The organism is Halopseudomonas yangmingensis, from assembly GCF_900114825.1.
Classification (GTDB): domain Bacteria; phylum Pseudomonadota; class Gammaproteobacteria; order Pseudomonadales; family Pseudomonadaceae; genus Halopseudomonas; species Halopseudomonas yangmingensis.
The window spans coordinates 112863-169298 of the sequence record NZ_FOUI01000001.1 but is presented as its reverse complement, the minus strand read 5'-3'; the positions used below and the strand labels follow the sequence as shown (position 1 = coordinate 169298).

56 protein-coding genes, 1 tRNA gene and 4 pseudogenes (2 of these 61 running past the window's edge) are annotated in these 56436 nt (G+C 61.2%); 23 read left to right on the top strand and 38 right to left on the bottom strand.

Annotated features, from left to right (window positions below; all coding sequences use genetic code 11):
- The 4 genes from rpsR to rnr all read right to left on the bottom strand — a co-directional run.
- Positions 1-80 carry the 5' end (the start) of a 30S ribosomal protein S18 gene (gene rpsR / locus BMZ23_RS00850; protein ID WP_093471428.1) on the bottom strand. The gene continues 151 nt to the left of window position 1, outside the view, so 80 of the gene's 231 nt are visible here — the first part of the coding sequence; the start codon lies at positions 78-80; its stop codon lies off the left edge, out of view.
- 37 nt (positions 81-117) lie between these two features.
- Positions 118-543 (bottom strand): 30S ribosomal protein S6, encoded by a 426-nt coding sequence (gene rpsF, locus BMZ23_RS00845; RefSeq protein ID WP_093471426.1) that lies wholly within the window; start codon positions 541-543, stop codon positions 118-120.
- A gap of 149 nt (positions 544-692) precedes the next feature.
- Positions 693-1439 (bottom strand): 23S rRNA (guanosine(2251)-2'-O)-methyltransferase RlmB, encoded by a 747-nt coding sequence (gene rlmB / locus BMZ23_RS00840; RefSeq protein WP_093471424.1) that lies wholly within the window; start codon positions 1437-1439, stop codon positions 693-695.
- Positions 1440-1445: 6 nt separating this feature from the next.
- Positions 1446-3962 carry a ribonuclease R gene (rnr, locus tag BMZ23_RS00835; protein WP_245748077.1) on the bottom strand — a complete coding sequence of 839 codons (2517 nt, stop codon included), beginning with the start codon at positions 3960-3962 and terminating at the stop codon, positions 1446-1448.
- A 253-nt stretch (positions 3963-4215) separates the two neighbouring features.
- Between rnr and BMZ23_RS00830 the strand changes: the two genes are divergently transcribed.
- From BMZ23_RS00830 to BMZ23_RS00815, 4 genes and pseudogenes are all read left to right on the top strand, one after another.
- Positions 4216-4302: transfer RNA gene (locus BMZ23_RS00830), tRNA-Leu, on the top strand.
- Between the two features lie 52 nt (positions 4303-4354).
- Positions 4355-5008, top strand: coding sequence for an alpha/beta hydrolase (locus BMZ23_RS00825; RefSeq protein WP_093471421.1), 654 nt, complete (start codon positions 4355-4357; stop codon positions 5006-5008).
- A gap of 99 nt (positions 5009-5107) precedes the next feature.
- Positions 5108-6550: pseudogene (rhlB, locus tag BMZ23_RS00820) on the top strand (ATP-dependent RNA helicase RhlB); the annotation flags it as partial.
- A 230-nt stretch (positions 6551-6780) separates the two neighbouring features.
- Complete coding sequence (locus BMZ23_RS00815; RefSeq protein ID WP_093471416.1) at positions 6781-8157, top strand: PhoH family protein; 1377 nt, start codon at positions 6781-6783, stop codon at positions 8155-8157.
- Between the two features lie 47 nt (positions 8158-8204).
- Here the strand turns inward: BMZ23_RS00815 and BMZ23_RS00810 are convergent, their stop codons facing one another.
- Genes BMZ23_RS00810 through BMZ23_RS00795 form a run of 4 tightly spaced genes read right to left on the bottom strand, consistent with a single transcriptional unit; the run spans position 8205 to position 13173 of the window.
- Entirely contained in the window at positions 8205-9866 is a 1662-nt protein-coding gene (locus BMZ23_RS00810) for a phosphate ABC transporter substrate-binding/OmpA family protein (RefSeq protein ID WP_143069537.1), read from the bottom strand.
- A gap of 43 nt (positions 9867-9909) precedes the next feature.
- Positions 9910-10764: an AAA family ATPase gene (locus BMZ23_RS00805; protein ID WP_093471412.1), complete on the bottom strand. Its 855-nt coding sequence runs from the start codon at positions 10762-10764 to the stop codon at positions 9910-9912.
- A complete protein-coding gene (locus tag BMZ23_RS00800) occupies positions 10761-12407 on the bottom strand; it encodes an AAA family ATPase (protein WP_093471410.1) in 1647 nt (548 codons plus the stop codon). Before BMZ23_RS00800 ends, BMZ23_RS00805 begins: the two co-directional genes overlap by 4 nt.
- Positions 12408-12411: 4 nt before the next feature.
- Complete coding sequence (locus BMZ23_RS00795) at positions 12412-13173, bottom strand: PspA/IM30 family protein (RefSeq protein WP_093471407.1); 762 nt, start codon at positions 13171-13173, stop codon at positions 12412-12414.
- Positions 13174-13382: 209 nt separating this feature from the next.
- On the opposite strand from BMZ23_RS00795, the gene yaaA reads away from it, so the two are divergent.
- Positions 13383-14156 carry a peroxide stress protein YaaA gene (gene yaaA / locus BMZ23_RS00790; RefSeq protein ID WP_093471404.1) on the top strand — a complete coding sequence of 258 codons (774 nt, stop codon included), beginning with the start codon at positions 13383-13385 and terminating at the stop codon, positions 14154-14156.
- 19 nt (positions 14157-14175) lie between these two features.
- Here the strand turns inward: yaaA and BMZ23_RS00785 are convergent, their stop codons facing one another.
- Entirely contained in the window at positions 14176-14949 is a 774-nt protein-coding gene (locus tag BMZ23_RS00785; RefSeq protein ID WP_093471401.1) for a class II aldolase/adducin family protein, read from the bottom strand.
- 98 nt (positions 14950-15047) lie between these two features.
- Positions 15048-15509: a flavodoxin domain-containing protein gene (locus BMZ23_RS00780; RefSeq protein WP_093471398.1), complete on the bottom strand. Its 462-nt coding sequence runs from the start codon at positions 15507-15509 to the stop codon at positions 15048-15050.
- A gap of 111 nt (positions 15510-15620) precedes the next feature.
- On the opposite strand from BMZ23_RS00780, the gene BMZ23_RS00775 reads away from it, so the two are divergent.
- Entirely contained in the window at positions 15621-16058 is a 438-nt protein-coding gene (locus BMZ23_RS00775; protein WP_093471395.1) for a PAS domain-containing protein, read from the top strand.
- Between the two features lie 17 nt (positions 16059-16075).
- Here BMZ23_RS00775 and BMZ23_RS00770 read toward each other — a convergent pair whose 3' ends face one another.
- The 3 genes from BMZ23_RS00770 to BMZ23_RS00760 form a co-directional block, all read right to left on the bottom strand.
- Entirely contained in the window at positions 16076-17299 is a 1224-nt protein-coding gene (locus BMZ23_RS00770; RefSeq protein WP_177197182.1) for an HD-GYP domain-containing protein, read from the bottom strand.
- 84 nt (positions 17300-17383) lie between these two features.
- Positions 17384-18340, bottom strand: coding sequence for a MerR family transcriptional regulator (locus tag BMZ23_RS00765; protein ID WP_177197181.1), 957 nt, complete (start codon positions 18338-18340; stop codon positions 17384-17386).
- Positions 18341-18436: 96 nt separating this feature from the next.
- Positions 18437-18700: a DUF6482 family protein gene (locus BMZ23_RS00760; protein ID WP_218143532.1), complete on the bottom strand. Its 264-nt coding sequence runs from the start codon at positions 18698-18700 to the stop codon at positions 18437-18439.
- A 239-nt stretch (positions 18701-18939) separates the two neighbouring features.
- On the opposite strand from BMZ23_RS00760, the gene folE reads away from it, so the two are divergent.
- From folE to BMZ23_RS00740, 4 genes are all read left to right on the top strand, one after another.
- Positions 18940-19497, top strand: coding sequence for a GTP cyclohydrolase I FolE (gene folE / locus BMZ23_RS00755; protein WP_093471384.1), 558 nt, complete (start codon positions 18940-18942; stop codon positions 19495-19497).
- Between the two features lie 9 nt (positions 19498-19506).
- Positions 19507-20187: an SDR family oxidoreductase gene (locus BMZ23_RS00750; RefSeq protein WP_093471382.1), complete on the top strand. Its 681-nt coding sequence runs from the start codon at positions 19507-19509 to the stop codon at positions 20185-20187.
- Positions 20188-20336: 149 nt separating this feature from the next.
- Positions 20337-20672, top strand: a complete 336-nt coding sequence (locus BMZ23_RS00745; protein ID WP_093471379.1) for a HopJ type III effector protein — start codon at positions 20337-20339, stop codon at positions 20670-20672.
- A gap of 4 nt (positions 20673-20676) precedes the next feature.
- Positions 20677-21159 (top strand): RDD family protein, encoded by a 483-nt coding sequence (locus BMZ23_RS00740; RefSeq protein ID WP_093471376.1) that lies wholly within the window; start codon positions 20677-20679, stop codon positions 21157-21159.
- Between the two features lies 1 nt (position 21160).
- Here BMZ23_RS00740 and BMZ23_RS00735 read toward each other — a convergent pair whose 3' ends face one another.
- Positions 21161-21472, bottom strand: a complete 312-nt coding sequence (locus BMZ23_RS00735; protein WP_093471374.1) for a YqfO family protein — start codon at positions 21470-21472, stop codon at positions 21161-21163.
- A gap of 161 nt (positions 21473-21633) precedes the next feature.
- On the opposite strand from BMZ23_RS00735, the gene BMZ23_RS00730 reads away from it, so the two are divergent.
- Positions 21634-21966: a hypothetical protein gene (locus BMZ23_RS00730; protein ID WP_093471372.1), complete on the top strand. Its 333-nt coding sequence runs from the start codon at positions 21634-21636 to the stop codon at positions 21964-21966.
- A 110-nt stretch (positions 21967-22076) separates the two neighbouring features.
- Positions 22077-23519: a TolC family outer membrane protein gene (locus BMZ23_RS00725; protein ID WP_093471369.1), complete on the top strand. Its 1443-nt coding sequence runs from the start codon at positions 22077-22079 to the stop codon at positions 23517-23519.
- Positions 23520-23562: 43 nt separating this feature from the next.
- Here BMZ23_RS00725 and waaA read toward each other — a convergent pair whose 3' ends face one another.
- Positions 23563-24816, bottom strand: coding sequence for a lipid IV(A) 3-deoxy-D-manno-octulosonic acid transferase (gene waaA / locus BMZ23_RS00720; RefSeq protein ID WP_281242287.1), 1254 nt, complete (start codon positions 24814-24816; stop codon positions 23563-23565).
- Between the two features lie 128 nt (positions 24817-24944).
- Between waaA and BMZ23_RS00715 the strand changes: the two genes are divergently transcribed.
- The 3 genes from BMZ23_RS00715 to BMZ23_RS00705 are packed head-to-tail and all read left to right on the top strand — an operon-like array spanning position 24945 to position 27813.
- Entirely contained in the window at positions 24945-26114 is a 1170-nt protein-coding gene (locus BMZ23_RS00715; protein ID WP_093471366.1) for an FAD-dependent oxidoreductase, read from the top strand.
- Position 26115: 1 nt separating this feature from the next.
- A complete protein-coding gene (locus BMZ23_RS00710) occupies positions 26116-26910 on the top strand; it encodes an aldo/keto reductase (protein ID WP_093471363.1) in 795 nt (264 codons plus the stop codon).
- A 39-nt stretch (positions 26911-26949) separates the two neighbouring features.
- Positions 26950-27813, top strand: a complete 864-nt coding sequence (locus tag BMZ23_RS00705) for a hypothetical protein (RefSeq protein ID WP_093471360.1) — start codon at positions 26950-26952, stop codon at positions 27811-27813.
- A 1-nt stretch (position 27814) separates the two neighbouring features.
- On the opposite strand, the gene BMZ23_RS00700 is transcribed toward BMZ23_RS00705, so the two are convergent.
- From BMZ23_RS00700 to prfB, 14 genes are all read right to left on the bottom strand, one after another.
- Positions 27815-28177 carry an Hpt domain-containing protein gene (locus BMZ23_RS00700; protein WP_245748076.1) on the bottom strand — a complete coding sequence of 121 codons (363 nt, stop codon included), beginning with the start codon at positions 28175-28177 and terminating at the stop codon, positions 27815-27817.
- A gap of 4 nt (positions 28178-28181) precedes the next feature.
- On the bottom strand, positions 28182-29918 hold the full coding sequence (locus tag BMZ23_RS00695) for an ATP-binding SpoIIE family protein phosphatase (protein WP_093471357.1): 1737 nt from the start codon (positions 29916-29918) through the stop codon (positions 28182-28184).
- A 3-nt stretch (positions 29919-29921) separates the two neighbouring features.
- Positions 29922-30227: an STAS domain-containing protein gene (locus BMZ23_RS00690; protein ID WP_093471354.1), complete on the bottom strand. Its 306-nt coding sequence runs from the start codon at positions 30225-30227 to the stop codon at positions 29922-29924.
- Between the two features lie 110 nt (positions 30228-30337).
- Positions 30338-30793 (bottom strand): flagellar export protein FliJ, encoded by a 456-nt coding sequence (gene fliJ / locus BMZ23_RS00685; protein ID WP_093471351.1) that lies wholly within the window; start codon positions 30791-30793, stop codon positions 30338-30340.
- Positions 30786-32138, bottom strand: coding sequence for a flagellar protein export ATPase FliI (gene fliI / locus BMZ23_RS00680; protein ID WP_093471348.1), 1353 nt, complete (start codon positions 32136-32138; stop codon positions 30786-30788). The genes fliJ and fliI overlap by 8 nt, the downstream gene beginning before the upstream one ends.
- A complete protein-coding gene (gene fliH / locus BMZ23_RS00675) occupies positions 32125-32919 on the bottom strand; it encodes a flagellar assembly protein FliH (protein WP_093471345.1) in 795 nt (264 codons plus the stop codon). Before fliH ends, fliI begins: the two co-directional genes overlap by 14 nt.
- A gap of 1 nt (position 32920) precedes the next feature.
- Positions 32921-33937 carry a flagellar motor switch protein FliG gene (fliG, locus tag BMZ23_RS00670; protein WP_093471342.1) on the bottom strand — a complete coding sequence of 339 codons (1017 nt, stop codon included), beginning with the start codon at positions 33935-33937 and terminating at the stop codon, positions 32921-32923.
- Positions 33930-35654, bottom strand: a complete 1725-nt coding sequence (gene fliF / locus BMZ23_RS00665) for a flagellar basal-body MS-ring/collar protein FliF (RefSeq protein WP_093471339.1) — start codon at positions 35652-35654, stop codon at positions 33930-33932. Before fliF ends, fliG begins: the two co-directional genes overlap by 8 nt.
- Before the next feature lie 31 nt (positions 35655-35685).
- On the bottom strand, positions 35686-36027 hold the full coding sequence (gene fliE, locus BMZ23_RS00660) for a flagellar hook-basal body complex protein FliE (RefSeq protein WP_093471337.1): 342 nt from the start codon (positions 36025-36027) through the stop codon (positions 35686-35688).
- Between the two features lie 103 nt (positions 36028-36130).
- Positions 36131-36814, bottom strand: coding sequence for a uracil-DNA glycosylase (ung, locus tag BMZ23_RS00655; protein ID WP_093471334.1), 684 nt, complete (start codon positions 36812-36814; stop codon positions 36131-36133).
- Positions 36815-36818: 4 nt separating this feature from the next.
- Positions 36819-37145 (bottom strand): PA3694 family proteiin, encoded by a 327-nt coding sequence (locus tag BMZ23_RS00650; RefSeq protein ID WP_093471330.1) that lies wholly within the window; start codon positions 37143-37145, stop codon positions 36819-36821.
- Between the two features lie 17 nt (positions 37146-37162).
- Positions 37163-38446: a flavohemoglobin expression-modulating QEGLA motif protein gene (locus BMZ23_RS00645; RefSeq protein ID WP_093471327.1), complete on the bottom strand. Its 1284-nt coding sequence runs from the start codon at positions 38444-38446 to the stop codon at positions 37163-37165.
- Positions 38447-38854: 408 nt separating this feature from the next.
- Positions 38855-40360, bottom strand: coding sequence for a lysine--tRNA ligase (gene lysS / locus BMZ23_RS00640; RefSeq protein ID WP_093471324.1), 1506 nt, complete (start codon positions 40358-40360; stop codon positions 38855-38857).
- A 77-nt stretch (positions 40361-40437) separates the two neighbouring features.
- Positions 40438-41533, bottom strand: a protein-coding gene (prfB, locus tag BMZ23_RS00635; protein ID WP_143069536.1) for a peptide chain release factor 2 whose coding sequence is annotated in 2 segments (ribosomal slippage) — positions 40438-41460 and positions 41462-41533 — 1095 coding nt in all. Because the reading frame shifts where the segments join, the coding sequence is not laid out codon by codon here.
- Positions 41534-41721: 188 nt separating this feature from the next.
- On the opposite strand from prfB, the gene BMZ23_RS00630 reads away from it, so the two are divergent.
- Genes BMZ23_RS00630 through BMZ23_RS00620 form a run of 3 tightly spaced genes read left to right on the top strand, consistent with a single transcriptional unit; the run spans position 41722 to position 45974 of the window.
- Positions 41722-44136: a phosphoketolase family protein gene (locus BMZ23_RS00630; RefSeq protein WP_093471321.1), complete on the top strand. Its 2415-nt coding sequence runs from the start codon at positions 41722-41724 to the stop codon at positions 44134-44136.
- Between the two features lies 1 nt (position 44137).
- Positions 44138-44314 (top strand): excisionase family DNA-binding protein, encoded by a 177-nt coding sequence (locus tag BMZ23_RS00625; protein ID WP_425431647.1) that lies wholly within the window; start codon positions 44138-44140, stop codon positions 44312-44314.
- Between the two features lie 22 nt (positions 44315-44336).
- Positions 44337-45974 carry an ATP-binding protein gene (locus tag BMZ23_RS00620; RefSeq protein WP_093471318.1) on the top strand — a complete coding sequence of 546 codons (1638 nt, stop codon included), beginning with the start codon at positions 44337-44339 and terminating at the stop codon, positions 45972-45974.
- Positions 45975-46164: 190 nt separating this feature from the next.
- Here the strand turns inward: BMZ23_RS00620 and BMZ23_RS14770 are convergent.
- The 6 genes and pseudogenes from BMZ23_RS14770 to BMZ23_RS14765 form a co-directional block, all read right to left on the bottom strand.
- Positions 46165-46289, bottom strand: a pseudogene (locus tag BMZ23_RS14770) (DUF1016 N-terminal domain-containing protein); the annotation flags it as partial.
- Positions 46290-46402: 113 nt separating this feature from the next.
- The gene (locus BMZ23_RS00615) at positions 46403-48091 is read right to left on the bottom strand and encodes a class I SAM-dependent methyltransferase (protein ID WP_093471315.1); all 1689 of its coding nucleotides are present in this window, start codon (positions 48089-48091) and stop codon (positions 46403-46405) included.
- A gap of 25 nt (positions 48092-48116) precedes the next feature.
- Complete coding sequence (locus tag BMZ23_RS00610; protein ID WP_093471312.1) at positions 48117-48770, bottom strand: HEPN domain-containing protein; 654 nt, start codon at positions 48768-48770, stop codon at positions 48117-48119.
- 146 nt (positions 48771-48916) lie between these two features.
- Positions 48917-49249, bottom strand: a pseudogene (locus BMZ23_RS00605) (DUF1016 N-terminal domain-containing protein); the annotation flags it as partial.
- 153 nt (positions 49250-49402) lie between these two features.
- Positions 49403-50428 carry a hypothetical protein gene (locus BMZ23_RS00600; protein ID WP_093471306.1) on the bottom strand — a complete coding sequence of 342 codons (1026 nt, stop codon included), beginning with the start codon at positions 50426-50428 and terminating at the stop codon, positions 49403-49405.
- 75 nt (positions 50429-50503) lie between these two features.
- Entirely contained in the window at positions 50504-50713 is a 210-nt protein-coding gene (locus tag BMZ23_RS14765) for a zinc ribbon domain-containing protein (protein ID WP_143069535.1), read from the bottom strand.
- Positions 50714-50793: 80 nt separating this feature from the next.
- Here BMZ23_RS14765 and BMZ23_RS00595 point away from each other — a divergent pair, with 80 nt between their 5' ends.
- The 3 genes from BMZ23_RS00595 to BMZ23_RS00585 all read left to right on the top strand — a co-directional run bounded on the left by BMZ23_RS00595 (position 50794) and on the right by BMZ23_RS00585 (position 52517).
- The gene (locus tag BMZ23_RS00595) at positions 50794-51819 is read left to right on the top strand and encodes a helix-turn-helix transcriptional regulator (protein ID WP_093471304.1); all 1026 of its coding nucleotides are present in this window, start codon (positions 50794-50796) and stop codon (positions 51817-51819) included.
- A gap of 120 nt (positions 51820-51939) precedes the next feature.
- Positions 51940-52191, top strand: coding sequence for a type II toxin-antitoxin system ParD family antitoxin (locus tag BMZ23_RS00590; RefSeq protein ID WP_093471301.1), 252 nt, complete (start codon positions 51940-51942; stop codon positions 52189-52191).
- A complete protein-coding gene (locus BMZ23_RS00585) occupies positions 52188-52517 on the top strand; it encodes a type II toxin-antitoxin system RelE/ParE family toxin (RefSeq protein ID WP_093471298.1) in 330 nt (109 codons plus the stop codon). Before BMZ23_RS00590 ends, BMZ23_RS00585 begins: the two co-directional genes overlap by 4 nt.
- A 29-nt stretch (positions 52518-52546) precedes the next feature.
- Here BMZ23_RS00585 and ispH (BMZ23_RS00580) read toward each other — a convergent pair.
- Positions 52547-52729: pseudogene (ispH, locus tag BMZ23_RS00580) on the bottom strand (4-hydroxy-3-methylbut-2-enyl diphosphate reductase); the annotation flags it as partial.
- Between the two features lie 65 nt (positions 52730-52794).
- On the opposite strand from ispH (BMZ23_RS00580), the gene BMZ23_RS00575 reads away from it, so the two are divergent.
- Positions 52795-54861, top strand: coding sequence for an AAA family ATPase (locus tag BMZ23_RS00575; protein WP_093471292.1), 2067 nt, complete (start codon positions 52795-52797; stop codon positions 54859-54861).
- Complete coding sequence (locus BMZ23_RS00570; protein ID WP_093471290.1) at positions 54858-55511, top strand: hypothetical protein; 654 nt, start codon at positions 54858-54860, stop codon at positions 55509-55511. Before BMZ23_RS00575 ends, BMZ23_RS00570 begins: the two co-directional genes overlap by 4 nt.
- A gap of 94 nt (positions 55512-55605) precedes the next feature.
- Here the strand turns inward: BMZ23_RS00570 and BMZ23_RS00565 are convergent, their stop codons facing one another.
- Together BMZ23_RS00565 and ispH (BMZ23_RS00560) are read right to left on the bottom strand one after the other, a co-directional pair.
- On the bottom strand, positions 55606-56358 hold the full coding sequence (locus tag BMZ23_RS00565; protein ID WP_093471288.1) for an LEM-3-like GIY-YIG domain-containing protein: 753 nt from the start codon (positions 56356-56358) through the stop codon (positions 55606-55608).
- Between the two features lie 75 nt (positions 56359-56433).
- Positions 56434-56436: the 3' portion of a 4-hydroxy-3-methylbut-2-enyl diphosphate reductase gene (ispH, locus tag BMZ23_RS00560; protein WP_093471285.1), read on the bottom strand. 945 nt of this gene lie beyond the right edge of the window; 3 of the gene's 948 nt are visible here — the last part of the coding sequence; the start codon falls outside the window, past its right edge; its stop codon occupies positions 56434-56436.

The window sequence follows — 56436 nt, the reverse complement described above, 5'->3', positions numbered from 1 at the left end:
TTGAGATCCTTGTAATCGATCTCTTTCACGCCTTCAGCGGTAAAACGGCAGAACTTTCTGCGGCGGAAAAAACGTGCCATTGCAGCGTCTCCTTAATCGGGAAATTGGACCTGGAACTTATTCGTCGTCGCCGTCGTCGGCGTCGTCGCTGTTGTCAGCATCGCTGCTGTCGCCGTCGTTGTCGCTACGCTCACGACGCTCACGACGCTCGCCACGACCGGTGTCTTCCGGCTTCATCATGTCGGAGGCTTCGGTAACGGCCTCTTCACGACGAATAACCATGTTACGAATGACAGCGTCGTTGTAGCGGAAGTTCTCGGTCAGCTCTTCCAGGGCCTTGGCGCTGCACTCCACATTCAACATGATGTAGTGGGCCTTGTGGATCTTGTCGATCGGGTAAGCCAGCTGACGACGGCCCCAATCTTCCAGACGGTGAATCTTGCCGCCGTCTTCTTCGATGAGCTTGGTGTAACGCTCGACCATCGCGCTAACCTGCTCGCTCTGATCCGGATGTACCAGAAAAACGATTTCGTAATGACGCATGTATGCTCCTTACGGGTTGCAGCCAGCCACCCAATATGGTCTGGCAAGGAGTGAAAACCCGCTACGGCCTGCGGCAATAGCGGATTGGGGCGGCCATTCTAGAGAACGACCCGGGTGATAGCAAGGAAAACCGCGACCCGCGAGATTGACTAGGCGCCCGTACCACGCTGGCGTACCGCCTCGAACAGGCAGATGCCAGTGGCTACCGAAACGTTCAGGCTGCTGACGCTGCCAGCCATCGGCAACTTGGCCAGATAGTCGCAGTGCTCACGGGTCAGGCGGCGCAGGCCGCTGCCTTCCGCGCCCATGACAATCACCGTGGGCACCCTCATATCGACCTGATAAATCAACTGCTCAGCCTCGCCGGCGGCGCCGACCACCCACAGACCACGCTGCTGCAATGACTTGAGGGTGCGCGCCAGATTGGTCACCGCTACCAGCGGCACGGTTTCCGCAGCACCGCAGGCCACCTTGCGTACCACCGGCGTCAGTCCTGCCGAGCGGTCTCTGGGAATGATCACCGCCTGCACACCGGCAGCATCGGCGCTGCGCAAGCAGGCGCCCAGGTTATGCGGATCGGTCACGCCGTCCAGCACCAGCAGCAAGGGCGTGCCTTCCAGACGCTCCAGCAGATGCCCGAGCATTTCCTCGGACCACAACTGACTGGCCGTCACTTGCGCCAGCACCCCCTGATGCACGCCATCGCTGAGACGTTCCAGCTCGTCAGCACTACTCCACTGCGGCTCGATACCGGCTTCCAGCGCCAGTTCCTGCAGGCGCTGCACCCGCGCATCCTGCCGGCCACGCTGCAACAGAAGGCGACGTATGCGCTTCGGATTGCGCTCCAGCACGGCCTGCACGGCATGCACACCGTAGATGTTTTCCAGATCACTCATGCCCGCTTACCTTGGCTTGCGCTTGCGCGGCGCACGCGGCTTGGCCGGCTTCTCGTCCGCCACCTTGCCGACCGGCTTGCTCGCTTGACCGGCAGGTTTTGTCGAACGCCCGCCGGCTTTGGCTGGCACCTTGGCGGAGGCTGTACGCTTGTCCTTGCCGCCCTTTGCAGTCTTACCCTTGCCCGCTGGCGCAGCAGCCTTCCGCGCCTCGGCCAGCAACTTCTCGCGCACCGCACGACTGGCCTGAACCGGATCGACTGCCTCTGTACCTGCGACCATTTCAAAGTCGATCTTGCGATCATCCAGATCAACCCGCGCCACCTGCACCCGCACCCGGTCGCCCAGGCGGAAGCTGCGTCCGGAACGCTCACCGCTCAACCGGTGATGCACCTGGTCGAAATGGTAGTAGTCAGCAGGCAACGCCGTGATATGCACCAGGCCCTCAATAAAGATATCGGTCAGCTCAACAAACAGGCCAAAGCCGGTGACAGAAGTCACCAGACCATCGAACTGCTCGCCGACCTTGTCCTGCATAAACTCGCACTTGAGCCAGCTGACCACATCACGACTGGCCTCGTCGGCACGGCGCTCGTTCTGCGAGCACTGGGTGCCGAGGCGCTCCAGATCCGGCAGCTCGTAGGGATAAATCTGCTTCTTGGTCAACGCCGAGCCACCGGCACGCTGTACCCGGTCGGTCTTGCGCCGCGAACGTATCACGCTGCGGATCGCCCGATGGGTCAGCAGGTCCGGGTAACGACGGATCGGCGAGGTAAAGTGCGTGTAGGCCTCGTAGTTCAGACCAAAATGCCCGGCATTGTGCGGGCTGTAGACCGCCTGACTGAGCGAGCGCAGCATCACCGTCTGGATCAGCTTGGCATCCGGGCGGCCTTGCACCTGCTGCAGCAGGGCACTGTAGTCCTCCGGCGTCGGCTCACCCTTGCGCCGGGTCAGACTCAAGCCCAACGCGGACAGGAACTGGCGCAACCGTTCGAGCTTTTCGCTCTGCGGCGCATCATGCACACGATACAGCGCGGGGATTTCCAGCTCCTGCATAAAGCGCGCCGTAGCCACGTTGGCGGCCAGCATGCACTCCTCGATGATCTTGTGCGCCTCGTTGCGCTCCGAGGGCAGAATCTCGCGAATCTTCCGATCATCGCCAAACAGGATGCGCGTCTCGGTGGTTTCAAAATCAATCGCACCGCGCCCCTGGCGCGCCTTGCTCAGCGCCTTGTACAGCTCATGCAGGTTGCGCAGGTGCGGCAATACATCGGCGTATTCCTCGCTCAACTGCTTGGCTTCGCGGCTACGCGGATGCTCGAGCATGCTCGACACCTTGTTATAGGTCAGCCGCGCATGGGAGTTGATCACCGCCTCATAGAACTGCCAGTCGGTCAGCTCGCCGGTCTTGGAAATGGTCATTTCACAGACCATCGCCAGACGGTCGACATGCGGATTAAGCGAACACAGGCCGTTGGACAGCGCCTCAGGCAGCATCGGAATCACTTCGCTGGGGAAGTACACCGAGGTACCACGCAACTCGGCCTCGGCATCCAGCGCCGAGCCCAGTGGTACGTAATGGGATACGTCGGCAATCGCCACGTAGAGTTTCCAGCCGCCGGAGAACAGCCGCCAGCCACTGGCCTTGTGCGGCTCGCAATACACCGCATCATCAAAGTCGCGGGCATCTTCGCCGTCAATGGTGACCAGCGGCAAATGACGCAGATCAACCCGCTTGAGCTTGTCCTTGTCGTTTACCTGACTGCCGAGCAGTGCCGCCTCGTCGAGCACCGCCTGCGGCCAGACACTGGGGATGTCATAACTGCGCAGCGCCACTTCAATTTCGATACCCGGCGCCATGTAGTCGCCGATCACCTCGAACACCTCGCCCTGGGCCGGGCGATGCAGGGTCGGCCACTGGGTAATCTGCACCTCGACATACTGGCCTGGCTGGGCACCACGAATGGCACCCGGCTGGATCAGCACTTCCTGGGTCAGGCGCGCATTGTCCGGCACTACAAAGGCTATGCCGTTTTCCATCTGGAAGCGGCCCACCAGGTATTCGTGGCCACGTGACAATATCTCGACCACCGCCCCTTCACTGCGGCCACGGCGATCAACGCCAGTGATGCGCGCGAGCACCCGATCACCATCAAACACCAGGCGCATCTGATTGGGCCCGAGGAACAGATCGTCACCGCCCTCGTCCGGCACCAGAAAGCCGAAACCATCACGGTGGCCAACCACCCGCCCCTTGATCAGGTCGAGCTTGTCGACCGGTGCGTAGGCACCACGCCGGGTATAGATAAGCTGGCCGTCACGCTCCATGGCGCGCAGGCGGCGACGCAGGGCTTCAATCGCCTCTTCATCATCCAGACCGAACTCAGCCTGCAACTGGGCACGGGTGGCCGGAGCCCCCCGCTCTTCGAGCAGGCGCAAGATCAGTTCGCGGCTGGGGATAGGGTTATCGTATTTTTCTGCTTCACGCTGGGCGGCGGGATCAAGACTGGTCCAATCGGCGGCCACGGCAGAACTCGGGCCAACAGCGTTGCCCGGCTGGGATGCCGGGACTTGGGGTGTGCGTTTTTTCGTCATAGGCCTCTATTGAACCCCGAATTGCGATTTGGTGCACTTTTTCTTTTCAGGGAGCAGCAAATTTTTTTATTGGGGGGCTTTACAAGCCTCCGGCAGCTTCGTATCATGCGCGCCGTCGACAGGGAAACGGTTGAACACGGCGAACCAGACAGGTTCAGCGTAGTTCAAAAGCAACCCTTGACACGCCCAGGTGGTGAAATTGGTAGACACGCTAGCTTCAGGTGCTAGTGGGGGCAACCCCGTGGAAGTTCGAGTCTTCTCCTGGGCACCAATTCAAGAAACCGAGTCCTTGTGACTCGGTTTTTTCGTTTCCGGAGTCCGCCATGACCAGCCCGCACATCATTGAACCCGCCGTCCCCGCCAATGCCTGTGTGATCTGGCTGCATGGCCTCGGTGCCGACCGCTTCGACTTCGTCCCGGTGGTAGAAATGCTTGGACTGCCGGCGCAGCATGGCATCCGCTTTATCTTTCCGCAGGCCCCCACCCGCCCGGTGACCATCAACGGCGGCTTCCCGATGCCCTGCTGGTACGACATCCTCGGCATGGCCCCGGCTCGCGCGATCAACCATGCCCAGATGCAGGAATCCGCCGGCATGCTGGAAGGCCTGATCGAGCAGCAACTGGCGGCAGGTATTGCTGCCGAGCGCATCATCCTTGCCGGCTTTTCCCAGGGTGGCGCGGTAGTGCTGCACAATGCCGCCCAGCAGCGCCGCGCCCTCGGCGGCGTGATGGCGCTATCAACCTACGGCCCGACCCTTGAGTCACTGCTGCAACCGGACGCACCGGCACTGGACATCCTCTTCGCGCATGGTCGCCACGACGACATCGTGGTCCCGGCCATGGGCCGCGAAGCCTGCCAGCGCCTGGAGCAGGCCGGCCACCACTGTGAGTGGCGCGACTACCCGATGATGCACGAAGTCTGTCCGGCGGAAATCGCCGACATTCGCCGCTGGCTGGGTCAGCGACTGGGCCTCTGAGCCAGCAACGCCCTTCACTGCCGGCACCGGCGTTCCCGCGCCGGCCACATTGCTTTACACTGGCTCGTTGACATTCACCCCAACGTCAGAGAGATGCCTGTGCTCAAAGCACTGAAAAAACTGTTCAACAAACCCGGCGAGCCATTGCAAGAACCGAGTCTGGCCGATATCGAGCGCCAGCAGGCGGAACAACCGGCACGTCCACCGAGACCGGCCGCCAGCGCCGACGCAGCGCCCGACGACAGCCCGGACGGCACACAGAAGCCTCCGCGCAAACCGCGCAAGGCCAAGAGCCGAGCGCCGCGCACCACACCGGTCACGCAAAAGCCCTGGTCGCTTGACGACTTCCAGGTAGCTCCGATGGAAGGCAAGACCCGCTTCCACGACTTCCCGCTGCCGGACAGCCTGATGCAGGCCATCCAGGACCAGGGCTTCAGCTACTGCACGCCGATTCAGGCCGAAGTACTCGGCAAGACCCTGCGCGGACATGACGCCATCGGCCGGGCGCAGACCGGTACCGGCAAGACCGCGGCCTTCCTTACCTCAACCATTGCCCAGTTGCTGGAAACGCCGCCGCCGGACGAGCGCTTCATGGGCGAGCCGCGGGCAATGATTATCGCCCCTACCCGCGAACTGGTAATGCAGATTGCCAGCGATGCCGAAGGCCTGACCCGGCACTGCCCGCTGAACGTGATGACCTTTGTTGGCGGCATGGATATCGACAAGCAGCTGCGCCAGCTGGAACAGCGCTATTGCGACATCCTGGTGGCCACCCCCGGCCGCCTGCTGGACTTCTGTAACCGCGGCGAGCTGCATCTGGATCTGGTGGAAATCCTGGTACTCGATGAAGCCGACCGCATGCTCGACATGGGCTTTATTCCGCAGGTCCGCCAGATCATCCGCCAGACGCCGCGCAAGGGCGACCGCCAGACCCTGCTGTTCTCCGCCACCTTCAGCGACGACGTAATGAATCTGGCCCGGCAATGGACCGAGAATCCCGCCGTGGTGGAAATCGAACCGGAGCGCCCGGCCTCGGAAAACGTTACCCAGCAGGTCTATGCCGTCAGCAGCAGCGACAAGTACAAACTGCTTTACAACCTGATAACCCAGCTGGAACTGGAACGGGTAATGATCTTCGCCAACCGCAAGGACGAAGTGCGGCGCATCCAGGAGCGGCTGCTGCGTGATGGCGTGGATGCTGCCCAGCTGTCCGGCGATGTGCCGCAGAACAAGCGGGTACGCACCCTCGACAACTTCAAGAACGGCAAGCTGCGCGTACTGGTAGCCACCGACGTGGCCGGCCGTGGCATCCACATCGATGGCATCAGCCATGTGATCAACTACACCCTACCGGAGGACGCGGAGGACTACGTCCACCGTATCGGTCGTACCGGCCGGGCCGGCGCCAAGGGCACCTCAATCAGCTTTGCCAGCGAGGACGATGCCTTCCAGATTCCGCCGATAGAGCAGTTGCTGGGTGGCAAGCTGGAATGCATTCCGCCGGAGGAGCGCTTCCTCAAGCCGGTCCCCAAACGCCAGCACAGCGCAGAGGAAAAGGCCGTGTTCGAGGCCGCCGAGGCCGAACAGGCGGATGCCGCCGCCCGTGCCCGCAAGCGCTCGACGACGCGCAATCCGCACGGACGTCGCGACCGCCGCTGACTTGAGCCTGTCACAAAGCCGGGCTATACCTCAGGTCAGGGGCGCGCAACCGGCGCGCCCTACCCGGCCGGGTCGGCCAGCGGCCCGGCACTGCGACCAGAGAGGCAGCGCCCATGGCAGCCAGCGCGGCAACCCGACTGACCTGTTACGTACTCGACACCAACGTCCTGATCCACGACCCCAACGCCCTGCTGAACTTTGAAGAACACCCGGTCATCATTCCGATGACCGTCCTTGAAGAACTCGACAAGCTCAAATCTGGCAACACCAGTCTGGCCGCCGATTGCCGACAGGCGATCCGGCTGATTGACCGCACCCTGGCGGACGCCAGCCCGCAGGAAGTCGAACAGGGGGTGCCGATACGCCGCCTGAACGGCCAGCTACTCGGCAGTCTGGCCATCCTGATGGCCCAGGCCAACAGCCTGAAACTGCCGGACAACCTCAACGACAACCGCATCATCAACCAGCTGTGCATGCTCCAGGAACAGCGCCCCGGCGCGCGTATCGTACTGGTCTCCAAGGACATCAACATGCGCCTGAAGGCGCGTGCCTGCGGCATCGATGCCGAGGACTACCAGACCGATCAGTTGCTGGATGACATCGACCTGCTGCCACGCGGCTACCACCAGCTCGATGGCAGCTTCTGGGACCGGGTGGAGAAGGTCGAGACCCGCCAGCAGACCGGCCAGACCCTGCACCAGTTGCTGCTGGGCGAGCGGCTGCCGGCCCTGTATGTGAACGATTTCATCAGCGACAATCAGGGCTTTGTCGGCTGGGTCAAACAGATCGAGGGTGAGCGCCTGCTGGTCCGCGACCTGCACCGCGAACCCTTGCTGGAGCGCGAGGCCTGGGGGCTGCGGCCGCGCGACCTGCCGCAGGCACTGGCACTGTTCGCGCTGCTGGACCCGGATGTACACCTGGTCAACCTGACCGGCGCCGCCGGCTCCGGCAAGACCATTCTGGCGCTGGCCGCAGCCATCGAGCAGACCATGGTCAGCAAGCAGTACCGGCGCATCATTGCCACCCGCAGCACCCAGGGGCTGGACGAGGACATCGGCTTTCTGCCGGGCACCGAAGCGGAGAAGATGGAACCCTGGCTGGGTGCCATTACCGACAATCTGGAAGCGCTACACATGGACGACGAGTACAGCGGCAGCAGTGTCGAATACATCCTCGACCGGGTGCCGCTGCAGTTCAAGTCACTCAACTACATCCGCGGGCGCAGCTTCCAGCACAGTTTCCTGCTGATCGACGAGTGCCAGAACCTCACGCCGCACCAGATCAAGACCATCATCACCCGCGCCGGCAACGGCACCAAGGTGGTCTGCCTGGGCAACCTGGCGCAGATAGACACGCCCTACCTGAATGCCACCAGTTCGGGCCTGACCTACCTGACCGAGTGCTTCAAGAACTTCGACCACGGGGTGCATATTCACCTGCAGGGTGTGCCGCGTTCGCTGCTGGCGGAATATGCGGAAAGCCACTTGTAGCCACTCAGCGGCCGGTGGAGCAGCCGCGCGCTCCACCGGCAGTCAGTTCACTCCAGAGTAAACCACTGCACCTCAACCCGACGGTTCAGCTCGCTGTCCGGGCTGACCGGCTCTTCCCAGCCGCGCCCGACCAGCTCAATACGTTCGCGATCAATGCCCGGATGGCGCTCAAGCAGCGCATCGGCCACCGCCTGGGCACGTTGACGCGACAGCTCCATGGCCTTGAGTGCCATGCTGCGCACCAGTGTTGGCCCGCCCTGGCGCTCGAATTCGGCCAGCCGCTGATTGTCCACATGTCCGCGCAGCAGCACTATCGAGCCGGGGCTGACCTGCAGGAAACGCCGGATGGTATCCAGGTACTCCTGGTTCTCCCGGGCCTGCTTGTCGAGCAGCGCGGAATTCGGCTCGAAGAAGAAGCGGATGTCCTTGCTCAGCAGCGCATCGCCTTCCAGCATCACCCGGTCACTGGTACGGATCGGAGCAATGGCTACGGTCTGCCCGGCAAACCGGCCAGTCTGCTCCAGCGCCTCCAGGGCGCGCATATCGACAAAGCGTGAGGGGTCAGCCGGGTTGCGGATCAGATCGCCATAGACCAGCACGGAAGACTGGAAAATGCCCTGGAAGGAGCCAGCGGCATCAATGGTTCCCTCGAAAAACGCGCGGTTTTCCGGCAGGTTGCTGAAGTGCACCTTGGACAGCTCATCCAGGGTTTCCGCCTCGCTCCAGCCAAAGGCCGACGCCACCAGCGCCGCCTGTTCGGCCGGCGCCTCACGCAGCCGCCGGTTGCCCTCCAGCAGGCCATAGACCAGACCTTCGACCATCTGCGGCTGGGCATCGGCAAAGCCCCTGTTGACCAGCAGCAAGTCGGAGACGATCAGCAGGTTGCGGTTGGACACCAGCATCTTCGCCTGCCCGGCCGATTCGGTGACTACCTGATCCGTGCGTGGCGACCAGCCGACGCAGCCATTCAGCCTGCCAGAACCACTGGCCAGCACACTGGCGTAGGCATCACAGGCCACCACGGCATCCTCGTAAAACACCAGCCCCAGCTCCCCGGCAGCGGGTCGTGCGTCCAGATCCCGCAGCACCTTGACCGGCACCCCGGCCTCGCTGGCCAGATAGCGAATAAAGAAATCGCTTTCATTGAACTGACTGGCCGCCAGCACCTTGCCCTTCAACTGGTTGACGCTGGCAATGCCACGGTCCACCACCACCTGATTGGCCCCCCGGGAAAAGGCAATCTGTGCCGGCACCTTCACGTCAAACTGCCGACCCAGCACCGCCAGCACATCGGCCGTGGTCACCGAGGCAGCAACCTGGCCGTTGTTGACCTTGGACCAGCCCTCCTCCTCATTCAGCGTCAGGCGCACCTGGAAGCCGTACTCGCGGGCGAACAGCGAATCCGGGTTGGGTTGCAGGCCGCCATTGGCGACGATCAGACCGGCGTAACCGGCATATTCACTGATATCCACATCAATGATCGAATCACGCGGCACATAGGGCGCCGCCGATGCCAGTGACGGCAGACTGCGCAGCGGCTCCACCGGTTCCGGGGCATCCGCATCGGCAAACAGCGCGGCCCCACCAACACCCGGTCCGGCATCGCGACCGATAAGCCAAATACCCAGCCCGATCAGCAATCCGACCAGAACGACAGTTATCAGGGTGCCGGCCGCGGAACCGCGTTGCCATAGCCTGGACTTGCTCATGCACAATCTCCTTGTGGTGTCGGGTGGCGGGCCACCCGGAAAATTACTGATCGAGGGGAGTGGTCGACTGGCGGACGGCTGCCGGCGTCTGCAGCACATGCGCCGGCAGGCGCTGACTGTCATGCTGGTCGAGCACCCCGAGCAGCTCACGCTGACTGTCGAGCCAACTGCTGGCCTCAGTGAACGAGGCGGTCAGCGCATCCAGACTGGCGCCAATATGCTGCTGATCGCTGGCCAGCAGCGCCTGCTCACGGATCAGCGCCACCTGCTGGCCAATCCGCTGCAGCTCCGCCTCGACATGTTCAAGCCGCCGCTCGGCCTGCTGGTGACCGGCCTGACGCGCATCGATCACGCCCTGTTGCTGCTGCAGACTGCGACGCAGCTCCTCACCCAGCTGCGGATCCTGCAGCCGCTCGGCAATCTGCTGTTCCTGGGTCAGCAACGCTTCGCGCTCACCCTGGGCGGTCTCGACCACCCGGGCAATCGCCTGACGCGCAGCCAGCAGCCGCAGGTTAAGCCACACCAGCTGTTCCAGACTGTCCACGTGGCTGGCCAGCAGGGCCGAACGGGTCAGCAACTGCATGACCTCGCGGGCCCGCACTTCAAGTGCCTGCTGATCGGCCCGGGAAGCCGGATCCAGCGCCTCGAGCAATTGCTGGTAGTGATCCTCAGGCGCAGCTACCGGCTGCCCGGCAGCCAGCACGCTGCGCTGGAACCGCTGGTTGTTGGCCAGCAGATACAAATAGGCCAGCTCAAGGCCGGCACCCAGTGCCCAGAATCCCGGATTGAGCAAGGCACCCAGCAGACCAAAAGCTGCCAGACCCAGCCAGTTGGGTGGGATCGGCATGCCCAGCGGGCGCGCGTTGAAGGCCGCGCCGATATAGCGCAGGGCATTCACGCCGGGGCCCCCAGATGCCGCAGGGCCGGGGCGACAAACTCCAGATCGGTAGCCTCGCGGATCGCCAGGCGCATCTGGAACTCCAGCACATCCGCTGGCACCGGTGGCTGATAGCCCTTCAAGCAGGCCTCCAGCGCCTGCAACGCCGGCATCTCGAGGGTGCGTGCCTGACGGTAAACCTTGACCGCCAACGCTTCGGCAGCACCGGGCGTCAGCAACAGCGGCAAGGCCAGCCCCTGCAGCTGCTCAAGTTCCAGCGCCAGCCCCAGGCGCCCGAGCAGGGCACACAACAGCACGGCACTTTCCGCCACACTGGTGGTTGGCAGCAAGGGCACCTTGACGTCGACCCGGCCGGGACGCTTCAGATCCACCTCGATCAGGTCCGGACGCGAGGAAGCAAGGATCCAGATGATCCGGCCACGGTTGTTGGAGTCGCTCATTTCCTGGGCAATCATCGAGTAGATGCGCCCGGACAGACCGCTGTCGCCACTGCCGGCATCGCGCCGGCCGAGGGTCTGATCGGCCTCATCAATAAACACGATGCAGCGCCCCAGGGCACCGATCAGACGAAAGATCTTCTCCAGGTTGCCCTCACTGGAGCCCACCCAGCGATCACGAAAGTTCTTCAGCTTGAGCACCGGCACACCAGCCTCGCCGGCCAGGCACTCCACCAGATAGGTCTTGCCGGTGCCCACCGGGCCGGCGAACAGGTACCCCTTGGGCAGGGCCTGTACCTCGCCGGCCTGCCATAGCGCCATGTCCTGACGCAGGCGGGTCTTCAGCGTCTCCTGGGCATGGTAGTCATCCAGGCTGCGGCGCGACTCGATAAACTCGACCAGGCCGGCGGCATCCCCTTCGACCAGTTGTTTCTTCGCCTGAATCCAGTCGGCACTAGCGATCACCCGCTGCTGATGTGCACGCAGGCGGACCAGGCTGTTCAGCGCGCTGATGCTGACACCGACCAGCGCATCGGCCATACGCTGATCACCGACTTGCGCATCGAAGGCCGCCGGATATTCCAGCCGCCACTGCGCCAGCGCCTGCTGCAACAGGGCACTGTCCGGCAGCGGCACACGGATGCGCGCTACTCGCGGATTGAAGGCAACCTGCGGGTGCAGATCGTTGAGGTTGTCGGCTATCAGCACGCTGACAAAGGGCAGGTCGACGAATGGCGGCTCACCCGCCCAGTCATGGATCAGGCTGGCCAGACCGGCGACCTCGAAGTCGCCCTGCCGGCCATTCGGCAATATCTGCTCGGCGCCGCGCAGGATGCACGCCACATGTTCCGGCTGGGCGCGTCCGAGGGCCACCAGATTGGCCTGGTAGCGCAGGTAGCGACTGACCAGCTGCACCGCCGCCATAGGTTCACGCGGCCAACCCTCAAGGCGCGCCGCGGCCGGCCACTGGGCCACCCGCTCGCTGCCACGGACCACGCTGAGTCCGTTGCCCGGATCGTAATGAAAGACCACATCAAAGGATGCCAGCAGTCGCGCATCCAGATAGCGGCCCAGACTGGCCAGCCGCCCATCCAGCGGAAAACGGTCAGCAACATTGCCATACAGCACGAACTGGCCATGCGCACCGCTTTCATAGGCCAGCGCCAGTTCATCCATCCAGGCCACGGCGGCCTGATGTGCAGGCACGCGCTCAGCCCTGTTCGCTGTCGGTCAGCGGCTTGCTGCCCATGCTGCGCGAAACCGCTGCCGGTGCAGCCGTCTCTGCCGGCTCCAGGGCGATTCCCTCACGGGCGGCAAAATCAGCCAGCGCCAGATCGGCCAGGGCGTTCATTTCCGCTTCCTTGATCTCGATCTCGCCCATGTCCATCGCATCGCGCGCCACCCGCGCACGACCGGCGGCCTTGGTGCGCTCTTCCTCGACCATCTCCTGCAGCCGGTTGAGGGTGTCGCCGGAGCCGCCGATCTCACTGACCATGCCGGCAGCCATTTCATTCATCTCGGCCATCGCGGTCTTCATGCGCATGTCATTGATCGCCCCCTTGAGGTGCTCGATCTTGCTACGCGCGGCGCTTACTGCCACATCCCGCGCCTTGACCAGATTGCGGTAGGACTCCTCGGCCTGCTCCAGCTGCCGGCGGTTCTCCTCCAGTTCGCTGGCCAGGGTCTGCAGGCGCAGGGCATTCTGTGCCGCCGCCTCGCGGTTGCCGGCACGCAGGTGGGCGGTGACCCGGGCGCGCAACTCGCGCTCTTCGGTTTCTTCCTTGCGCACCTGGGCCATCAGCCGCTCAGCCAGGCCGGCATGGGCAGCCAGCCCCTGATTGAAACTGGCAATCTGCTTGCGCAGGTTTTCCTGCTCCAGCTCCAGCAGTGCTTCCGGGTTGCGCCGCTCGATATCCTTGACGAACAGCGAGAGCATGCCGGTCAGGACATTCTTCAGACGGGTCAGCAGCATGAGGTCACTCCATTACCTTGTTATGATTCCGGCAGGCTGGCGCACAGCGGCGACAGTCAAAGCCGATAAGGTACTCGACTGCCGGTGCTGACGAAAGCCCTGAGCGGCCCCCAGCGGCTGACCATAGCCGGCAACTATCAGGGCCATGGCTCACCCCTGGCAAGCACATCGGGCATAATGGCCACCGGCTTTTGATGGAGGTACTTGCAATGCTGATGGTGATTTCCCCGGCCAAGACCCTGGACTATGACACCCCGCCGATCATCACTGACTTCACCGAACCCCGCTTTGTCGAGCACAGCGCCGAGCTGATCGGGATACTGCGCGAGAAGTCAGTGCAGGCGATTGCCGAGCTGATGTCGCTATCGGACAAGCTGGCGGCGCTGAATGTCGCCCGCTACGGCAGCTGGCAGCCGCACAGCACGCCAGAGAATGCCAAGCAGGCGCTGCTGGCGTTCAAGGGCGATGTCTATACCGGACTACAGGCCGAGGATTTCAGCGCCGAGGATTTCGCCTTCGCCCAGCAGCACCTGCGCATGTTGTCGGGACTCTACGGGGTGCTGCGGCCCCTCGACCTGATGCAGGCCTACCGGCTGGAAATGGGCACCCGCCTGGAAAATACCCGCGGCAAGGACCTGTATGCCTTCTGGGGCGAGCGGATCACCGACTGGCTGAATCAGGACCTGCAGGCGCAGGGTGACGACATCCTGCTCAATCTGGCCTCACAGGAATACTTCAAGGCGGTACGCCGCCCGGCGCTCAAGGCGCGGATCATCGATGTGGAGTTCCGTGACCGCAAGAACGGCCAGTACAAGATCATCAGTTTCTACGCCAAAAAAGCCCGTGGACTGATGGCCCGCTATGTGATCCGCGAGCGCATCAGTGATCCGCAGCAGCTTCAGCAGTTTGATCTGGAAGGCTATCGCTACGACGCCGCCAGCTCCTCGGCTGACAATCTGGTATTTCTGCGCGAGGAGCAGTAGGCGCCCGCCGGCGGATCACTCAGTTGTCAAACCCCGGATTGACCCGCTGCAGCTTGCGCAGCAGTGCCGGCCAGGCCAGATTGGCGCCGGCACCCTTGGTCACCTCGCGCATGCTCTGAATGGCGCTGTCGAGGATCGACTGCGGAATCGGGATCAGCTCCGCGCCGCCGGCCTGCGCCTGCACCTGAATTTCGCAGCAGCGCTGCAGGGTGTACATACCGAGGAAGGCTTCGGCGACATTGCGCCCGCAGGTCATCAGACCATGGTTGCGCAGCACCATGTTCTTGGTCATGCCCAGATCCTTCTGCAGACGCGCCTTTTCATCCTCACGCAGCGCCACCCCCTCGTAGTCGTGATAGGACAGGCTGCTGAGCACGAACAGTGCCTGCTGCGAAATCGGCAGGATACCGTCACGCTGTGCCGACACCCCGACACCGGCGTTGGTATGGGTATGCAGCACACAACCAACGTCATGGCGCACTTCATGAACGGCACTGTGAATGGTGAAACCGGCCGGATTGATGTCAAACGGTGAGTCCATCAGCTTGTTGCCGGCCAGATCGATCTTGACCAGGCTGGACGCGGTGATTTCCTCGAACATCAGCCCGTAAGGGTTGATCAGAAAGTGTTCGGTACCCGGGATCTTTGCCGAGATATGGGTGAACACCACATCATCCCAGCCATACATGGCGACCAGTCGGTAGCAGGCAGCCAGATCGACCCGGGTCTGCCACTCTTCGGCACTGACCTGATCACGCAGGGAATTGACGGAAACGGCCTCTGATACATTCATTCACGCGCTCCTCTTGTTGTTCATTGGCACAGCGGAACGACCCACCGGCATTGAACAGCAGTCTAGACGCAGAAAATCCACACAGACGGTAGCCCCGGTTACAGTTGCCGCGCCGCCAGTGCCTCGACGAACTCGCCGAGCCAGGGTTCGGCATCGTCCTCTTGAGTCACCGTTTCACTGGCATCCAGCTGCAGCATTGGCAGCAGTTCGCGGCCCTGCAACTCAAGCAGCTGTTCGCGCATCAGCAGGCCACCAGCGCAGAAGGTATCCGGATAGGCACTGTCACCCAGGGCAATCACCCCGAATGGCTTCCCGTCCAACAGCGGAAAGCGCTCCTGCAACTGCAGGTGCAGCGGCAGCAGGTTGTCCGGCAGCTCACCCATCCCGGTAGTCGAGGTGCACACCAGCCAGGCATCTGCCTGTTGCTCGAGCAACAGATCCAGACTCATCTCGCCCAGACGCTCCACCTGCAGTCCGGCACCCTGCAGAACCGTCACAGCCCTGTCGGCAACCAGATCGGTTGTACCGAACATCGACCCACTGATAACCACCACCCGCATGACCGACTCCCTAACGTCATTGTTCGCCAGCATTATGCCGAACCACGCAGTCGCTGGACAGGCGCGGCGTTCCGGTTAGAATGGGCCCTGAACTCCCGCAGGGCTGGAACAATGATCAACGCCAAACTTCTGCAACTGGTTGTAAACGCATCGAATGACGGCATAGTGGTTGCCGAGCAGGAAGGTGATGACAACATCCTGATTTATGTGAATCCGGCCTTCGAACGGCTGACCGGCTATTCAAAGGACGAGATCCTCTATCAGGACTGCCGTTTTCTGCAGCGCGGAGACCGTGACCAGCCCGGGCTGGACGCCATACGCCAGGCCGTCAAGGACGGCAAGCCGTGCCGCCAGATTCTGCGCAACTACCGCAAGGATGGCAGCCTGTTCTGGAATGAACTGTCGATCACACCGGTGCGCAATGAAGCCGACAACCTGACCTACTTTATCGGCATACAGAAGGATGTCACTGCCGAAGTTGAGGCCACCCAGCGCGTCAAGGAACTGGAAGCCGAGCTGGCAGGTCTGAGGAACGCACAAAACTCCTGACAAAGCGCCTTGAGCACCTATCTCAAGGCGTTCAGTGTCTGTGCCGCGAAAGCCTCAAGATCAAGCCCAATTTCATCGGCTGCCAGCGCACGGACTATGCGCAAGCGTTTTTCTGCCGGCAAGGCAAGCTCGGTAGCCAGATCAACAATACGATGCAGATGGCAGCTTGCCGGATTGCCTCCAACTACCGCGACTTTCGGCAGCAAGCGCCACTGCGGATTATTCGCTATCACCACCGCAACCTCACCCGAGCTCAACTCAACCGGCACCCCGGGCGGGTATACACCCACGCTTTCGATAAAACGGATGACCAGCATTTCGTCAAACTGGGTGCCACGATTGGCATAGAGAATATTCAGGGCCCGATCTGAGGATTGCGCAGGGCTGTAACAGCGCTGACTGGTGATTGCATCGTAGGCATCAACAATACTGGTGATCCGGGTAAAAAAACCTATCTGGTCCGGCGGCAGTTGCTGAGGATATCCCTTGGCATCCATTCGCTCGTGATGGCTGCGCACGGCAGCCAGCACAGTCGGCGGAAGATCAGGATCATCCCGCAGAGCCTCGTATCCCTGCTCGGCATGCCGCTTGACCACCTCGAACTCTTCGGCAGTCAGACGCCCAGGCTTGTTAAGCAGGTCCGCAGGCACCTGCATCTTGCCTACATCATGCAGCATTCCGCACAGACCCAACCACTCAAGATGCAGCCTTGACAGCCCCAGATGCCGACCGAAATTCATCGCCAGAATAGCCACATTCAGACAATGCTCGGCAGTGTAACGGTCGGCATGCTTTATACGCGCCAACCACAACATGGCACTGGGATTACGCACAATGGAATCCAGACAGTCGCGCAGGGACCCGACAATATCTGCACTTCGCAGCGGCTTGCCGGCACTGATCTCGGCCAGCATAACCTCAATGTCATCCAGTGCCTTGCGCTGGGCAACACTGGCCGCCAACAACTCTTCAGGCATGTTACTGAGCAGCGGGTAACGGGGAGCAACAATCTGCTCAACCAGACGGGCCGCCTCGATCTCTTGGGGTGTCAGGCGTGACTTGTGGACATCAACAGAAACCCTGCGACAAAGCGACTGCAAGGTCAGCAGGTCATCCTCATTCTTCAGCAGAATTCCCTGCAACATGAAAGGAGTCTGTAGCCAGGAACAATCCAGCTCGCAAACATACATACCAAGGCGCAAATGGCTAACGGGAAGACTGATTACCTGAAGCTGCTTCATCGACATCCGCCCGCCGCAAGTAGTGCCATATTGCCGCCATCGACGAGCATAAACAAGCCGGTATCACAATGCCCGGCCGGCAAATCAGACGGGCTGACTTGCGTCGAGCAAACTGGCAAGCCGCTGCGGCAATTGCGCGCCCAATGCACCCAGACTGAGCATGGGCAACGCATCCACCTGGTCCGACTGTAAATCACAGGCATCACCCAACAGCCCTACCGGGCAGTCGAGCGCCATAGCGGCACGGGGCAGAGTACGCTGCAGCAGCTCGTTCTCAAGCAAACGGTCGGAATACAACAGCAGCGCCGCACAACCGGAGCGCCCGGCAATATCCAGCAGTTGCGGGTATTCCGGCATCGCCTCCAGCAAGATCAGGTTTGTCGAAGCATTCGCCAGCACAGCGCCAGCCATCCAGGCAGCAGCAAGGGAGGGTTGCCCTTCCGGAACAATCATAAGAATCACCGGCTGCGCCGGATCCGTGCGACTGGCATAACGCTGCAGGCGTGAAATGATAAAACTCTCGAACATCAGTCGCGCTGCGAACTGGCCACCCTGCTGGCGCTGCAGCCGGCGCAACAGTGGCAGCCACAAATCCACCATAAGAGTGGCTAACGGAAATTGCTGACACAACTGCCCGTGCAGCTGTTCGAGACGATTCAGGTCATAGCGGTTCAGCGCATCATCCAGGCGCCCAGCCCAGTCTTCCAGCTCACCGGAACCTGTTGCACAGACCTCGGGCCTGTCTGGCGAGCGTACGGGTCGAGCTGGAGGTTGCCGGTCAATGATACTGACCACTTTACTCACCGCCACACCGCGCTCAATCCAGTCGAGAATACTGCGTACCCGCTCGACATCCGTCATCGAATACAGCCGATGACCACTCTCTGTGCGATGGGGACGCAGCAGTCCGTAGCGCCTTTCCCAGGCACGCAGGGTTACCGGGTTGACTCCGGTGAGGCGCGACACCTCACGGATCGGGTAGAGGTCTTCGCTCACCAGATCATCGGCGGTGGCGCTTTCGATGTTGGAACTCTTTGTCATGCCTTGACCATCCGCTGCCAAAAGGAAGCACGTTTCGCTGCTCGTAACGCGCAATTGTACCAGCATTGTACATTGATCAACCAAAGCACCTGAGCATCAGTCCTCAGCACGCCCGATCGCCTCGTCATGGGCTATCCTGACCTGCAATACAGACGGATCAACGCCCGCCTTTCGCAGACAGCGCCGTGCCTCATCCAGCGTTGACCAGACTAACGGCTTACCTCCGTAGCTGTCACAAACCACCTGATCGCTCTTGCCAGACTCGACCACCAGGGCAAGGTACCTGCCAAGACAGGCTTGCGTGGTAATATCCACCCTGACTGCCGAATTGCCGAGCACGCAGGACTTCAGTTCAGTCAAGGGAACGCCCATAGCACCCACCACATCTGTACAATTTAGATAATTTGTACATGAAAAACCCTGCTAAAACAAGCAAACCTTGCTGAATAACACAAATTACTCATAAAAAGCTTGTACACGATAAGCATAGGGTATAGCTTTTTAATCGGAGTCAGCGCCTGTCTTTGCCCCCGGTCCCCCTGGCGGGCCTGACTCCTACCCAACTCACCCTGATCGACCGCACCAACGGACACACAGACATGAGCCTCGAAAACCTGACACGTAACTATCACGAAATACTGGAAAATCTGGGCGAAAACCCTCAGCGTGAAGGGCTCACCGGAACCCCGCTGCGTGCCGCCAAGGCCATGCAGTTCCTCTGTCACGGTTACCAGCAATCCCTGGAAGAAATTGTCAACGGCGCCCTGTTCGAATCCGATAACGACGAGATGGTGATCGTCAAGGACATCGAACTGTATTCCCTGTGCGAACACCATCTTCTGCCCTTTATCGGCAAAGCCCATGTCGCCTACATTCCTACCGGCAAGGTGATCGGCCTGTCGAAAGTGGCACGCATTGTTGACATGTTTGCCCGGCGCCTGCAGATCCAGGAAAACCTGACCCGACAGATCGCAGAAGCCCTGCAGTCCGTCACCAATGCCAAGGGTGTTGCTGTGGTCATCGAGGCAAAGCACATGTGCATGATGATGCGCGGTGTGGAAAAGCAGAACTCATCAATGCACAGCTCAGTCATGCTTGGCGCCTTCCGGGACTCGGTCAACACGCGCCAGGAATTCCTGCAACTGATCAGAAACTGAGTCGAGACCATGAGCGAACAGAGCATCCTGATCACCGGCTGCAACAAGCGCGTCGGCAAAGACCTTGCTGTGCACCTGCTGACGCGAGGCTTTCGGATAATCGGCACTGTCCGCGAACTGCCGGCAGACCCGGTGGCAGGCATCGACTACCACCAGGTCGAGCTGACTGATCAAGCCCGGGTTCTGGCATTTGTCGACACCCTGAAAAGCAGCGATACCAAGTTGCGCGGCATCATCCACAATGCATCCCAATGGCTGGATGACTCGGCAGCGAACATGAACACCATGTACCAGCTACATGTTCTTGCTCCCTACCTGATCAATTTCGGCCTTGCTGAACTGGTCAACCAGGCCCCGCGCTGCGATGTCATCCACATCTGCGACGACACCGCCAGCAGAGGAAGCAGCAACCATGTTGCCTATGCAGCCACCAAGTCCGCCCTGCTGAACATGATGCTGTCATTCGCCAAACTCTACGGCACCAATGCCAGGGTCAACGCCATTTCTCCGGGCCTGCTCTATCTCAAGGAAGGCGAGAGCGAAGAGTACGCCCGCACCACCATTGCCAAAGCGCGCCTTGCATTTGAGCCCGGTTCCGAACCCATCATCAAGGCCGTGGATTATCTGCTGGATGCCGGCTATGTGACCGGGTCCAATCTGGTCGTCAACGGTGGCCGCCATCTCAAGTAACCCGCCCCCAGGCAACAACCCCGAATGATTGCCGCTGCAACGCCACGAACGTATCATCCACGCCAGCCCGCACCGAAACGCGAGGCTGTATACGCCATACCCTACAGCGAGTAGAAAAACCGCCACCAGAGAAAGGACGATTGACCCTGATGCCTGCACAACACTTGCTGGACCTGATTGGCCGTCCGCAGCACTGCTTTGCCGACACCCTGGCCTTTATTGAAGCGCACTACCTGCACACGCCCTGCGCCTTCGACAATGGCCCGCTGCACAACACCGCCGAACAGAATCAGGGGTCATGCAAGGTGCTGGCAATGGCCATCGATCTGGGCCTGAGCGACCAGCAAGCCCTGCAATGCTTCGCCGAGCACTACCAGGCAGTATTGGACGACCCGAAGGGTGAGGCGCATGGCAATATCCGCGCCCTGATGCAGCACGGACTGGGCGGCGTGCGTTTTGCCTGTCAACCCTTGCAGAAGCGCTGAAGCCGTGCGCCGCCAACTCCAGCCCGAGGGCTATTTTCCGGCAGCCGGACTGATACGCCGGCTGGCCGCCATGTTTTATGACTTTCTGCTGTGTCTGGCTCTGGTTATGGTACTTACCCTGCTGTATCAGCAGGGGCTCCTGCGGCTGATTCACGGCCCCGAACAACTGCTGGCACTCTCCGAGGCTGGCGCCCTGGACCGTGATCCATGGCTGGCCAGCATGCTCTTGCTCAGTCTGTTCGGCTACCTGGGCTGGATGTGGGCCTTCAAGGGCCAAACGTTGGGCATGCAAGCCTGGCGTCTGCGACTTGAGGATGAGCAGGGTCGCGCAATCACCCTGAACCAGGCACTCATACGCTTTCTGGTTGCCCCTCTGGGACTGCTGTGTGGCGGACTGGGAATGCTCTGGATACTCTGGGATCCGTACTCGCGCAGCTGGCAGGACATTGCGTCGGGCAGCCGTATAGTGCGCCTGCCGAAGCCCTGAGTCAGAGGTTTTCCAGGCGCCACAAATCGAAAGCCGGTTCCTCGTAGGGGTGTGCGCGGCGCAGCGCTGCGATCATCGCCGGCACCTCAACATCCTCGCATACCAGTTCCACACGCCACTCAGCCACCTGCTCCAGCTCGCCGGTACATCCCAGAAAAGGCTGACTGCCGGCCAGCGGCCTGAACTGCCCCTGCCCCAATACCTGCCAGCAGCAACGGTCATAGTTGCCGATACGCCCGCCTCCCGCGTCGAACACTGCCTGCTTGACTGGCTCCAAATGAGATTCCGGCACAAAAAACACCAGCTTGTACATTCTTTACCCCCCGAGATACTCAGCTAGAGTGTTGCAATCGACCCCGGCATTCTTTACCGCTATCGGGTACTGATGACGAGACCGAATAAAACGATTACTCTGATATCAGCTTGACATGTTACTGACGCCCGAAGAATGACGCTTTACCCTGGAGAGCCGCCATGAACCCTGAAGCCAATCGCCTGATGCTGGAAGTGGAAAAGCTGCGCCGCGAAACCAACCGCCGCATGATCAGCGCGCAGGTCAAGCAGCTGTCCATGGAGAACATAACCCCGCTGCTGACCATGGTAGCCCGCTGCCGCAGCGAATACTTGCAAACCCTGATGGACATGTCTGCAGAGTGCAAGGGCAACCTTCCGGATGAAGCAATGATCGAGCGCCTGCGCCATCGCCGCCTTGTCTATGAAGAGCTTAAAACGGCAGTCAATGCACTGGAAACAGCCGTTCAACGGGACTATCTGGACGTCGAAAATACCCGCAACAGACAGACATGACCGGCCCTGCACAACAGACTGTTGCGAAGCCGGCGGCAGTCTGCGCTTGACCGTGCATCAACGGGTCTTTAGCCTTGCCGGATACCCCATCCTGCATAAAGGATCTTCGCATGTTGCGCCCATTGACCCTTGCTCTGCTGCTGGCCGGCATGTCCGCCCACGCACTAGCCAATTCCGACCTCCTGACCGTCTACCAGGAAGCCCTGGCCAACAGCGCTGACCTAGCGGCCGCCGAGGCTGAAGCCATGGCCCGTCAGGAGGTACTCCCCCAGGCCCGTTCACAACTGCTGCCAAATATCGGCCTGGGCGCCGGTGCCAGCCGCGAGCATGTTGATATTGATGGTCGCGGCATGAGCGGCAAGGGCAGCGACAACTATGGCACCCATTATTACCAGGCCAGCCTGACCCAACCACTGTTCCGCGCTGACCGCTGGTTCAACTATCAGGCCGCCAAATCGCAGAGCGAGCAGGCACTGATCGAGTTCTCGGCCACCCAGCAGGAACTGATCCTGGAGGTTGCCCAGGCCTACTTCAACGTACTGCGTGCGAGTGACAACCTGGCCACCGCCCGCGCCGAGGAGCGCGCCTTCGAGCGTCAACTGGAACAGGCCCGCGAACGTTTCGAGGTTGGCCTGTCGGCCCGCACCGACGTTCTGGAAGCCCAAGCCGGCTTCGATAACGCCCGCGCCGCACGACTGACCGCCGGGACCAATCTGGATGTCAGCTATCAGGCGCTGACCCGGCTGACCAACCGCGACCACACCCAACTGCACGGCATCAGTCACGACCTGCCGATCCTCGCCCCCAGCCCGGCCGACCCGCAGCAATGGGTAGATACCGCAGCCACCCAGAACCTGACCCTGCAAGCCAGCCGTCTGGCTGTAGACAGCGCCGGCCAAGCCCTGCGCAGCAGCCGCGCCGGTCACGCCCCAAGCGTCGATGCCTTTGTGCGTTATCGGGACAACCGGGGAGGCGCCGAACTCAACAGCCAGGCCATCGACAGCCGCACCTCACAGATTGGCGTCGAACTGACACTGCCGCTGTATGCCGGTGGCGGCATCAGCTCACGGGTGCGCGAGTCCGGTTATCGGCTGAATCAGGCCGAGCATGCCACTGATGCCCTGCAGCGTCGGGTGGTAGAGAACACCCGCAACCTGTTCCGCACCCTGACCGCCAGCGTCGAGGAAATCGAAGCACGGCATCAGGCCATTGTCTCCGCGCGGGCCGCCCTGGACGCCACCCAGACCGGCTATGAGGTAGGCACCCGTAACGTGGTTGATGTACTGGAAGCCCAGCGCACCCTGTTCCGTACCGTGCGCGACTACAACACCCAGCGCTACAACTACATCATCAACAACCTGAGCCTCAAGCAGGTTGCCGGCACCCTCAGCCCGCAGGATCTGCAGGATCTGTCGAACTGGCTGAATCCTGACTATGATGCCGATCGCGACTTTATCCCGCCGTCTGCCGAAGAGGCTGCACGGCAGATGTCACTGGGTCGCACCGGCGGCGGCAGCGCCCCGGCACGCAATAGCGGTAGCAGCAGCTTCTGAGTCGAAGCCATGACTGGCAGCACAGCGCGTGCTGCCAGTCAGTTCAGAGAAAGCGCCCCAAGCCCCCCAGCAAACGCTGCAACGCCCCCTGATTGTCACGCACCACCGCGGCACCGGCTTCACCAGCCACTTTTGCCTGTTGCGGATCATCCAGCCAGACACCAACCTGCCGTTCCAGCTCTGCAGCATTCTCCACCTGTACCAGCGCCCCGGCACCCTCCAGCAGCTGGCTGATTTCGGTAAAGTTGAAACGCTGCGGCCCCGTCAGGATGGGCAGGCCCAGCGCTGCCGGCTCCAGATAGTTATGCCCGCCGGAGGGCACCAGCGAGCCGCCGACAAAGGCGATATCGGCACAGCTGTAGAACATCATCAGCTCACCCATGCTGTCACCCAGAAACACCTGCTGGGCGGCGGTCAACGGCTCGGCCTCGCTGCGCCGGCGCAGGCCCAGCCCGCTGTCGCGAACCAGCCGTGCCACCGCATCGAAGCGCTCCGGATGCCGTGGCACCAGCAACAGCAGCAGGTCCGGCCAGTCACGCAGCAACTGCCGGTGTGCCGCCAACACCTGCTCGTCCTCGCCGGCATGGGTGCTGGCAGCAATCCATACCGGGCGCTGGCCCCAGCCGGCACGCAGCTGTTCGGCCTGGCGCTGGCGCTCGGGGTCCGGACTAAGGTCAAACTTGATGCTGCCGGTTACCGTCAAGGCTGCCGTCGGCACCCCCAGATCGGCAAATCGCTGCGCCTCGGCAGCGGTCTGCACCGCCACCCAGTCGAGGCTGGCAAACATCGGCCGGACCAGCCAGTCCAGACGCTGGTAACCCCGTGCCGAACGCTCGGACAGCCGCGCATTGGCCAGCACCACCGGCACCCCGGCGCGCTTGCACTCGGCAATCAGGTTGGGCCACAGCTCGGTTTCCATGATCACCAGCAGCTTCGGGCGCAGCCGGCGGATCAGCCGGCGCTGCAACCAGGGCAGATCCCAAGGCAGGTAGGCGTGCCCGATCTGCTCGCCGAACAGCCGGCGAATCTGCGCCGAGCCGGTGGGGGTCATGCAGGTCACGGTCAGCGGATGCTGCGGGTAACGCTGCTGCAACTCGCGCAGCATGGGGGCCGCGGCAATACTTTCGCCCACCGACACCGCATGCACCCAGATGCCGTGCGGACGCAGATCACCACCAAAACCCAGCCGCTCGTGCCAGCGCCGGGCATAGGCCGGCGCCCGCCAGGCGCGATAGAGCATGCGCAGCAGCACCAGCGGCATGCACAACAGAAAGATCAGCGTATACAGGGTGCGCAACTTGAAGTCTCCGGTAACGGCCAAACAGGGTAACGGACACGCCCATGACGCATCCGGCAGCGAACAGTATACTGTCACGCCGGGTCAGAGACCCGTCCGCATTCATTTCCGGCACAGGCATCCGCGTCATGGCAACACCCCTGCAAACCGACATCTGCATCATCGGCGGCGGCATTGCCGGACTCTGGCTGAACGCCCGCCTGCGCCAGCGCGGCTACCATACCCTGCTGCTCGAAGCCGACAGCCTCGGCGGCGGCCAGACCATCCGTTCCCAGGGCATCATCCATGGCGGCACCAAGTACGCCCTGCACGGCAGCCTGACCCAGGCCGCCGAGGCGATTGCCGGCATGCCGCTGCGCTGGCGGGCCTGTCTGGAGGGTGATGGCGAACTGGACCTGCGCGGTGTACAGGTCCTCAGCCAGCACCACTATCTGTGGTCACCGGGCAGCCTGATCAGCAAGATGGCCGGCTTTTTCGCCAGCAAGGCGCTGCGCGGTCGGGTCGATGCAGTCAGCGGCGAGCAGTTGCCCGAGGTGTTCCGCGACCCGGCCTTCCGTGGCAAGGTCTACCGGCTGGCCGAACTGGTACTGGATGTGCCCTCGCTGCTGCAGCGCCTGGCCGAGCTGGCCGGAGACTCGCTGCTGGGCGATCGCGCCGAACGTTTTGACACACCGGCCGATGGCGGGCCGCAACGACTGATCTGCGCCAGTGGCCGGGAAATCCAGGCCCAGCGTTTCGTGCTCAGCGCCGGCGCCGGCAGCGAGGCGCTGCTGCACAGCTCCGGCATCCACAAGCCGGCCATGCAGCGCCGCCCGCTGCAGATGGTGACGGTTTGCGCCGCCAACCTACCGCCACTCTATGCCCATTGCCTGGGTGCCAGCCCCAAACCGCGCCTGACCGTCACCACCCACCCGCTGACGAACGGCGAGCAGTGCTGGTATCTGGGCGGCGAACTGGCCGAACAGGGCGTAACCAGCGACCCCCAGGCACTGATCCAGCGCGCCGCCAGCGAACTGGCTGAACTGCTGCCCTGGGTCAACCTGCAGGGCGCGCGCTGGGATACCCTGCGCATCGACCGCGCGGAACCGGCACAGAGCGGCCTGACCCGGCCGGACAGTGCCTTTGTCCAGCAGCAGGATGCCCTGCTGGTGTGCTGGCCAACCAAGCTGGCACTGGCCCCGGATCTGAGCGATCAGGTACTGGATCTGTTGCAGCGCCAGGCGCTGCAGCCGGGCCAGCACCCACCCCTGCCCGAGCTGCCGCACCCGCCGCTGGCCAAACCGGTCTGGGAGCACTGAGATGCAGACATTACAGCCACACTGGCGCGCCCTTGGCAGCACCGGCCTGCAGGTTTCACCGTTGGGCCTGGGCACGGTAAAGCTGGGCCGCAACCAGGGCGTCAAATACCCCAACGGCTTCGAGCTGCCGGATGATCGCAGCGCCAGCGCGCTGCTGGCGCAGGCGCGCGAGCTGGGCATCAACCTGCTGGATACCGCACCGGCCTACGGCAGCAGCGAAGAGCGTCTTGGCCAGTTGCTGGCCGGTCAGCGCCAGCACTGGGTGCTGTGCAGCAAGGTGGGTGAAGAATTCGATGGCCAGCACTCGCATTTCGACTTCAGCGCCGCACATACCCGGCGCTCGGTGGAGCGCTCGCTGCAACGGCTGCGCACCGACTACCTGGATCTGGTGCTGGTGCACTCCAGCGGCGACGATCTGGTAGTGCTCGATCAGGAGGTCTGCACCACCCTGCAGCATCTGCGCGAGGAAGGCCTGATCCGCGCCTGGGGCTTTTCCGGCAAGACCGTCGAGGGCGGCATTCGCGCCCTGCAGCAGGCCGACTGCGCCATGGTCACTTACAACCTGCAACAGCGTGACGAGCTGCCGGTGCTTGACTTCGCCCTGTCACAGGGCAAAGGTATCCTCATCAAAAAGGCATTCGCCAGCGGGCACCTGCCCGGCAGCGATCCGGCCACCGCGGTGGTCGACAGCCTGCGTCTGGTGCTGGGGCACCCGGCGGTCGCCAGTGCAATTGTCGGCACCATCAACCCCAGGCACCTGCAGGACAACGTTACGGCCGCCCTGCAGGTTCTCTGAAGCCCTGCGGGCAGTGCCGCCAGCCAACAGGAGTGCGGCATGAGTCGAGTCATTGCACGCAGCAACCCGGTGGCGTTCAAGACGCAGGCGATCCGGGTAAAAGCCTCGCCGCAGGGGTTGGACTACCATCCCGAAGGCGCACCACTGAGCTTTGCCGAGATGCAGGAACTGAGGCGTCCGGTTTGGCTGGAGGATCCCTGGCAATTCGAGGTCCTAACCGCCAATCTCGGCGTTTCCTTGCGCATAGACCTGCACTGGCGTGGCCGGGATTACCTGCTACTGATCCGCCAGCAGCGCGATGACATGGGCGACTGCGTTCTCAAACTGGTCTCCGGCTATGTGCCAGCCCACCAGCTGCGCGTACCGCTGCTGTGCGCCATCACCGAAGTGGCCGAGGAGCTGCTGTTCGAAACCGAGGCGGGCTGGTTGCCGGGGCGCTATCAGAATGTCTGGCTGCCAACACCCTATGCCGACAGCCTGACCTACTGCGACAGCCCCAGTTTCGAGCTGCAACCGCACAGTTGTTTCCACTTGCCTGTGGGCTGTGCCGGAATGCCCTTGCTGGAGCGCCCACGGGCCTACCTGCACCAGCCAACCAATTCACTGCAACTGGTCTACCATCTGGATCTGGTTCTGCCTGACCAGCACAACCTTCGCCAGGCCTTGCATACCGATGAAAAGCTGGATGATCAGGGAGAGCTGGTTGCCCGAATCGATCCACAGCAACCCGAGTTGTTCCTGCTGGCCATGGATTCCGGACAATTGATGCAGATACGCGAATCAGCACTGCAGCCAGTTGAGCTGCCCGAGCCGTTACTCAGCGAGGCCTTTTGCAGGCAGACCGGCTGGCTGGTCAGCGACAGTCACTGCCCGTGGTCACAAGCAAACCTGCAGCAACGGTGAATCAGGGGTGCAACTGGGGACGCAGTTGCCGGTAACACTGCTCAATGCGCTCGAGTGCATCGCCCGCGGCACCCGCATCACCATGGATACCCGCCTGCTCTGCCAGCGTGCATACCTGCTGCAGCGCCAGAGCCCCCATATTGCCACTACTGCCCTTGAAGCTGTGAGCACAACGGCGAAAGCTTTCAAGGTCACCGCTGGCAAGGAAGGTACGCAATTGACCGAGGCGTTTTTCCGCATCGATAATGAAGGTGTCCAGCAGTAGCAGATAGTCGTCCTGCATCAACTCACGCAGATTTTCCTGAACGGCCGGATCCAGATCCGGCAACAGGCTATCTTCACCCGGCATGAAGACATACTCCATTTGATCAATCCGCTGTTGTGTCTACTTGCCAGACAGTATGCCGAAGCGGCCAGACAAACTCCACAGTGACCTGATTACCACTGTCATTGAAGCCCAGTGTTTCGGTAAGTGCCTGGACCAGCCCCAGCCCGCGACCGGCATAGCCGTCCTTGAGCGTCAACTGGCCGATACGAAAGCCCGGCCCGCTGTCACTGACACGAATGATCAATCGTCCGCCATCAACACGAGGCCGGTGATCCAGCTCCACCCGTATCCAACCCTCGCTCAGGGCGCGCAAGCGGCGGTTACGTTCACTGTAATAACGGGCAAAACCGTCAGCGTCGCGTTTCCAGGATGAATCCAGTTGCAGCAGACCATGTTCCAGGGCATTGCTGTACAGCTCCCCCAACAGAATAAACAGCGTTCCTGCATGGGCCCGCAACCCCTGCACGGCCATCAGACGCTCCATCAACTCAGGTACCGGATTATTCTCGCGGATAGCCGGTGCCCGCAGGACAATCTCCTGACGCCAGTCCTGGGCCAGATCGACAGCAGCAACCGACACAGCGCCCCGATCCGGCTGGCTGCCAGACCACATGCACAGCTCCAGCAGGCTCAGATCGTCCTCGGGACTGCCATGGAACGCCTCGATAGCTTCCAGCAACCGGTCGAACAACTGCTCCGGCGGCCCCTGATAACTGTCCACCAACTCCAGCACCCGCTCCTCGCCAAACATCTCGCCCAGCTCGTTACGGCTTTCGATTACGCCGTCAGTCCAGCACAGCAGCCGCTGCCCTGGCCTCATCGACAGCACCAGCGGACTGGCATCGAAGCGTTCATCCGATTGCACGCCCAACGGCAAGTGGGTTGAGGGAATACGGTGCAGCAGGCAGCCATCACGATCGATCATCAGCACTTCCGGCAGCCCACCGTTCCACACCTCGACCAGCCCCTTATAGGGATCGATCTCGATCAGCACCGCACAGCAGAAAATCCCGACCGGCAGTATGCGACCCAGCTTGCTGTTGAGTTCACGCAAAATATCGTTAAGAGCGAAGCCACGCGCACTCATGGCATAGAAAACTTCGGCCAGCGGCATGGCACCGATCGCTGCCGACAAACCATGCCCGGTAAAATCCCCGAGCAGCACGTGCATTCCCCCTGAAGGACGCCGTGCCGCCAGCAAGATATCGCCGTTGAATACCGCAAAAGCCGACTGCAAATGGCGCAACTGCGGGGCGTCCAGGCTGCCGGCATGGGCTACCCGGTCAAAGATCACCTTGGCCAACTGCTGATCACTCAGCAGTTGGCGATTCTGGCTGGCAATCAGGTCCCGCTGGCTCTGCAGCGTCTGGTGCATCTCGCGCATGCGCCGGAAGGCTTCGATCTTGGCCTGCAAAATAACCGGGTTGTAGGGTTTGCTGAGAAAATCATCACCGCCGGCCTGCAGGCATTCGACCAGTGCATCCGTCTCGGTAAGGCTGGTAAGAAAGATGATCGGAACCAGGTCCTCGCCGGCCTGGCGACGGATATCGCGCGCAGCCGCGTAGCCGTCCATTACCGGCATCAGCGCATCCATCAGCACGATATCGGCGCCATGACTGACGAACAGCCTGACTGCCTCGGCGCCATCCTCGGCAGCCTGAACACGATGTCCCAGACGCTCGACCAGACGACACAGGATCAACCGGTCAGCGGGGTTGTCATCGGCTACCAGAATGTTCAGCACTGCAGCCTGGGCCAACACTGGCGCAGTCGTCATGATCTATTCGATGACGAACAGCTGACCGAAATTGGAAATACCGAGCACCTTGCGCACATCCGGATTGCACCGCACGATACGAATGTCCGCACTATCTCCACCGGCGTAGTCACGCAACAGCAGCAGCATGCCCAGTGCCGAGCTATCGATATAGGCGGCCTCGTGCAGGTCCACCACATAGCGCGACGGCTTCAGCGCGGCACGCTCGTAGGCATCCCTGAATTCCTGGTGAGCGGCGAAATCAAAACGACCCGATACAGCAATACTCAGGGTCTTGCCATCGTCTGAAAGACTCTTGGTTATGGCCATGCCATGACTCCGTCAAGGTTTCCATGCCTTGGTCACCACAAGCTGGGCGCCCGATGACCTCATTACGGGCAAGCATAGCAGCATCCGGGCACAAGGCCAGCAAACTGACGTCAATTCTGGTTGTCGCGCAAGGACTGGGCCCGCTGAGACAATTCATCCAGCAGTTTTTGCTCCTGCCGGTCGGCGCGCAAGCGTGCCTCGTCCAGGTACCGCTGGATCAGGGTGCGCAGCGCCTCAACCCGCTGGTATTTTTCCCGCCACAGCTGACGCGCCTTGTCGGCGGCCTGACGGTGCCATTCCAACGCCTGTTGCTGCTGGTCTATCGCGGTCTGCATACGCGCCAGAAAGCGCTGGTAATTGAGCAGCCATTCACGATCAACGCCGCCGGCACCGCGCTGCTGCCAGCCCTGATGGTACTCGCCGGTGTAGGCTTCAAGATCCACCAACCGTGCCTGCGCCTGTTCCATCTCGCGCTGGCACTGACCCAGCTTTGCCGCAGCCTGGCGCTCCTCTTCCAGCGCCATGTCCAGTACCGGCTGCAAACGCCGGGCCCGCTCCTCACTCATGGCTGAGCAACTGTTGCAGCTCGGCCTGGCTGTCGTTCAGGCTGAAGCTGACTTGCAGGCCCTGGCGCAAAAAAGCGGTCATTTGTGGCATCTTTTCCAGTGCCCTATCGGTCAACGGGTCAGAGCCGGCGGTATAGGCACCCACACTGATCAGATCACGGCTTTGCTGGTAGCGAGCATACATCTGCTTGAACTGCTGGGCCTTGTGCAGATAGTCGGCACTGACGATTTGCGGCATGGCGCGACTGATCGACGCCTCGATATCAATCGCCGGGTAATGGCCTTCCTCGGCGAGGCGCCGCGACAGCACCACGTGGCCGTCCAGAATCGCCCGCGAGGCATCGGCAATCGGATCCTGTTGATCATCGCCTTCGGAGAGCACCGTATAAAAAGCGGTAATCGAACCGCCGCCCTGCTCGGCATTGCCGGCACGCTCGACCAGTTGCGGCAGCTTGGCAAATACCGAGGGAGGGTAACCCTTGGTCGCCGGTGGCTCGCCAATCGCCAGGGCAATCTCGCGCTGGGCCTGGGCAAAGCGGGTCAACGAATCCATCAGCAGCAGCACATTCTTGCCCTGATCGCGGAAGTATTCGGCTATTCGTGTGCAATACATGGCCGCACGCAGGCGCATCAGCGGCGCATCGTCAGCCGGCGAAGCAACCACCACTGAACGCGCCATCCCTTCCTCGCCAAGGATCTGTTCGATGAACTCCTTGACCTCACGTCCCCGTTCACCGACCAGCCCGACAATGGTGATATCCGCATCGGTAAAACGCGTCATCATGCCCAGCAACATACTCTTGCCCACGCCGCTGCCAGCAAACAGACCGAGGCGCTGGCCACGGCCAACGGTCAGCAGGCCGTTGATCGCACGGATACCGACATCCAGCGGCTCCTCGATCGGGTGTCGCTTGAGCGGATTGATTACCGGCCCATTGAGGTCGACCCAGTCATCCGGCTTGAAGTTACCCTTGCCATCCAGTGGGCGCCCGATCCCATCGACAACCCGACCGAGCATGGAAAAACCCATCGGCAGCTTGCCCGCACCGGCCGCCGGCACCACCCGCGCACCGGGCTGCAACCCCTGGATGCTGTCAACCGGCATCAGGTAGATCTTGTTGCCGGCAAAACCCATCACTTCCGCTTCGATACGACTGCTGCCTGTTGCAGTCTCGCTGATGACCAGACAACGGCTACCAACCGGCGCCTTGCACCCCTCCGCCTCAAGCGTCAGGCCGACCATGCGTATCAGGCGCCCTTCGACCACCGGCTGCTCGGGCAACTGCACCGCCTCGCCATACCCCTGCAGACGCCGGGAAAAGCTGATGCGCTCAGCGCCCTTCATCAGGCACATCCTCAGGCAACGACTCAGGCAGCATCAGGTCCGCTTCGGGCGGATGCGCCTGTTGTTGCCGGAACTGCTCCCACAACTGGCTGACCATCTGCTCAAGACGGGTCTCCACACTGGCATCCACCTGACTGTGTTCTGTTTCGATACGGCAGCCGCCGGGCAGCAACTGTTCATCCTCAAGCAGCCGCCAGTTTTCCTCATGCCGCTCACGCAAGGCCTTGGCCGCCTCGAAATCGGCAGGGTTGAGATAGATGCGGATATTAGCTGCACCCATCGGCAGGTCCCTGAGGGCGGCGCGCAGCACCTGGACAATCTGCGACGAGTCGATACTCAGTTCGCGACGAACCAGCTGGCGCAGCATGCTTTCAAGCAGCTGCAGCAACATGCGCTCAATCTGCTGGTCCTGCTCGCGGATCGGCTCCAGCAACTGCTGCATCAGCACTTCAAGCTCCACCAGACGACTGTCCAGTTGAACCTGCGCTTCCTGCCGCGCCTTGAGCTGGCCGGCATGGAAGCCATCCTTTTCACCGGTGGCAAAGCCGTCGTTGTAGGCTTCCTCGCGAATTCGCTCAAGCTCTTCCAGGGTAATCGGCGGTGGCTGGTCGAATTCTTCGAGTTCCTCAACCGGCTGTTCGCTTTCCGGTTGCAATTGGTCCTGCTCCTCGCGCTCAAGCAGAACCTGCTGTGGCTCGTCATCAAAACTTGGCAGGTCCCAGAGGCTGAAATCCGCCAGTTGCTCGGCACGAATCAGGTCACCTGCCTTGTCCTTGGACATCTCAGACCATCTCCTCGCCACCTTTGCCACCAAGGACTATCTCGCCCGCCTCGGCCATGCGCCGGGCAATGGTAAGAATTTCCTTCTGCGCCGCTTCCACTTCGCTGATACGGACCGGCCCCTTGGCCTCGAGATCGTCACGCAGCAGCTCGGAAGCACGCTTTGACATGTTCTTGAAGATCTTTTCCTTGATCGCTTCGTCAGCACCCTTGAGCGCCACAATCAGCACTTCCGAAGACACCTCGCGCAGCAGCGCCTGGATACCCCGATCGTCGACATCGGCCAGATTGTCGAAGACAAACATCAGGTCCTCGATACGGCTCGACAGATCCTCGTCAATATCGCGGATAGCCTCGATCAGTTGTGCTTCCGTACTGCTTTCCAGGAAGTTCATGATGTCGGCAGTCCGCTTCACGCCGCCCATGGTGGCGCGCGTGGTATTGGCATTGCCGGCAAACTGCTTCTCGAGGATTTCGTTGAGTTCTTTCAATGCACTGGGCTGCACGGTATTCAGCGCCGCCACCCGCAACAGTACGTCCAGACGTACCTTGTGATCGAAATAGCTGAGCACCTCGGCAGCCATGTCGGGGTCAAGGTAGGCCACCACAATAGCCTGGATCTGCGGATGCTCGTAGCGGATCACATCGGCAACTGCGCGCGGCTCCATCCATTTCAGGCTGTCCAGACCCGAGGTACTGCCTCCCAGCAAAATACGGTCGACCAGGCTGTTGGCCTTGTCTTCACCCAGCGCCTGGGTGAGCATGGTACGGATGTAGCCGTCCGCACCGACCCCCAGACCGGTCTGTTCACCGACCATGTCGATAAAATCACCCATCACCTGCTGCACCTGCTCGCGATGTACTCCGCGCATGCCGGCCATGGCACTGCCGACCCGCTGCACCTCCTTGGGCCCCATGTGCTTGAGTACCGCAGCCGCATCGGATTCGCCCAGACTCAGCAGCAAAATGGCGGCTTTATCCAGCTTGGTGAGCTTTTGTGGACGCTTTTCTTCACTCATCGGCGTTGACCCATTCCTTGACCACCTGGGCTACCCGTGCCGGATCCTCGGCAAGCAACCCCTTGATCGCATTCAGCTGCTGGTCGTAGCCGGCACCCGGTGGCGGCAACAGAACCGGTCCAGAACCACCGGACAGGCTGACCTGATCGTCACTCAATTCGGTATCAAAAGCACCGCCGCCGGCACCTGCCAGCATCGGCAGTTGATCATCGGAGGCTGTCGGCTTGCTGCTCAGGCTTTTCAGCACAGGACGCAGTACGCCAAACACCAGAATCAGCACGAAGAGTATACCGAGAATCTGTTTGGCAATGTCCCAGAACCAGGGTTGCGACCAGAACGGGATTTCCGGCAGTTCAAAAGCCTCACCCTCGGCCACAAAGGCACTATTGATCACACTGACACTGTCGCCACGCGCCGCATCAAAGCCGACCGCATCCTGTACCAGACGGGTCAGACGGGCCAGTTCGGCCTCGCCCAGCGGCGTGCGGGTCACTTCACCGGTATCCGGATTGACCTGCACCGGATCATCCACCACCACCGCGACAGAAAGCCGGCGCAGACGACCCTGCTGCTGGCGGGTGTAACTGATCTGCCGGTCCAGCTCGAAATTGCGGGTCGCCTGCTCGCGGGTATCGCGCGGCGCAGCAGCCAGCAGGGGCTCGCCGGTAGCAGGGTCAATCACCTGCTCAGGCACCTGCCCGCCACCCGGCGGCTGGTTGGCCAGTGCACCGGGCACGCCGGCAGGGCCGCCACCGGCAGCACGCGACTCGTTCACCACCTGCTCGCTACGCAGCGCCGCTTCCGGGCTGAACATTTCCGCAGTGGACTCCACGGAGCTGAAATCCACATCGGCAGACACCTCGGCCTTGTAACGGCCATTGCCCAGCACAGGTTGCAGAATGTTGTGGACCCGACGGGTGTAGGTGTCTTCCAGCTTACGCACATGGTCGAACTGCCGGCCCGCGATGGTCAGCTCGTTGAGTTCAGCCTGATCGGACAGCAGATTGCCTTGCTGATCCACCACAGTGACCTGGTCGCGGCTAAGCTCCGGCACGCTGGTCGCCACCAGATTGACGATGGCCTGCACCTGGCCCGGCTCCAGCCGGCGGCCGCCAAACAGCTCAAGCAGTACCGAGGCACTGGGCTTGCGGTCATCACGCACGAACACCGTGGAGCGCGGAATGGCAATGTGCACACGGGCACCACGCACATTGTTCAGCGACGAAATGGTCCGCGCCAGCTCACCCTCAAGCCCGCGGCGGTAGTTGGCACTCTCCATGAACTGGCTGGTGCCGAAGCCCTGCTCACGGTCAAGAATTTCGAAGCCCAGGTTGCGATCCGTCGGGGTGACCCCGGCACTGGCCAGACGCAGGCGGGCATCCGCCAGGTCCTCGGTGCGTACCAACAGGGCACCGCTATTGGGCTCGACCCGGTAACGGATACGCGACTGCTGCAATACGTCCACCACCTGGCCGGCATCGAACTGGTCCATGCTGCCGTACAGCGGACGAAACTCCGGCTGCTGCGACCAGAGCACCACGGCAAAACCTATGGCAATACTGGCTGCCAGCCCCACCAGCAAGCCGACCTGACGGAGCACCGGCAACTGCGCCACGTTATCCAGGAATGCAAGCCCCATCAGTGGCTTGCGCCCTGCAGCGGCTTGATCAGCGCCCCCGGCAAGGGCCGGGGTGTTGGCGGTATTGGCGGAATCCATCGAACTATCCTCGCAACAGGCGTATCAGCAATCAGATCGGCATCTTCATGATGTCTTCATAGGCGGCAACCAGCTTGTTGCGCACCTGGGTAGCAGCCTGGAAGGCCACCGAGGATTTCTGTGAAGCTATCATCACATCGGTCAGATCAATACCGGCTACACCTCGCTCATAGCCGTTCTGCAGGTTGCTGGTCGTGCTCTGCAGCTCGCTGACCTTGTCCACCGCCTGGCGCAGCACGTCACCAAACGCCGGACCATTGGCCTTGTCGGTCTGCTGTACCGGCGGGGCCGCATTCGCTGCCCTGCCCATGGCTTCCATCTGCATGGAGCGCATCTGCAGCATCAGACGATTGAATTCGACACCCTGGGACATGACAACCTCCGTGGCCGTGACATTTTTGACGCTTCAACTGTCGTCGGAGGTATATCAGCAAGAAACGGGCCAGCTTTTATCAACAGTTGTGGCACGGCGAAGCTCACGGCAGACGCCAGTCGATCGGCGTTTGGCCATGGCTTTCAAGCCAGGCATTGGCGGCAGAGAAATGCCCGCAGCCGATAAAGCCGCGATGCGCCGACAGCGGTGACGGATGCACCGAACGCAGCACGCAGTGACGCTGGCCGTCGATGTGCGCCCCTTTCTTCTGCGCGTAGTTGCCCCATAGCATGAACACCAGATGCTCACGCTCGGCATTCAATACCTCGATGATCCGCGAGGTGAAGCGTTCCCAGCCATGGTTGGTGTGGGAGCCGGGACGCCCCTGCTCGACACTCAGTACCGCATTCAGCAGCAGCACGCCCTGTTCGGCCCAGTGCTGCAGGCAGCCATGGGCCGGAATCGGGTAGCCGAAATCACGCTGGATTTCCTTGAAGATGTTCTGCAGCGACGGCGGTGCCGGCACTCCCGGCGGCACCGAAAAGCTCAGACCATGGGCCTGCCCCGGGCCGTGATAGGGGTCCTGGCCGATGATCACCACCTTGACCTTGGGCAGCGGGGTGCTGTCGAGGGCATTGAACAGCAGCGGGCCGGGGGGATAGATCTGCTTGCCGGCGGCCTTTTCCGCCTGCAGGAAATCGCGCAACTGCTGCATCCACGGCTGCTCGAACTGGTCAGCCAGCGCCTGCTTCCAGCTGGCTTCCAGACGCAGACCACGCCCGGCCATAGACTCAGTCACGCACCGGTACCGCCTGGCCTTCGCAGCGCACCACACGGCCGCGCTGGTCGGACAGCACACCACTCAGCCCGTTGTGACGGCGCGAGTGCATCACCAGTACGCCATCCACGCACTCGGCCAGATAATCCGCCGGCGTGCCACGCAGGCTGCCACCGGCATCGGCGACCGTGCTCAGAGTAAAACTTTCCAGATCACGTTGCTGATCCACATGCACAAAATTCAGATACCCGTAAAAGTGCAAAACCGCCACGGTGGCAATCACGCTGCCGATAGCCGTCATGATCATCGGCAGTTTGTTGGTTTCCGGCTGTTCGGACATGCTTTGCTTCCCCAGAGTCAGAGTATGTTGGCGTAGTCGGCTTCGATGCGGTCGAGACTGAGCTTGGTGAGGAACCCGGAAAAGCACATCCAGGCACTCAGGGCATTCAGGTCGGCAAAGGGTGCCGGCAGGTAGCGCGGCGGCACCACCAGCCCCTCCTCCACCAGCTGACCAAGGGTGCGCATGTCTTCCAGGGTGGTCTTGCCGCAGAACAGCAGGGGTATCTGCTGCAACTTGCCCTGGCGCACCGCCAGCTGGATGTAGTTGTAGGTAAGGATAAAGCCCTTCAGGTAGGCCAGGTCCTTGGTAAACGGCAAGCCGTTGGCGCTCGAGCCACGGAACACCCGGCTGGCATTGGTGTAGCTGTCCTCGTCGCTGTAGCCCTCGCCCTGATAGAAGCGAAACACCTCAAGGAAATCCGCGCCGGACTCGGCCAGCTGAATCGCCCGGGTGCGATTAGTCAGCTTGCGCAGCCGCGCCGGGTAGGAATTGAAGGTGATCACTTCCATCAGGATCGCCAGGCCTTCCTGGGTCACCGTAGAGGACGGCGGTCCCTTGGCAAGGAAGGTGCAGATCGGCTGATGCTGGCCGTTCAGACTGGTGGCCACGTGCACCATGCCCTCGTGCACCGCAAGGATGTTCAGGTCACGCTGGTTGAACAGCGCATCGCTGCGGATCTTGATGTAGTCGGCGCCGGCGGCGGCATCGGCGACGATGCCGTCGGATTCGAATACGCGCACCGCCTGGTCGTCGGGGAACGCCTCGTTCATCCGTGCCTGCAGTATGTCGACGGCGTCGGCGGCGCTGATGGTCTTGGGTTCACGGCCAAGGTCATTGCCGATATTGCTCAGCGATTCGCTGAGCATGATGCCCAGATCGGTGATGGTCGGGTCGCCGGCATGGAAGGCGTCGGAGGCCGAGCCGTACAACTCCTGGGAAATCCGCCCGAACTCGGCAGTCCCGCGCCCTTCGAGCATGCGGATGACCATGCGGTATTCGCGGCACATACGGCGCATGATCTGGCCGACCGGGTTGAAGGTGCCGAGCTGGCGGGTGATATCCCGCTCGATATCCTGGAACAGCTGCAGGCGTTCGGCCGGATCAAAGCCCAGCGGGCGGCTGGCGTAATAGTCGGCATCCACCGCCGGCAGACTCTGGCACTGGTTGCGAAAGAACGTCTCGCGCAGACCATCATCCCACTTGATCGCATCCAGCACCCGAATCGGCGCCTGCGCCTCCACCAGCCGGTCCGACAGGCTGCGGATCACCAGCTGGTACTGCTCGCTCTGTTTGACTGCCATGCTCTTTACCTTCGAAAACACAGCATGAAGATTACGGGGTTCCGCGAACAGACGCCATGCCGGCTGTGATTCGGGATTTATTTGCGGACAACCCGGGTTTGACAAGCCGGTGCAAGGCTTGGCCGGGCAGTCCAGCTGGCGGACACGCCATGAACCCATCCCTGGGGGCTCGCGTCTGGCCATCCCTGGCCAGACACGGTCCGCCTGCCGGACTACCCGGCACCGCCCGAGGCCCGGCGTTGCCTAAGAACCAACCACCCCGCCTCGTCGTCATTCCTGCGAAGGCAGGAATCCAGAAAATCCATCATCTGCGAAAAAGCATCCCGGCGCGTCTGGGGACGGCCTGTGGCAGACCGTCGCCAGATGCGCCAGCACATCAGTCCAGGGCGCCAAAGGTTCTAAGGCGACTCAGTGATGCTCCGGCCGCATGTGCGGGAACAGGATCACATCGCGGATCGACGGCGAGTCGGTCAGCAGCATCACCAGACGGTCGATACCGATGCCCTCGCCGGCGGTCGGCGGCATGCCGTATTCCAGCGCACGCACAAAGTCGGCGTCGTAGTGCATGGCCTCGTCATCACCGGCGTCCTTGTCGGCCACCTGGGCGTGGAAGCGCTCGGCCTGATCCTCGGCATCGTTCAGCTCGGAATAGGCATTGGCAATCTCGCGGCCACCGATAAACAACTCGAAACGGTCGGTCACGCTCGGATCGTCATCACTGCGGCGCGCCAGCGGCGAGACCTCGAACGGGTAGCGGGTGATAAAGGTCGGCTGCTCCAGTTGGTGCTCGACCAGTTCCTCGAACACCATGGTCTGCAGCTTGCCCAGGCCCTCGAAGCCCTTGACGTCGGCACCGGCCTTTTTCGCGATCGCCCGGCACTTGTCCAGGTCGCGCAGGTCCTCGGCGCTGATCTCGGGATTGAAGTGCAGGATCGAGTCGAACACCGACATCCGCGCGAACGGCTTGCCGAAATCGAACAGCTTGCCCTGGTAGGGCACCTCGGTAGTACCCAGCACCGCCATGGCCAACTCGCGGAACAGTTCCTCGGTCAGGTCCATGTTGTCTTCATAATCGGCATAGGCCTGGTAGAACTCGAGCATGGTGAACTCGGGGTTGTGCCGGGTCGAGACGCCCTCGTTGCGGAAGTTGCGGTTGATCTCGAAGACCCGCTCGAAGCCACCAACCACCAGCCGCTTCAGGTACAGCTCCGGGGCGATACGCAGGAACATTGGCAGGTCCAGCGCGTTGTGATGGGTTTCGAACGGTTTGGCCGCCGCACCACCGGGGATGGTCTGCAGCATCGGGGTTTCAACTTCGAGGAAATTGCGCTCGGCCAGGAAACGACGGATATGGGAAATCACCTGCGAGCGCACCTGGAAGGTGTGGCGGGTTTCCTCGTTGACCATCAGGTCGACATAGCGCTGACGGTAACGCTGCTCGGTGTCGGTCAGACCGTGGAACTTGTCCGGCAGCGGGCGCAGCGACTTGGTCAGCAGTTGCACGGCGGTCATGTGCACATACAGATCGCCCTTGCCGGAGCGCGCCAGGGTGCCCTCGGCGCCGATGATGTCGCCCATGTCCCAGTGCTTGATGGCTTCCAGTGTCTCGGCCGGCAGGCCCTTGCGGTCGACATACACCTGGATGCGCCCGCTCATGTCCTGGATCACCATAAAGGCGCCACGGTTGAGCATGATGCGCCCGGCGACCTTGACCGGAATCGCCGCCGCTTCCAGCTGCTCCTTGCCGTGCTCGGCATAGGTTTTCTGCAGATCGCCGGCGTAGCTGTCACGGCGGAACTGGTTGGGGAAGGCATTGCCCTTGGCCCGCTCGGCAGCCAGCTTTTCCTTGCGCAGGGCAATCAGGCTGTTTTCTTCATGCTGCTGTTGCTGCTGGTCGGTCTGTTGGTCGCTCATCTCGGATCGTCGCTCACATCATGGTCTTGGTTATTGGGAAGCATGGAGGGCTTCCCTTGCCGCCTACAGCAAAGGGATTACAGCCCCTGCTTCAGACTGGCCTCGATATATTCGTCGAGGTCGCCATCCAGCACCTTGTCGCAGTCGCTGCGCTCGATACCGGTACGCAGATCCTTGATCCGCGACTGATCCAGTACATAGGAGCGGATCTGGTGCCCCCAGCCGATGTCCGACTTGGTGTCTTCCAGGGCCTGGGCGGCGGCGTTGCGCTTCTGCATTTCCAGTTCATACAGCTTGGCACGCAGCATCTTCATCGCGGTATCGCGGTTGGCGTGCTGCGAGCGCTGGTTCTGACAGCTGACCACGGTATTGGTCGGCACGTGGGTGATACGGATCGCCGAGTCGGTGGTGTTGACGTGCTGGCCACCGGCACCCGAGGAACGGTAGGTATCCACCCGCAGATCGGCCGGATTGATGTCGATCTCGATGTTGTCGTCGATTTCCGGCGAGGCAAACACCGCGCAGAACGAGGTATGCCGGCGGTTGCCGGAGTCGAACGGGCTCTTGCGCACCAGCCGGTGCACGCCGATTTCGGTGCGCAGCCAGCCAAACGCATACTCGCCGCGCACGTGCACGGTGGCGCTCTTGATGCCGGCGACCTCGCCCTCGGACAATTCTACAATCTCGGTTTCAAAGTCGTGCTTGTCGGCCCAGCGCAGGTACATGCGCAGCAGCATGTTGGCCCAGTCCTGCGCCTCGGTGCCGCCGGAGCCGGCCTGGATGTCCAGGTAGCAGTTGTTGGCGTCCATCTCGCCGCTGAACATGCGGCGGAATTCGAGCTTTTCCAGCGCCTCGCGCAGACGGTCCAGCTCAACCACCACATCATTGACTGCGCCTTCGTCGCCTTCCTCGGCGGCCATTTCCAGCAGCTCGGAGGCATCCGCCAGACCGGAATGCATCTGGTCCAGGGTCTCGACAATCTGCGCCAGCTGGGCACGCTCGCGGCCCAGGTTCTGCGCGCGCTCCGGGTCGTTCCAGACGCTCGGATCTTCCAGCTCGCGCTCTACTTCGGTCAGTCGATCACGCTTGTGATCGTAGTCAAAGATACCCCCTGATGGTCTCGGAACGACCACGCAGATCTTTGATGCTGTTCAGAATCGGGTTGATTTCCATAGGTCAGAGAGTCCGCTCGGGAAAAAGGCGGCATTGTAACGGAATTGCTACCCGGCATGGAATTGTCGGTGGTCGGTGATACCCTTCGGCAAGGCGTTTGCGCGCATTTTGATGCAGATCAGCGCACTGCGCACGTCAGCACCTACACTGTCCGTTCAACCACGGCGATCAACCAGGGAGTATTACCCATGAGCCAGTTGCTGCCCGATCAGGCAACCCTCGACCAGCACGCCAGCGAGCAGCCGGCATTTGCCCGGTGGCGCGATGGCCACGGGGTGATCAGCCACCTGCCACAGACCCAGGCAGCGGCCTATCGCATGGCCCACCAGCTGGTGCAGTCCGGCTGCCAGCCGGACCTGGCGAGCGTCTACCGGCAACTGCGCGCACTTGACCTGCTGACCAGTGCCGGCCTGTGGCTGGTGGTGCACATGACCTACGCCAAGCGCTGCCACCTGGATGGCCGCGCCATGGCCGCCGAGGATTTCAAGTCACGCCCGGAAGGACACACCGGCGGCGCACTGAACATGGTGCCGGGCTATGCCGCCTATCTGGCGCTGAACAACCTGACCGGCAACACCCGTAGCTGGCTGATGGGCCAGGGACATTGCGTAGCGGCGATTGATGCGCTGAACGTGCTGACCGGCAACCTGCACCCGGAGCAGGCCGAGCGCTACCTTGGCGAGGAAGGGCTTGAGCACCTGCTGCGCGACTTCTACGGCTATGCCCAGCAGCCCGACGGCCGCCCGGCAGCGCCGCTGGGCAGCCACGTCAACCCGCACACCGCCGGCGGCATTATCGAAGGCGGCTACCTCGGCTTTGCCGAACTGCAATACGCGCACATGCCGCTGCCCGGCGAAACCCTGGTGGCCTTTCTCTCCGATGGCGCCGCCGAGGAACAGCGCGGCAGCGACTGGATTCCGCGCTGGTGGCGCGCCGAGGACAGCGGCGTCGCGCTGGCGGTCATGATCGCCAATGGCCGACGCATCGAGCAGCGCACCGAGCTGGGCACCTCACGCGGGCTGGACGGCTTCTGCGAACACCTGCGCGCCTGCGGCTTCGACCCGATCCGCTTTGACGGACGTGATCCGGCCGCCTTTGTCTGCACCCTGTTTGAAATGGAGCAGCGACTGGCACGCCGCGTCGAGGAATACCGGCACGGCGTGCTGCGCTATCCGCTGCCGATCCCCTATGCGATTGCCGAAACCACCAAGGGCTTCGGCTTTTATGGCGCCGGCGAAAATGCCGCGCATAACCTGCCACTGCCGGGCAACCCGCGGCATGACGAACACGCGCGCAGCCTGTTCAACCAGCATGCGGCGCAGCTATGGGTCGACCCGCAGCAGCTGCAGGAGGCGCGCCACAGCCTGTGCAGCCATGACCAGCAACAACGCCCGCTGGAGCGTGACCACCCGCTGGCACGCCGCCAGCCGCCGGCACCGGAGCTGCCGAAACTGCACTGGAGCGAACAGCAGGGCTCGGCGATGCAGGCGGTTGACCGCTTCTTTGTCGACCTGGTGCAAGCCAACCCGCAGCTGCGCGCACGGGTCGGTAACCCGGATGAACTGGCCAGCAACCGCCTCGGCGGCGTGCTCAAGGCACTGCGCCACCGGGTCAGCGAACCGGAAAGCGAGCTGGAGGACGTGCATGGCCGGGTGATCACCGCGCTCAACGAGGAAGCCGTGGTATCTGCCTGCCTGGCCAACAAGGCCGGCCTGAACCTGGTCGCCAGCTACGAGGCGTTCTGCGTGAAGATGCTCGGCGCGGTGCGCCAGGAACTGATCTTCGCCCGCCACCAGAAAGAGGTCGGACGCCCGGCCGGCTGGCTCGGCTTCCCGCTGATTGCCACCTCGCACACCTGGGAAAACGGCAAGAACGAACAATCACACCAGGACACCACCTTCTGCGAAGCGCTACTCGGCGAGATGCACGACGTCATGCGCGTGGCCTTCCCCGCCGACCACAACAGCACCCTGGCGCTGCTGCCGGCGGTGTTCAGCGAGCGCGGCCGGCTCAGCTGCCTGGTGATTGCCAAGCGCGACCGCCCAAGCCTGCTGAATGCCCAGCAGGCGCAGCAACTGGCCGAAGACGGCGCACTGCTGATGGATCAGCATGACGGCCATGGCGAGCCGGTAATGCTGATTGCCTGCGGCAGCTACCAGCTCGGCGAATGCCTGCGCGCCGCCCAGCGCCTGCGCGAGCGCGGGCATGCCTGGCGGCTGCTGTACCTGCAGGAACCGGGACGTTTCCGCCAGCCCCGCGACAAGCACGAAGCGCGCTACTGCGCCAGCACCGAACAGATCGAGGCACTGTTCCCGGCCAGCCTGACCCGCCGGGTCGCGGCGGTACATACCCGCCCGGAAGTGCTGCGCGGACACCTGGCCGGCCTGCTCGGCGATCACCACAGCCGCGTGCTCGGCTACATCAACCGCGGCGGCACCCTGGACGAGGACGGCATGCTGTTTGCCAACCGCTGCAGCTGGGCCCACGTACTGGCCGCCGCCGCCGAAGTCTGCGAAGTGGACCCGCTGACCTGGCTGGACGAGCAGGAATGGTTTGCCGTACAGGGCATGGGCAACCCGCATATCCTGCGGCAGACGGGGTGAGGTGAGGGAATGGGCGCCCGGCGTGGCCAAGGACACCGTGTCCCGCTGGCGCGAGCGCAAGGGGCTGCCCGCGCACCGCGTAGGGCGACTGTGGAAGCTCCAGCTCTCCGAGGTGGATGAGTGGGTGCGAGCGGGAGGTGCCGATGAAGAATCGGGCAATGGGAGCGAACAAAAATGAATCCAACAGGGAAAGGTGACGCGTGAGCTTGGAAGGGCAACTCCTTGACCAGAAGTCCTTGCGGGCTGTGATCGGCAAGACGGCGGACTGGAACGAAATCGCCAAGGATTGTATTGCTTTTGCCAATGCAACCGGTGGCCGCCTACTGCTGGGGATCGAGGATGGCCAGAGCGAGCCTCCCGCCGATCAGCGTGTCCCTCCAGACCTGCCAGACATACTGCGTCGCAAGCTGGCAGAGCGCACGGTCAACGTGACGGTGCTGCCGGGTGTCACCATCGCCCCGAATGGCGGCCAATACATCGAATTGCGAATTCCGCGTGCCATGGCCGTTGCATCCACCACGGACGGCCGCTACTTCCTGCGCGTTGCCGATCAAAGCAAGCCCGTGACGGGTGATGACGTTATGCGCCTCGCCAGCGAGCGTTCCGCATTGCCATGGGAAACGCAAACCACCTTGCATGTTCCACGTACCGAGATTGATGTCGCCAAACGCGACAAGCTGCTTGCAGCCTTGCGCGCATCGGATCGCGTCAAGCCGTCTGTGAAGGAGAAGTCTGACGACGAACTGCTCGATCACTATCAGCTCGCACAAGGGCCGAACCTCACCAATCTGGGCGTGCTCAGTCTCGGTCGCCAGCATCATCGCGCTCAACTGACCACCGCTCCGGTCATCCAGTTCATCAAGTACGACGAGCACGGGCAGAAGGTCAACAAGCTGGCTTGGGACGACCACACGCAAAGCCCGATGGAATTGATCGAAGCGGTCTGGCAGGAGGTGCCTGACTTCCGCGAGCGCTACGAGCTGCCCGATGGCCTGTACCGCCAGAACGTGCCTGCCTTCGATGAAATCGTGGTGCGCGAATTGCTGGTCAACGCGTTAGTACATCGTCCTTACACCCAGCGCGGCGACATTTTCTTGAATCTGCATCCAGACCGGCTGGAAGTGGTCAACCCAGGACCGCTACCGCTGGGCGTCTCGCCGCAGAACGTCCTCCACACCACGGTACGCCGTAACGAACACCTGGCACGACTGTTCCATGACTTGAAGCTGATGGAGCGGGAAGGTAGCGGCTTCGACAAGATCTTCGAAGTTCTGCTCTCGCAAGGCCGCCCGGCCCCCGAATTGTTCGAGACCCACGACCGTGTGCAGGTGACAGTGCGCCGCCGCATTCTCAAGCCTGAGGTCATCGACTTCATTGCGAAAGCAGACCAGACCTATCAGCTCACGCAGCGCGAGCGGATCACATTGGGTTTGTTGGCGCAGCACGATGCCCTGACGGCGCGCGAACTGACAAATGCCCTCGAACTGCCATCGGTTGAAGCATTGCAGCCCTGGCTCAAACGCCTGCTGGATTTGCAGTTGGTGCAAAACGCCGGGCGTACCCAGGCAACACGCTACTTTGTTGACCCCAGCCTGCTGCACAGCCTCCAGTTCACCGGCGAGACCACCCTCAAACGCATTGAGCCACACCGCTTGGCCGCGCTGGTACTGGAAGACCTGCAGCGCTACCCCAGATCAGCCATCAGCGACATCCACCAGCGCGTCGGTGGCGAAATCCACCCTAAGCAAGTCAAACGCGCGCTGGAAGAGCTGATCGAGCGCGGGGAAGTCCGCTTTGAGGGTAACAAGCGCTGGCGACGGTACTGGGCGGTGGCATGAGCAGTCTATCGGACAACCTGCGCGCTATCGTCGATAGATGGGCGATAGAAACCGGGCGATACGTTGGTGACCGCCTGAAGAATCAAGGAGTTCTATCGACCCAAGGCGAAGAAGGCCGGGAGATAGAACGCGGCCCTATTGCCGTAACAACCCATTTACTCCTGCTCAAGCATCGCGCCTGAACAGGGCTCAACGAATTGTAGTGAGTCCAGCTCAATTCGGTACGCACTGCGTTCCAAATTGGATACTGCTGATAAAATGCCCGCATATAGCGTAGATTACGCGCATAAAACCCTTGCCAAACTCTACGGTCAGCCGCAGGGCATGGGCAACCCGCATATTCTGCGGCAGCCGGGGTGAGGTGAGGGAATGGGATGGGCGCCCGGCGTGGCCGGGCGCTGGCGGTCAGCACCACGATAATTTAGGTGCTAGCCTCCCAACCCCATCCATTCTGCCAATTGCAGGTTGGTTTTCAGCCTAAGTCGCTGCTGCAACATGCCTTCAAAGACTGAATCCAGCGAACGAGCCTCGCCAACCAATGGCAACGCCGCCTCGGCTTCTGCAAAAAAGCGTGCCTGCAGGTCATCGCCCAGCAGTGCCTGCTCCCACCAGTGAATCACCCGCGGACGGGACCTTTTCAGCAAGGCATCAGAGGGCAGTTTTTCCGACTTGGCCGTATTGGCGCGCTGACTGGCAGGCAGCAGATTCCACAAGTCGTTATTGCTCCAGCGTGACCAGGGGAAGCAGTGATCAATGTCGTAGGCAGAGGACGACAGGCGCTGTGCGGTCCAGACACAGTCCACTGAACCTTGGGCCAGTTGCTGTTCTACCAGCCGCCGCACCAGTGATGTATCGCGACGGCCTTCGCTCCATGCCAGCGCCTGATGGTATGACTCGCTGGAATAGCGCGCCTCCCAACTGCCCATCAGGCTCGTCCACTCATTGACAATGGCTGGCTCGACCCAGCAGGCATAGCGACTGAGGGTATCCCAAAGACTGGCCGGCACGCGGAATACACCGAATCGCGCCAATGTATCCCGGTCCAACCGAACCGGCCCGGTTAGTATCCGAAGTCCACTCAGCTCACCATCGAACACCTGTCGGTTGCTACCCGGCCAGGTTGTAAAACGCGCAGGATTTTTCAGAATGTTGGCGGCTGCATCGCGTATGGCTCGCAGCACCACCGGGGCAAACTCATCTGACAGGGACAACCCCGGACGCAAGTCGAGTGGTGACAATCTGGCCAGTTCATAAAAAGCGTCCTTGGCGAAACCATAACCCTTTGCGCCGGGCGCCTGACGCAGGTTGTGCTGCAATACCAGTGGATGGTAGAGCATCAACCAGAACAGCCCCACGGCACCCAGCGGCAATTCAACCCAATCATCCGTGCGGCGCAGAACCAGCCCCGGCGCGCTATCAGCAATACGTAGCAGCGTTCGCAGTAAACCCAGCTTGTAGGTAGATGACTTGTCGTCGTTGACGATGATGTGGCGCAGGGTTGGCAGAGCGCCGGTGCCGTCATCAGGCAGCCGATACAGCGCCGTTTCCCACCAGACATCTGCACGCTTTAACTGATCTGCAGCGGTGGAGGTCTTTAGCGCCACGGGCACCAGTGCGCGTTGTCGGGCAAAAGCCTCCAGCTCCGCCTTGCTCACCTCATGGAACTGACGCTCAGCATCCCCCGGACCATGCCGCAGGGTAATTACCAGCAGCCCGGACGGTGCCAACAGCTCGGCCAGAATCCGGAAAGCCCGCTCGCGGGCAGAGGGCGCAATGTGCATCCACACAGCTGACACAAGAATCAGATCAAAGCGATAACTCAACGCACGGATTTTAGCCAGATCCGGCAGGGCATCATCCAGCCACTGAACACTGGCGTGCGCAGTTGCCGCTTCACCCAGGGCACGCAACCCAGCAGCCGGCTCCACAGCCAACACATCCCAACCCCGCTCAGCCAGCGCCAGCGCGTCACGACCACTACCGGCCCCTACGTCCAGCGCCAACCCGGCTTTCTCGCCGAGCAAAGGCAGCCAGTCGCCGTGCACCTGTTCGAAAGTCAGCGACTGGTACTGACTGAAAAACTCTGCAGCCCTATGGTGGTAAATAGAAATGGTCATTGAAACGCTTGCTCCCGGCGAGACTTCAGGGATGCTTCACCACCGGATACACCGCATCACCCCACAGCGTATCCGGGCTATCCAGCATGATCGCAATCACCGCAGGCACCAGATCGCCCAGCAGTTTTTCACAGTCACGCAGTTGTTCGCGGTTGACCTTGCCGTTCCAGGTAGCGCCGCCGTGCATCAGTTGGTTGCGCAGGGTGTACAGCCGATTGAATACCACGCCGAGCACTGTGGCGGTGTCATTGCTGCCAAGCGCCTGGGCGGCCTGCTTCTTGCCGTTGGCGAACCGGCCTGTCCATTCATCTTCGCTGATCAGGCCGCGCTGGCAGTCCCAGAAACTCTGGAATACGTAGGGATTGTCGAGCAGTACACGGATGGCTTGCGGGTAGTGTTGCCAGACCAGTTGATCAAGACGCTTCTGGCTGTCCAGGCTGCAGAGCTTGTGCAGGAAGGCCTTGAAGGCGTCCTGCTCGCTGAGCCGGTGCTGCGGGTCGATATCGGTGGCGTAGGCGGCGTTGAAGGCGATCCACAGAAACACAAAGCGGCCATCGGAATCTTCCGCCAGCTCTGCCCGCTGCAACCAGCTGAGGGCGCGATGCACACGCAGGGCCAGGTTTTCCGGGTGACTGTGGCGTTCAGCGCGCTGGCGGGCCTTGAGTGCCGCAAAGTCCATAACTGCCTCCCTGGGTTACTGCTTCCTTGATACCGGGATTTTGGATCATCCAGCCATGATGGCATTGGCCCATTATGCACATATGCGGCCCTTATCACAGTGCCGTGTTGTCGCTACGGATTTTTCCAGCAAGCAAGAGTGGTTCAAAGGGTGCGGTAGTGAGTCCAGCTCAATTCGGTACGCACTGCGTTCCAAATTGGATACTGCTGATAAAACGCCCGCATATAGCGTAGATTACGCGCATCCAAACCCTTGCCAAACTCCGCAGTCAGCCGCGCTGAAAGCTGCTCCAGCTGTTGCTTTCCGTACTCTGCCCTCGCTTGACCCTGTTGTTCCTGCTCGACAATCAGCCGGCCAATGTGCCAGTAGGTCTGTACGACTTGCTGGTTCACTGCCTGCCTGACCTGTTGCCGGGCGCTGACTATTACTGCGGCGATGGACTGATACAAGCCGCCGGGGATCAGTTCTTTATCGGTCATGCTGTGCTTCCTGTCTGATGAAGGGTTTGAGCACAGTAATCAGCTCTATGCCAGAGCTTCCCTGATGTACAACGGTCAGCCTTGATGTGACGTTGCTCAAAATATCAAGAGCCCATATCCGGTTAAAGCCGGAAATATCAACCCGCGACATGATCATGGGTTCCAGCCAGTGCTTGTAACCATCCGCAACCCCGCCGCATCACAAAACACCCCAACCATGCGCTCCTGCAGACAGGTCTTGTCACCCTGCTGCAATGCCAGTTCATCCAGTTGCATGACCAGTGCCGGCAGTTGCTCCGGCTGAATACGGGTGGCTGCCGCTTTGCCGATCTCGGCCAGCAGCGCCAGTTGGCGAGCCCTGTTGCTGGCCGAAGTCTCGTCAGACAGCAGCGACTCCAGTGCATCCGCGACGCCAGGCCAGTCAGCGTTGCTCGCCAGCGAATCAGTACTCGGCTCCCCGGACGGGAACAGCCGGGTGATTGCTGGCACAGCCTGGCTGGTTGAGTCTCCCCGCCCCCAGCCAAGAAAGATCAGCGCCACGGCGGCATATTGATTGGCAGCTGGCCAGGCGGCTATCTGCTGCACACCTGCAGCAGGCAGGGCCGCGCGCGCCCGTTGCAACCGCCGATCAGCAAACCACTGCTTCAAGTCCAGAATGCGATCAGGTATTTGCAGCAGCAGGCGCCAGCAAATGCTGCCCAAGGCCATCAACCATTGCAGCAGTAGCAGGAGCATTCCCAACAATGCTGCTGTCATGGTCACCAGCAGGCTGACCAGCATAAATGCCAGATGGGCATTGGCCGCCTTGCGGCCACGCACCTGAACGCCGAACAGCTTGGCGGATGAGCGACCGGGCTTGACCCAGTTAAAGGTGCCCAGCTGGTTTTTGCTGGAGAAGGTAAAACCGGACTTGGACATGTTCAGCTTTGTCGGCCCGTTTCCATAGCGGCCACGCAACACCAGCCGGCCATTCTGCAGCGCCATCTGGGTGTTTCTGCCTAGGCTTCGCGACACCCGCACACCGTGCCGGCTATTGGCCGTCAGATTGAGTCCGGCAGCCTTGGTCTGGGCACGCAACGAGACTCCACCGGTACGGCTGACCCGTAGGTGCCTGCCTCGGTGCTCGATACGGACCTGCTTACCATCCCTGTCCTGCTTGCCAAGGTTGAACCAACCCATGCTGCTGCTCCCTGAAAACCCTGAGTGCCGGAAAACCATCTGGCGGCGCACACTGAATGCCCGCTGCTTGCCACCCTAGCCCAACAGCAACCAGAGAAAAACAAAAGGCGCAAAGGCAACAGCCAAAACCAGCCAAAGGCCAAACGGATTTGACTGCACGGGCGATTCTGCCCGTGCTTCAAGCCCTGACTTGCCGAATCTGTCCATCGCCACGCCACAACCCGGACAGGAAACCGCCTGATCAGTGATCCGCCGTCCACAATTCGTGCAATCAATCAGCGCCATGCTGGTTCCCTCTGCTGTGCTCTGACAAGATAATCCCCGCATGCGACAAAGCAGGTCGCACCCTTGAAGCGGAGTCTTCCATGAGCCAACGCCCTACCCTTTTCCGCCATCTGGCGATTCTGCAGATGCTGCCCCGTGCACCGCACAGCCTGAGCACCACCACGATTCAGCTGCGTCTTGAAGAGCAGGGCTACAACCTGACGCCGCGCTCACTGCAACGTGATCTGGAAAAGCTGGCCGAGCAGTTTCCGCTGATCTGCAACAAGGATGAGAAGCCCTACAAGTGGAGTTATATGCGCCACTACAGCAGTGACTTGCCGGCGATGGACACAGTGACCGCGCTGACGCTGGTGATGGCCGAAGAGGCTGTGCGCGGGTTATTGCCAAAGGTGGCGATGGACAAGATCAGCTATCGGTTCGAGACGGCCCGCAAGCATCTGGAAAGCATGCAGACCAACGGCTTTGCCAAGTGGAGCCAGCGCGTACGGGCAATCCCTAATGGCAAATCACTGATACCGGCAGAGATTGATCCGGCGATCTGGGAACAGCTCACCGATGCCCTGCTCAACAATTACGCCCTGGATGTCGAGTACCTGAGCCGCTTAAAGGGCGAACTGAAAAGCTACACCCTGCACCCGCTCGGCCTGGTCACCCGCGATAGCAGCTCGTACCTGCTGGCTACTGCCAATGACTACGACGATATCCGTCAGTTCGCCCTGCACCGATTCCGCAGTGCCCGCCCAAGCGCACAGCCTTACCGGGCACAGCCGGAGTTCAATGTTCAGGGCTATATCGACCAGGGTGCCTTTGGTTTTCCGTTGCAGAAGGAGCCGGTCAAGTTGCAGGCACGCATCACCTCGACAGTGGCCTGGCTGCTGGCAGAAACCCCGCTCTGTGCAGATCAGCGCCTGTCGGAGCCGGATGCCGAAGGCTGGGTGTTGCTGGAAGGCAGTGTGCCCAATGACCAGCAAACGCTGTGGTGGATCATGGGGTTCGGGGCCAGCATTGATGTGCTGCAGCCTGTCAGCTGGCGTGAGCATATCCACGGACAAGCCAGGGCATTGCTTGGCATGGCTGCGCTGGAGCCCATGTCTGGAATCAATTGATCAGTGGCAGAACGACCTGAAAAGCCATCCGATGAAAGGCTTGAGCAGAGTAATTAGCTCTATGCTAGAGCTTCCCTGATGTAGCTTGCCAAATTTTGCCAACGCGCCTAGGCTTTCCGCATGAGCACAATGAATATTTCACTTCCCGACACCCTCAAGTCCTTTGTGGACGAGCAGGTCAACAAACGCGGCTACGGCACGAGCAGCGAGTACGTGCGTGAATTGATCCGCAAGGATCAGGATCGCCAGCAACTGCGTAGCCTGCTGTTGGCCGGCGCCGCTACGGCACCGGCGTCAACCGCTGACGCCAGCTATTTCGAAGCACTGCGGGAGCGGGTGCGCAACACCACCAATGGCACTTCAAAAGCGTGACATGCAAACCTGTTGTCCCGCGTGAGCAGGCCAATCAGGATGTCGACAGCGTCATAGATTATTACCTTAGAGAAGCCAACAAGACCGTTGCGCTCGGGTTTATCGATGCACTGGAACGCGCTTACGCGCAGATTGGCAGACACCCCACCGCCGGCTCACCTCGCTATGCCCACGAACTGAATCTGCCCGGACTGCGCGCCTGTCCTGTGGATCGCTATCCCTACCTGGTGTTCTACATCGAAGGCGCCGACCACATCGACGTCTGGCGTGTACTGCACAGCCTGCGGGATATCCCGGCATGGCTGCAGGAGCCTGACGGGACGTAACTCTGTTGATCTGATTCCCCTGAACGTACTCAATCGACCTGCGTCACCCGCAGCTCACGCGGTACGCTGAACACGATGTTTTCTTCCTGCCCGGCCAGCTCCTCGACGCTATCGGCGCCCCAGGCTTGCCGCTGGCTGATGACTTCACACACCAGCACATCGGGGGCTGAGGCGCCGGCGGTGACGCCGATACGCTGCACGCCATCCAGCCACTCGCGACGCATTACGTCGCACCCCAGCCGTATCCTGAACCTGTCATCGCACCCAAGGAGTCATCATGGCCATACCGCGAGCAACAGCCAGCCAGGGGCGTCGGGGAAGATCCCGCCCACTTCCTTCCAGTCCGGATTTATCCCAGGCCGCGCAGTGGGCACTGAGGGCGCTGATCGAGGGCAAGGGCTACCGAGCCATGGCGGCGCACCCATTGGGTCCGGATGCGAGCATTCTGGAACTGCTGGGCATGAGCCCCCTGGATGATGAAGCGATCAAACCGCAGCTGCTGCTGCGGCAACTGCTGGAAACCCGCGACGAACTTGCCAGCCAGCCCGCAAACCATCCCTTTGTGCTGGAAGACAACCTGGCTACGCTTGAGCATCTGCTAGGGCTGAGCCCTGTGGAATGCGACGTGCTGGCACTCATGGTGTATCGGGACCTGATCCCCGGCATGCGGGATGTCTTCAACCTGACCGAGGATAGCCAGGGCATACACGCCTTTGCGGCGCTGATCGCCTTCATGCTGGAGCGTCCAGAGGCTCAGCTGCGTGAAGTCTTTTCCAGCCAAAGCCGGCTGATTGGGTCTGGCCTGATGGTTCCGCCATCAAGCTATCGCAATGGCCCCCTTGAGTTAGCGACGGGGCTGGCGGATGTGCTGTTCCACCACGCTGATGCGGCAACCGTCATGCAGCGCCAGTACAGCGACCATGATCGCCCGCTACATCATGAGCTGGATGACTTTGCTCACCTGGCCAACGTGCGCAACACCCTGACTGGCTTTTTGCAGGGAGCTCTGGAGGAAAACCTGCCTGGCGTGAATATCCTGATCCATGGTCGGCCAGGCACAGGCAAAACCCAGCTTGCGCGTGCGCTGGCCAATCTGCTCCAGGTAACCCTGCATGAAATCCGCAGTGCGGATAATCGCGGATTGCCTGTGCCCGCCACTGAGCGCTTCAGCTCGTATCGCTACTGTCAGAGCCTGCTCGCCCGGGACACGTCGTCCCTGCTGCTTTTCGATGAATGTGACGACGTCCTCTGTGGCAGCGAAAGCGCCGGCCAGAAGGCCTGGATCAATAACATCCTTGAGGAAAACCCGCGCCCAATCCTGTGGTTGTGCAACGATCCGTGCTGGTTTGAATCTGCGTTTATCCGCCGTTTCGACCTGATTATCGAAATGCCCGCACTCAGTCTGGAACAACGAACTGAAATGGCCAGACAGGCCTTTGCCGGTCAGCCGGTCACCGAACGCTGGTTGCAAAAACTGGGCGAGCCATCTGACCTGCAGGCGGCACACCTGGCAACGGCCGCTCGAGTGGTAAGGGCGATGAACTGCACCGATGCGGAGACTGCCGAATCGGCGGCAGAACAAGTGCTTGAGGGGCTGGGCTCGGCACTGGGGCTGACGCTAAGCCCGACTTGCGTCGAGGGTTCGTCATCGGAGATTCCGTTTGATCCCGCCCTGGCCAACGCAGACCAGAATCTGGGGCGTGTGCTCAGGGCGCTGGGCAGGAGCCGCACCGGTCGCCTCTGTCTGTTCGGGCCACCAGGCACCGGCAAGAGCCAGTTTGCCCGTCACCTCGCCGAAGAGCTGAAGGTGCCACTGATCGAACGCCGTGCCTCTGATCTGCTCAGTGCCTATGTTGGAATAACCGAACGCAATATTGCCGCCACATTCCAGGAGGCCAGTAAATGTCGCGGGGTTCTGCTGATCGACGAAGCCGATGGGATGCTCTATTCCCGTGACCACAGCCGACACCAGTGGGAGGTCAGTCAGGTCAATGAGCTGTTGCAGCAGATGGAGCGCTATCAGGGCATTCTGATCATGACCACCAACCGTACACGACTGATTGATCAGGCCGCACTGCGGCGCTTCGACCTGAAGATCCGCTTCGACTACCTGACCCCGGAACAGTCCTGCCAATTCTTTCAGCGGGTGATCGGCAAGCCCGCATTGCGCCTGGAAGGTGAGTTTCTGCGCCGCTCGCTGCGGGATATGCAACTGACTCCGGGGGATTTCAGCACAGTGGTAAGACGCTTCAGGGCCCTTGATGAGCCGGTTAATGAAATTGGGCTACTGCAGGGCCTGCGACAGGAGTTTGCCATGCGAATTGAACACGGGAGCAAGCAATGAGCAACCTGCCTCCAGAAACTGACTACCTGGCGGGTGCCACGGAACTGACAGGAATTTGTGTTGTTATCCGCAACTGCCGGGATGGGAGTCAGCGGGTAATGCGCTACGGCTACGGCGAGGAAAATGCATCCGAGTGCGCAAGGTATGACCTGCTGATTGCCATTGACGCGCCGGAACAGTTGCCCATTCCAGAAGATGCAATGCAGATATATCTGGACCCCGGCAGCAGCGCGCCCCGCAGTCTCCACGGGAAAGCCTGGCAGATACGCAACGCGCAAGACATGGATACGGCGAACTTTGACGCATGGGCGCAGGAGGTCGCAGGCCTGCTGGCACAGATGCTGGTGGAACAGGGTCTGGTTTGTGTAGACCTGACTGATATCGCTGTGATTTTAGGTATGGGCAAACAGCCTTTCAGCTGCACTCTCTGCGACTGGCAAGACCCGGCCGTATTACCGGAAGCAATGCTGGGCAACAGATTTAACCGCGGATTCTGGGTTATATCCGCACAGGAGAAGAACCTGAGAATAGAACTGATAGAAAGGGTCTACGATCTGATGGACCAGGTATTTTCCGAAGACGCCATACCGCTGATTGCCACCTGCCTGCAATCGGGTGGTGGCACCAGGCTTATGCTTGTGGGGGTGTGAGATACTGAGATACCCAAAAGCGGGGTGGCGTCTCTAGCAGAGAACGTTTTTTGCTCAGCGAAGGCTCGTTAGGGACGTCTCCTGGAATAAATTGTTATGCGCCCTGCAGATAGGTATAGCCGTTCTGTACTGCGGGAATCGGCAGACCATCTCCACCAACAAGGAGGCGCCCAACCAAAGCATGCCCATCAATCTTTTGGCCTACGAACTCCCACTTATCCCGTCTTTCACTCTCATACTTTCTCGTTGAAAACGTGCTGCCTGCAGGAAACCAGCCTGCGATTGAATAAGCGCGGATCACAACACCATCAACGACACCTAGTGCGATTCGATATGAAAGATTTTCCCGGTTACTCTCTGAGACCTGGTACCAAAACTGCCTAACGCTGTCATATATCTCTTGCTCTGACTGTGTTGGCGTATAAGTATTTTTGATAAAGAAGACCATGCAGGGCTCATCAATTTCAGTAACCACAACCGGCTTGGCGCCGTGAAGTCGCTCTACAACTTCCGCAGGCATACGGCCACGATCTACCCCATGACCTCTAACCGAATTGGTCAAATTCTCCAGTCCGAAAGCATCAATCAGAGCAGCCTCTACGTCGAACGCGGCTGATTCCGTTTCCAGCCCATAGCGAAGCACCTCAACCGATGGCTCACATCCAGCGGCACGAATTTCACTAATGCGTTGGCTCTTCCTAGATTCCGTTGCAGCAGCCTTTAAGTGATCAAAGGCTCGGTTGTTTGCTGAGGCCTTACCGATGTAGAAAATCTTCTGATCTCTCGGATCAACCAACCCATAGACGTAGAAACGAAGATGCAGCCGTGTTTGTTGCGAAAATTTCATGAGTACACTCCAAGTCAAAGTGAATCGCCACTGGCCGGAAACTGCTCCTGAATTTCCGGCTGGTCCTGAACGAACTCA

Bases quoted from the DNA above. Each gene is read 5' to 3' on its own strand.
- BMZ23_RS00615 (WP_093471315.1), bottom strand. From the start codon at position 48,091: ATGACCATTTCTATTTACCACCATAGGGCTGCAGAGTTTTTCAGTCAG.
- BMZ23_RS00815 (WP_093471416.1), top strand. From the start codon at position 6,781: ATGGCAGCCAGCGCGGCAACCCGACTGACCTGTTACGTACTCGACACC.
- BMZ23_RS00645 (WP_093471327.1), bottom strand. From the start codon at position 38,446: ATGGCAGTCAAACAGAGCGAGCAGTACCAGCTGGTGATCCGCAGCCTG.
- BMZ23_RS00765 (WP_177197181.1), bottom strand. From the start codon at position 18,340: ATGACAAAGAGTTCCAACATCGAAAGCGCCACCGCCGATGATCTGGTG.
- rlmB (WP_093471424.1), bottom strand. From the start codon at position 1,439: ATGAGTGATCTGGAAAACATCTACGGTGTGCATGCCGTGCAGGCCGTG.
- BMZ23_RS00775 (WP_093471395.1), top strand. From the start codon at position 15,621: ATGATCAACGCCAAACTTCTGCAACTGGTTGTAAACGCATCGAATGAC.
- BMZ23_RS00575 (WP_093471292.1), top strand. From the start codon at position 52,795: ATGGCCATACCGCGAGCAACAGCCAGCCAGGGGCGTCGGGGAAGATCC.
- fliF (WP_093471339.1), bottom strand. From the start codon at position 35,654: ATGGATTCCGCCAATACCGCCAACACCCCGGCCCTTGCCGGGGGCGCT.
- BMZ23_RS14765 (WP_143069535.1), bottom strand. From the start codon at position 50,713: ATGGCGCTGATTGATTGCACGAATTGTGGACGGCGGATCACTGATCAG.
- BMZ23_RS00780 (WP_093471398.1), bottom strand. From the start codon at position 15,509: ATGCGGGTGGTGGTTATCAGTGGGTCGATGTTCGGTACAACCGATCTG.
- fliJ (WP_093471351.1), bottom strand. From the start codon at position 30,793: ATGAGTGAGGAGCGGGCCCGGCGTTTGCAGCCGGTACTGGACATGGCG.
- fliE (WP_093471337.1), bottom strand. From the start codon at position 36,027: ATGTCCCAGGGTGTCGAATTCAATCGTCTGATGCTGCAGATGCGCTCC.
- ung (WP_093471334.1), bottom strand. From the start codon at position 36,814: ATGGCCGGGCGTGGTCTGCGTCTGGAAGCCAGCTGGAAGCAGGCGCTG.
- BMZ23_RS00710 (WP_093471363.1), top strand. From the start codon at position 26,116: ATGCAGACATTACAGCCACACTGGCGCGCCCTTGGCAGCACCGGCCTG.
- rpsF (WP_093471426.1), bottom strand. From the start codon at position 543: ATGCGTCATTACGAAATCGTTTTTCTGGTACATCCGGATCAGAGCGAG.
- BMZ23_RS00600 (WP_093471306.1), bottom strand. From the start codon at position 50,428: ATGGGTTGGTTCAACCTTGGCAAGCAGGACAGGGATGGTAAGCAGGTC.
- BMZ23_RS00825 (WP_093471421.1), top strand. From the start codon at position 4,355: ATGACCAGCCCGCACATCATTGAACCCGCCGTCCCCGCCAATGCCTGT.
- BMZ23_RS00570 (WP_093471290.1), top strand. From the start codon at position 54,858: ATGAGCAACCTGCCTCCAGAAACTGACTACCTGGCGGGTGCCACGGAA.
- BMZ23_RS00590 (WP_093471301.1), top strand. From the start codon at position 51,940: ATGAGCACAATGAATATTTCACTTCCCGACACCCTCAAGTCCTTTGTG.
- BMZ23_RS00725 (WP_093471369.1), top strand. From the start codon at position 22,077: ATGTTGCGCCCATTGACCCTTGCTCTGCTGCTGGCCGGCATGTCCGCC.
- BMZ23_RS00750 (WP_093471382.1), top strand. From the start codon at position 19,507: ATGAGCGAACAGAGCATCCTGATCACCGGCTGCAACAAGCGCGTCGGC.
- fliH (WP_093471345.1), bottom strand. From the start codon at position 32,919: ATGTCCAAGGACAAGGCAGGTGACCTGATTCGTGCCGAGCAACTGGCG.
- BMZ23_RS00630 (WP_093471321.1), top strand. From the start codon at position 41,722: ATGAGCCAGTTGCTGCCCGATCAGGCAACCCTCGACCAGCACGCCAGC.
- fliI (WP_093471348.1), bottom strand. From the start codon at position 32,138: ATGAAGGGCGCTGAGCGCATCAGCTTTTCCCGGCGTCTGCAGGGGTAT.
- BMZ23_RS00695 (WP_093471357.1), bottom strand. From the start codon at position 29,918: ATGACGACTGCGCCAGTGTTGGCCCAGGCTGCAGTGCTGAACATTCTG.
- BMZ23_RS00770 (WP_177197182.1), bottom strand. From the start codon at position 17,299: ATGAAGCAGCTTCAGGTAATCAGTCTTCCCGTTAGCCATTTGCGCCTT.
- BMZ23_RS00785 (WP_093471401.1), bottom strand. From the start codon at position 14,949: ATGAATGTATCAGAGGCCGTTTCCGTCAATTCCCTGCGTGATCAGGTC.
- BMZ23_RS00650 (WP_093471330.1), bottom strand. From the start codon at position 37,145: ATGTCCGAACAGCCGGAAACCAACAAACTGCCGATGATCATGACGGCT.
- BMZ23_RS00810 (WP_143069537.1), bottom strand. From the start codon at position 9,866: ATGAGCAAGTCCAGGCTATGGCAACGCGGTTCCGCGGCCGGCACCCTG.
- BMZ23_RS00610 (WP_093471312.1), bottom strand. From the start codon at position 48,770: ATGGACTTTGCGGCACTCAAGGCCCGCCAGCGCGCTGAACGCCACAGT.
- BMZ23_RS00745 (WP_093471379.1), top strand. From the start codon at position 20,337: ATGCCTGCACAACACTTGCTGGACCTGATTGGCCGTCCGCAGCACTGC.
- BMZ23_RS00700 (WP_245748076.1), bottom strand. From the start codon at position 28,177: ATGGAGTATGTCTTCATGCCGGGTGAAGATAGCCTGTTGCCGGATCTG.
- BMZ23_RS00735 (WP_093471374.1), bottom strand. From the start codon at position 21,472: ATGTACAAGCTGGTGTTTTTTGTGCCGGAATCTCATTTGGAGCCAGTC.
- fliG (WP_093471342.1), bottom strand. From the start codon at position 33,937: ATGAGTGAAGAAAAGCGTCCACAAAAGCTCACCAAGCTGGATAAAGCC.
- BMZ23_RS00705 (WP_093471360.1), top strand. From the start codon at position 26,950: ATGAGTCGAGTCATTGCACGCAGCAACCCGGTGGCGTTCAAGACGCAG.
- BMZ23_RS00795 (WP_093471407.1), bottom strand. From the start codon at position 13,173: ATGCTGCTGACCCGTCTGAAGAATGTCCTGACCGGCATGCTCTCGCTG.
- yaaA (WP_093471404.1), top strand. From the start codon at position 13,383: ATGCTGATGGTGATTTCCCCGGCCAAGACCCTGGACTATGACACCCCG.
- BMZ23_RS00690 (WP_093471354.1), bottom strand. From the start codon at position 30,227: ATGGCCATAACCAAGAGTCTTTCAGACGATGGCAAGACCCTGAGTATT.
- lysS (WP_093471324.1), bottom strand. From the start codon at position 40,360: ATGAGCGACCAACAGACCGACCAGCAGCAACAGCAGCATGAAGAAAAC.
- BMZ23_RS00715 (WP_093471366.1), top strand. From the start codon at position 24,945: ATGGCAACACCCCTGCAAACCGACATCTGCATCATCGGCGGCGGCATT.
- folE (WP_093471384.1), top strand. From the start codon at position 18,940: ATGAGCCTCGAAAACCTGACACGTAACTATCACGAAATACTGGAAAAT.
- BMZ23_RS00595 (WP_093471304.1), top strand. From the start codon at position 50,794: ATGAGCCAACGCCCTACCCTTTTCCGCCATCTGGCGATTCTGCAGATG.
- BMZ23_RS00565 (WP_093471288.1), bottom strand. From the start codon at position 56,358: ATGAAATTTTCGCAACAAACACGGCTGCATCTTCGTTTCTACGTCTAT.
- BMZ23_RS00730 (WP_093471372.1), top strand. From the start codon at position 21,634: ATGAACCCTGAAGCCAATCGCCTGATGCTGGAAGTGGAAAAGCTGCGC.